At 68.6% G+C, this 40,654-nt stretch carries 37 protein-coding genes, 2 tRNA genes and 1 other RNA gene (1 of these 40 only partly in view); 25 read left to right on the top strand and 15 right to left on the bottom strand.

Features of this window, described 5'->3' with window-relative positions:
• Positions 1 to 557 precede the first annotated feature (557 nt).
• On the top strand, positions 558 to 758 hold the full coding sequence (locus C503_RS0119765; RefSeq protein ID WP_018683367.1) for a helix-turn-helix domain-containing protein: 201 nt from the start codon (positions 558 to 560) through the stop codon (positions 756 to 758).
• Positions 759 to 1,302: 544 nt separating this feature from the next.
• Entirely contained in the window at positions 1,303 to 2,676 is a 1,374-nt protein-coding gene (locus C503_RS44070; RefSeq protein ID WP_033400810.1) for a tyrosine-type recombinase/integrase, read from the top strand.
• Between the two features lie 84 nt (positions 2,677 to 2,760).
• Here the strand turns inward: C503_RS44070 and C503_RS0119755 are convergent.
• Positions 2,761 to 2,850 (bottom strand) — tRNA-Ser (locus tag C503_RS0119755).
• A gap of 119 nt (positions 2,851 to 2,969) precedes the next feature.
• On the opposite strand from C503_RS0119755, the gene C503_RS48895 reads away from it, so the two are divergent.
• The 5 genes from C503_RS48895 to C503_RS0119735 all read left to right on the top strand — a co-directional run bounded on the left by C503_RS48895 (position 2,970) and on the right by C503_RS0119735 (position 6,581).
• On the top strand, positions 2,970 to 3,368 hold the full coding sequence (locus C503_RS48895; protein WP_026316493.1) for a phage integrase N-terminal SAM-like domain-containing protein: 399 nt from the start codon (positions 2,970 to 2,972) through the stop codon (positions 3,366 to 3,368).
• On the top strand, positions 3,287 to 3,571 hold the full coding sequence (locus C503_RS46840) for a hypothetical protein (RefSeq protein WP_169514559.1): 285 nt from the start codon (positions 3,287 to 3,289) through the stop codon (positions 3,569 to 3,571). Before C503_RS48895 ends, C503_RS46840 begins: the two co-directional genes overlap by 82 nt.
• A gap of 529 nt (positions 3,572 to 4,100) precedes the next feature.
• Positions 4,101 to 4,985, top strand: a complete 885-nt coding sequence (locus C503_RS0119745) for a radical SAM/SPASM domain-containing protein (RefSeq protein ID WP_026316492.1) — start codon at positions 4,101 to 4,103, stop codon at positions 4,983 to 4,985.
• 13 nt (positions 4,986 to 4,998) lie between these two features.
• Entirely contained in the window at positions 4,999 to 5,742 is a 744-nt protein-coding gene (locus tag C503_RS0119740; RefSeq protein WP_018683950.1) for an AAA family ATPase, read from the top strand.
• Between the two features lie 8 nt (positions 5,743 to 5,750).
• On the top strand, positions 5,751 to 6,581 hold the full coding sequence (locus C503_RS0119735) for a phosphotransferase (RefSeq protein ID WP_018683949.1): 831 nt from the start codon (positions 5,751 to 5,753) through the stop codon (positions 6,579 to 6,581).
• Between the two features lie 133 nt (positions 6,582 to 6,714).
• Here the strand turns inward: C503_RS0119735 and C503_RS0119730 are convergent, their stop codons facing one another.
• Together C503_RS0119730 and C503_RS43445 are read right to left on the bottom strand one after the other, a co-directional pair.
• Positions 6,715 to 7,995 (bottom strand): ABC transporter substrate-binding protein, encoded by a 1,281-nt coding sequence (locus tag C503_RS0119730; RefSeq protein WP_018683948.1) that lies wholly within the window; start codon positions 7,993 to 7,995, stop codon positions 6,715 to 6,717.
• 30 nt (positions 7,996 to 8,025) lie between these two features.
• Positions 8,026 to 10,359, bottom strand: coding sequence for a vWA domain-containing protein (locus C503_RS43445; protein ID WP_018683947.1), 2,334 nt, complete (start codon positions 10,357 to 10,359; stop codon positions 8,026 to 8,028).
• A gap of 188 nt (positions 10,360 to 10,547) precedes the next feature.
• On the opposite strand from C503_RS43445, the gene C503_RS0119720 reads away from it, so the two are divergent.
• Positions 10,548 to 11,114: a hypothetical protein gene (locus C503_RS0119720; protein ID WP_018683946.1), complete on the top strand. Its 567-nt coding sequence runs from the start codon at positions 10,548 to 10,550 to the stop codon at positions 11,112 to 11,114.
• Positions 11,115 to 11,155: 41 nt separating this feature from the next.
• Positions 11,156 to 11,250, top strand: an RNA gene (ffs, locus tag C503_RS44065) — signal recognition particle sRNA small type.
• Positions 11,251 to 11,265: 15 nt separating this feature from the next.
• On the opposite strand, the gene C503_RS0119715 is transcribed toward ffs, so the two are convergent.
• Positions 11,266 to 12,285: an LLM class flavin-dependent oxidoreductase gene (locus C503_RS0119715; RefSeq protein WP_018683945.1), complete on the bottom strand. Its 1,020-nt coding sequence runs from the start codon at positions 12,283 to 12,285 to the stop codon at positions 11,266 to 11,268.
• Positions 12,286 to 12,360: 75 nt separating this feature from the next.
• On the opposite strand from C503_RS0119715, the gene C503_RS0119710 reads away from it, so the two are divergent.
• Positions 12,361 to 14,352, top strand: coding sequence for a DNA polymerase III subunit gamma and tau (locus tag C503_RS0119710; RefSeq protein ID WP_018683944.1), 1,992 nt, complete (start codon positions 12,361 to 12,363; stop codon positions 14,350 to 14,352).
• Positions 14,353 to 14,516: 164 nt separating this feature from the next.
• Here C503_RS0119710 and C503_RS0119705 read toward each other — a convergent pair whose 3' ends face one another.
• Both C503_RS0119705 and C503_RS0119700 read right to left on the bottom strand, forming a co-directional pair.
• Positions 14,517 to 15,413: a hypothetical protein gene (locus C503_RS0119705; protein WP_018683943.1), complete on the bottom strand. Its 897-nt coding sequence runs from the start codon at positions 15,411 to 15,413 to the stop codon at positions 14,517 to 14,519.
• A 24-nt stretch (positions 15,414 to 15,437) separates the two neighbouring features.
• Positions 15,438 to 16,328, bottom strand: coding sequence for an N-acetylmuramoyl-L-alanine amidase (locus C503_RS0119700; protein ID WP_018683942.1), 891 nt, complete (start codon positions 16,326 to 16,328; stop codon positions 15,438 to 15,440).
• A 97-nt stretch (positions 16,329 to 16,425) separates the two neighbouring features.
• Between C503_RS0119700 and C503_RS0119695 the strand changes: the two genes are divergently transcribed.
• The 8 genes from C503_RS0119695 to C503_RS0119660 all read left to right on the top strand — a co-directional run bounded on the left by C503_RS0119695 (position 16,426) and on the right by C503_RS0119660 (position 24,289).
• Entirely contained in the window at positions 16,426 to 16,737 is a 312-nt protein-coding gene (locus C503_RS0119695) for a YbaB/EbfC family nucleoid-associated protein (RefSeq protein WP_018683941.1), read from the top strand.
• 7 nt (positions 16,738 to 16,744) lie between these two features.
• Entirely contained in the window at positions 16,745 to 17,341 is a 597-nt protein-coding gene (gene recR, locus C503_RS0119690) for a recombination mediator RecR (RefSeq protein WP_018683940.1), read from the top strand.
• Between the two features lie 20 nt (positions 17,342 to 17,361).
• Positions 17,362 to 17,910 (top strand): uridine kinase family protein, encoded by a 549-nt coding sequence (locus C503_RS0119685; RefSeq protein ID WP_018683939.1) that lies wholly within the window; start codon positions 17,362 to 17,364, stop codon positions 17,908 to 17,910.
• Between the two features lie 322 nt (positions 17,911 to 18,232).
• The gene (locus C503_RS0119680) at positions 18,233 to 19,237 is read left to right on the top strand and encodes an ABC transporter permease (RefSeq protein ID WP_018683938.1); all 1,005 of its coding nucleotides are present in this window, start codon (positions 18,233 to 18,235) and stop codon (positions 19,235 to 19,237) included.
• Between the two features lie 61 nt (positions 19,238 to 19,298).
• Positions 19,299 to 21,071, top strand: coding sequence for an ABC transporter substrate-binding protein (locus C503_RS0119675; RefSeq protein ID WP_018683937.1), 1,773 nt, complete (start codon positions 19,299 to 19,301; stop codon positions 21,069 to 21,071).
• A 94-nt stretch (positions 21,072 to 21,165) separates the two neighbouring features.
• Positions 21,166 to 22,179 (top strand): ABC transporter permease, encoded by a 1,014-nt coding sequence (locus C503_RS0119670; protein WP_026316489.1) that lies wholly within the window; start codon positions 21,166 to 21,168, stop codon positions 22,177 to 22,179.
• Positions 22,176 to 23,255, top strand: a complete 1,080-nt coding sequence (locus C503_RS0119665) for an ABC transporter ATP-binding protein (protein WP_018683935.1) — start codon at positions 22,176 to 22,178, stop codon at positions 23,253 to 23,255. Before C503_RS0119670 ends, C503_RS0119665 begins: the two co-directional genes overlap by 4 nt.
• An 11-nt stretch (positions 23,256 to 23,266) precedes the next feature.
• Positions 23,267 to 24,289 (top strand): ABC transporter ATP-binding protein, encoded by a 1,023-nt coding sequence (locus tag C503_RS0119660; RefSeq protein WP_245572528.1) that lies wholly within the window; start codon positions 23,267 to 23,269, stop codon positions 24,287 to 24,289.
• Between the two features lie 266 nt (positions 24,290 to 24,555).
• On the opposite strand, the gene leuA is transcribed toward C503_RS0119660, so the two are convergent.
• Positions 24,556 to 26,349, bottom strand: a complete 1,794-nt coding sequence (leuA, locus tag C503_RS0119655) for a 2-isopropylmalate synthase (protein WP_026316488.1) — start codon at positions 26,347 to 26,349, stop codon at positions 24,556 to 24,558.
• Positions 26,350 to 26,589: 240 nt separating this feature from the next.
• On the opposite strand from leuA, the gene C503_RS0119650 reads away from it, so the two are divergent.
• Entirely contained in the window at positions 26,590 to 26,886 is a 297-nt protein-coding gene (locus tag C503_RS0119650) for a hypothetical protein (RefSeq protein WP_018683932.1), read from the top strand.
• Between the two features lie 14 nt (positions 26,887 to 26,900).
• The gene (locus C503_RS0119645) at positions 26,901 to 27,248 is read left to right on the top strand and encodes a hypothetical protein (RefSeq protein ID WP_018683931.1); all 348 of its coding nucleotides are present in this window, start codon (positions 26,901 to 26,903) and stop codon (positions 27,246 to 27,248) included.
• A gap of 19 nt (positions 27,249 to 27,267) precedes the next feature.
• On the opposite strand, the gene C503_RS0119640 is transcribed toward C503_RS0119645, so the two are convergent.
• Positions 27,268 to 27,870: a nitroreductase family protein gene (locus C503_RS0119640; protein ID WP_018683930.1), complete on the bottom strand. Its 603-nt coding sequence runs from the start codon at positions 27,868 to 27,870 to the stop codon at positions 27,268 to 27,270.
• Entirely contained in the window at positions 27,860 to 29,107 is a 1,248-nt protein-coding gene (locus C503_RS0119635) for a glycosyltransferase family protein (RefSeq protein WP_018683929.1), read from the bottom strand. The genes C503_RS0119640 and C503_RS0119635 overlap by 11 nt, the downstream gene beginning before the upstream one ends.
• A gap of 200 nt (positions 29,108 to 29,307) precedes the next feature.
• On the opposite strand from C503_RS0119635, the gene C503_RS0119630 reads away from it, so the two are divergent.
• On the top strand, positions 29,308 to 30,573 hold the full coding sequence (locus C503_RS0119630; RefSeq protein WP_018683928.1) for an aspartate kinase: 1,266 nt from the start codon (positions 29,308 to 29,310) through the stop codon (positions 30,571 to 30,573).
• A complete protein-coding gene (locus C503_RS0119625; protein ID WP_018683927.1) occupies positions 30,573 to 31,634 on the top strand; it encodes an aspartate-semialdehyde dehydrogenase in 1,062 nt (353 codons plus the stop codon). The genes C503_RS0119630 and C503_RS0119625 overlap by 1 nt, the downstream gene beginning before the upstream one ends.
• A gap of 171 nt (positions 31,635 to 31,805) precedes the next feature.
• Here C503_RS0119625 and C503_RS0119620 read toward each other — a convergent pair whose 3' ends face one another.
• Positions 31,806 to 32,978 carry an MFS transporter gene (locus C503_RS0119620; protein WP_018683926.1) on the bottom strand — a complete coding sequence of 391 codons (1,173 nt, stop codon included), beginning with the start codon at positions 32,976 to 32,978 and terminating at the stop codon, positions 31,806 to 31,808.
• A gap of 359 nt (positions 32,979 to 33,337) precedes the next feature.
• Here C503_RS0119620 and C503_RS0119615 point away from each other — a divergent pair, with 359 nt between their 5' ends.
• Complete coding sequence (locus C503_RS0119615; protein ID WP_018683925.1) at positions 33,338 to 34,039, top strand: hypothetical protein; 702 nt, start codon at positions 33,338 to 33,340, stop codon at positions 34,037 to 34,039.
• Between the two features lie 142 nt (positions 34,040 to 34,181).
• Here C503_RS0119615 and C503_RS0119610 read toward each other — a convergent pair whose 3' ends face one another.
• Complete coding sequence (locus C503_RS0119610) at positions 34,182 to 34,835, bottom strand: hypothetical protein (RefSeq protein ID WP_026316486.1); 654 nt, start codon at positions 34,833 to 34,835, stop codon at positions 34,182 to 34,184.
• Between the two features lie 234 nt (positions 34,836 to 35,069).
• Here C503_RS0119610 and C503_RS0119605 point away from each other — a divergent pair, with 234 nt between their 5' ends.
• Positions 35,070 to 36,911 (top strand): S9 family peptidase, encoded by a 1,842-nt coding sequence (locus C503_RS0119605; protein ID WP_018683923.1) that lies wholly within the window; start codon positions 35,070 to 35,072, stop codon positions 36,909 to 36,911.
• Positions 36,912 to 36,950: 39 nt separating this feature from the next.
• On the opposite strand, the gene C503_RS0119600 is transcribed toward C503_RS0119605, so the two are convergent.
• Positions 36,951 to 37,997 (bottom strand): alpha/beta hydrolase, encoded by a 1,047-nt coding sequence (locus tag C503_RS0119600; RefSeq protein WP_018683922.1) that lies wholly within the window; start codon positions 37,995 to 37,997, stop codon positions 36,951 to 36,953.
• Between the two features lie 303 nt (positions 37,998 to 38,300).
• Positions 38,301 to 38,858, bottom strand: coding sequence for an NADPH-dependent FMN reductase (locus C503_RS0119595; RefSeq protein WP_026316484.1), 558 nt, complete (start codon positions 38,856 to 38,858; stop codon positions 38,301 to 38,303).
• A 322-nt stretch (positions 38,859 to 39,180) separates the two neighbouring features.
• On the opposite strand from C503_RS0119595, the gene C503_RS0119590 reads away from it, so the two are divergent.
• Positions 39,181 to 39,876 (top strand): Abi family protein, encoded by a 696-nt coding sequence (locus tag C503_RS0119590; protein ID WP_018683920.1) that lies wholly within the window; start codon positions 39,181 to 39,183, stop codon positions 39,874 to 39,876.
• Between the two features lie 73 nt (positions 39,877 to 39,949).
• Here C503_RS0119590 and C503_RS0119585 read toward each other — a convergent pair.
• Both C503_RS0119585 and C503_RS0119580 read right to left on the bottom strand, forming a co-directional pair.
• Positions 39,950 to 40,023, bottom strand: a tRNA-Pro gene (locus tag C503_RS0119585).
• Between the two features lie 17 nt (positions 40,024 to 40,040).
• Positions 40,041 to 40,654: the 3' portion of a metallophosphoesterase gene (locus C503_RS0119580; RefSeq protein ID WP_033400829.1), read on the bottom strand. 340 nt of this gene lie beyond the right edge of the window; only the last 614 of its 954 coding nucleotides appear in the window; its start codon lies beyond the right edge, outside the window — the gene reads right to left on this strand; the stop codon is at positions 40,041 to 40,043.

Genomic DNA, 40,654 nt, shown 5'->3' with positions numbered 1-40,654 from the left:
CCGGACACGCGGGACCCCGCACGGGACCCCCGCCCCCGGTACGGGACTAGTCCCGCCCCGGTCCCGTACCGGACTCCCGCGCCCCGACCAGCACGAACACCGCCAACGGGACCCACGGGACCCCCTCCCGCCGGCCCGCGAAAACCGCCCCGAACAAGCCCTGGGCACCCCGCCCGACCGCTTCCCGCGCGCGGCTGCGCGTAGAGAACCAGGAGAACCCCGGATGATCTTGTCACGCGACTGTCACGGCACCCCTCACGCGAGTGTCACGTCCCCTGTCACGACCGGTGTCACGCACCTGTCACGACTCGTGACACCGCCCCTGACCTGTCACTCTCCACCCCTACCCCGCCCCCCGCGTGCCGGGCCGGGGAGAGCGCGCAGGAGCCGCTAGACCTAGCGGCCCGCCCCGCTAGACCTAGCACCCCCACTAGCGGCCCGCACCCGCCACCACCAGCGCCCTAGCACCTAGCGGCACCCCGCCGCGTTCCCCGGGCCGCACCACCCGCCGGACCGCTCGACACCCCCGCCCGCACCGACCGGAAGGAATCTCCACAGTGGACACCACTACCCCCGCCGCCCGCGTCCTGCACACCGTCGAAGCGGCCGCCGCGCAACTGTCCATCAGCCGCACCCGCATGTACGCGCTCATCAAGACCGGCGACATCCACACCGTCCGCATCGGACGCCTCCGCCGCGTCCCTCACGACGCCCTCACCACCTTCACCCAACGGCTCAGCCGCCAGCCAGCCGCCTGACACCACCCCGCACACAGCGGGGAAGAACACGGGGAAGCAGGTGGGGAAGCACCCGAACCGGGGGGAAAATCCCCTCCTGCTTCCCCACCCACCTTCCCCGCCCTCACCAGGCACAACACCACCCGGGGAAGATCAACACCATCTCCCCCGCCGCTGGCCGAACCCCCGAAAACCGGGGTTTGCTCCCCCGCCCGCTCCCTCCCCACGCCACCGCAACCGGCCCGCCGAACGCCCCGCACCCCCCAGGGACGTGACAGGGAGACCAGCAGGGAGCCACCAGGCAGACAGGGAGAACTCCCTACCCGCCTCCCTGCCCCTGCCTCCCCACCCTCAACAGCACAAACACCCCCGACAGGGAGGCCAGGGAGGCAGACAGCGCCCCCCGGCCACACAGCCCACCAGCCCGGAAACACGCCCCCATCCCCACTGCCGCGTCCCTCCCCGCCGCCACCAACCGACCCGGCCCGGGAACCAGCCAACCGCTGACCCGAGCCGCCCAGGCCACGGACGCGACACCCGAAACCCGCGATAGAACGGACTCCCAATGCCACGCAAGAAACGCCCCGAGGGCACCCGTGCGCCTAACGGCGCCAGCAGCATCTACTACAGCGAATACGACAAGAAATGGCACGGCCGCGTCACCATGGGCGTCAAAGACGACGGCAAACCCGACCGGCGGCACGTCAAACGCGCAACCGAGGGTGAGGTGATCAAAGCCGTCCGCGAGTTGGAAAAACAGCGGGATAGCGGAAGGGTTTCCAAGGTTGGACAGCGGTGGAAGGCAAAGGCATGGTTCGAACACTGGGTGGAGAAGATTGCCGCACCAACAGTTCGGCCGACGACAATGGTTGGCTACCGGTCCTCTGTGTACAACCATCTCATCCCTGGTGTCGGGGACCACTGGCTGGATAGGCTCCAACCTGAGCACCTGGAAAACCTGTACAGCAAGATGATCGCTGGTGGTCTGAAACCGGCGACGGCCCACTTGGTGCACCGGACTGCCCGTGTAGCACTAAAGGAGGCTTGGACGCGGTGCCGCTACGTCACCGACAACCCCGCGTTGATAGCTCGTCCGCCGAAGGTGGAAGAGGAGGAAATCGAGCCGTTCAATGACGCTGAAATAGTCAAGATCGTACGTGCGGCGGCCAACCCGAATAGGAAGCGTAGGAAGGCGAGATTTATCGTTGCATTGGCCGTGGGGCTACGGCGCGGGGAAGCGCTCGGACTGCGTTGGCGCGAAATCGAGATCCAGTGGAGCCACGGTTGTGGCGAGCAGTCGCGATGCCGAACCGAATGCGCTGGTGAGGACTGCTCAAAGAGACTCGGTCGCGGTCGCCTCAAGGTGCGTTTCGGGCTCCAACAACGACGCTGGCAGCACGGCTGTGCTGGCGCCTGCGGCACCGGTCCGGCCCGGAAATGCCCAGACAGGCATGGCGGTGGTTTGGTGCTCGCGCCGGTCAAGTCGAGAGCCGGGCGGCGCGTCGTTGGCCTCGCCCACCAGATCTGTATGGTCTTCGACGATCATCGGCGGCTACAGGATGCCGATCGGGAGGCCGCTGGGGATCAGTGGCAGGACCTGGACCTGGTGTTCACCAACCTGACGGGCGGCCCGATCCAGTTCTCTGAAGACTTCCGGGCCTGGAAGCAGCTGCTTCATGATGCGGGTGTGCGCGATGCTCGGTTGCACGATGCCCGCCACACCGCCGCGACGATGCTGCTCATCCTCGGTGTGCCACTACCGGTGGTCATGAAGCTCATGGGCTGGTCGAACACCGCTGCGGCCAGCCGCTATCTGCACGTTGGTGGCGACCTCGTGGATGCGGTCGCGGACCAGGTGGGGGATCGGATGTGGGGGTTGCTTGGGGACGATGACGATGATGGAGACGACGACCTGGAAGAGGTAGTGATCCAGCCCTAACGGGGCTAATGAGCCCCGGATTGAGACCTAGATACGGAAACGCCGGTCACCGAACCTGCTGGTGACCGGCGTTTCCGCTGGTAGTGGCGGAGGATGCGGGATTTGAACCCGCGAGGGTTTTAACACCCAACACGATTTCCAATCGTGCGCACTAGGCCACTATGCGAATCCTCCGCCGGAGAGCTTACCGGAAGGGAGCCTGACCACCCAAAACGGGGGGTCGGGGGTGGCTCGCACGGGGAGTCCTGAGCTAGCACGGCGCTCGGTGACGACACGATTGCTGAGCTTGAGACATGGCCGTGACCTGTACCAATGCCCCGGTCTGGGCGATGCTGTGCGAGCTGTGGGAGACGTCGCTCGCGTCGAAGGGCCGATCGGAACACACGATCGGGGGGTACCTGCGCACCGCCCGCCGGTGGGCGCGGTGGCTGGAGGACCAAGGGTACGACGTTGACCCGAACGGGGTAACGACGTTCCACGTCGAACTGTTCATCGTCGGCATCATCAAGGCGACGTCGGCGGCGAATGCTGCGCACCACTATCGGAACTTGCGGGTGCTCTTCAAATGGCTCGTGAAGCGCAAGCACATCTCTGCGGGCAACCAAATCCGATGGACCCGACCGAGCCACCGAGCTTTGATGAGAAGATCACCGACCTACTGTCGGATGCGGACCACGCAAACCTGTTGCTGACCTGCTCCGGAAAAGATCTTCTCTCGCTCCGAGATCGAGCGATTTCCCTACTGTTCATGGACACGGGGATGTGCGTCTCCGGGCTGCACTCCTTGAAGGTCGACGACGTCGGCGGTTACGCGTTCGCGGCAAACGTACCAAGTAGGCGCGATTGGGCGAACCCATTCGACAACTCGCACCAGCACCGGCGCAACTTCTTTTGATGCGGCGGTTGACTGCCTCTTGGCGTCGAAAAGCTATAACAACGCCTCGCGTTTGATCATTTCACCACTGGGGGAATAGATGTACTACTGGCGGTTTCTGGCTGTGGTGATGTTTGTGTTCTGTCTTGCGATGGTGTTGCCCGTCTACTACCTGCGACCATCGACCGGTCAGCACGGCAGCCCGGTCGGCGCAGCCGTCACCATCGAGACTGTTCGGCGGCAAGCGGCTCTTCGGCTGGCAGAACACCGAGAAGAGAGCTGGCGCGAGCGGACTGCACCGGCCTGGCCAACCTTGCCAGCCGCGCACACTCCGGCTGTGGCAGAACCACCAGAGGGTGAGCCTTCGCTAGTCAGGCCGTACTTTCTGGCCGCAGTGGCGCGCATGGGATCGCGCGATGGGGAACAAGCTCCCGCGAGCTTGGTCGGGACTCGCTGATTCTTGTCTCGTCCGGCAACTTGCCCATTCCGTTGACGGCCGGACGGGATAATTGATTCGACAGAATTACGCCAACTAGATCGAGGGGTTGAGTTGAGAAATTTGTCATTCCTCTGGCTGGAAATTACCGGAAGGTGTCAACTCCAGTGCACCCACTGCTACGCGGAGTCCGGGCCAGGCGGTACCGATGGTGCGATGGCACCGGGGGACTGGACGAGCGTCATCGAACAAGCCGCTGGCCTTGGGGTCGAGATGGTGCAGTTCATCGGTGGGGAGCCCACCTTGAACCGATCGCTTCCCGACTACGTGCGACAGGCGCGCGGGCTCGGCATGAAGGTCGAGGTGTTCAGTAACCTGGTGCACGTGTCACCCGACCTGTGGAGCCTCTTCGAGCGGAGGGGCGTGCAGCTCGCAACGAGTTACTACAGCGACAGCGCCGCCGAGCACGAGAAGATCACCATGGGGCGGGGAAGCCACCAGCGCACGAGGGCCAACATCGCCGAGGCGGTGCGACGGTCCATCCCCTTGCGTGTGGGGGTTGTCGATATCAGCGACGGGCAGCGCGTGAGTCAGGCTCGTGACGAACTCGCCTCGCTGGGATTCGTCGGCGAGGTGCGCGTCGACCGGTTGCGTGGAGTCGGCCGCGGCGGTACGGCGGCGCCCGACCCGTCTCAACTGTGTGGGGGCTGCGGTCAGGGCAAGGCCGCGGTGGCGCCGGACGGCTCCGTGTGGCCTTGCGTGTTCTCCCGGTGGCTGCCGGTCGGCAACGTGCTAACGGCGCCACTCGCTGAGATTCTGACCGGGCCGCGGATGCGGCAGACCACGGCTACCCTGGTCAAGCAGTTCGCCAGTGGGCCGAGCTTCCCGTGTGTGCCCAAGATGTGCGACCCGCAGTGCGGCCCGAGTTGCAGTCCGGCGTGCAACCCTGCTGGCAACTGCACGCCCTCGGGTAAGTGCGTCCCGACCGAGTACGAGTAACCGAGGACACGCCATGCTCGCCCGCCGTGCGTACATACCCGACGAGTTCCAGTCTGACGAGGTGCTTGACTCGTGGCCGCTGACCGTGCCGTGCGTGGCGCAGTTGGCCGAAACGGGCATCGAGTTCGAGCGGCCGATCACCTTCCTGGTCGGTGAGAACGGTTCGGGCAAGTCCACCCTGGTCGAGGGGTTCGCCGAGGCATGGGGCTTGGACGCGCGCGGCGGGCGAGCGGGGCGTAAGTACGTCAACGACCGCCCCAAGACGCCGCTTGGTGAGCTGCTTCGGTGGGACACCACCAGCACGGGCGCCCGTCACAAGAGCGGGACCCGCACCAAGCGGCGTGGGTACTTCCTCCGTGCCGAGACCGCGTTCGGGTTCATGGAGGCTGTCAGCGGGATGCGCGGCTACTGGGAAGAGGACACCAACGCGATGAGCCACGGCGAGGGATTCCTCACCGTGCTGTCCGCCATGTTCCAGGAACCGGGCTTCTACCTCATGGACGAGCCAGAGGCCGCGCTCTCGTTCAACTCATGCCTGCGGTTGGTCAACCTCTTGTACGACCTCGGCGAGTCCGGCGCACAGGTCATCTGCGCGACCCACTCGCCCGTCCTCGCCGCGACGCCTGGCGCTGACATCATCGAGGTGACCGACGACGGGTTCCAACGGACCAAGTGGGAAGACCTCGCCCTGGTGGACCACTGGCGCCGGTACATGAACACGCCAGAGGCTTACCTGCGCTACGTCACCAACAAGTAGAGGTGCACGTGACTACCGACACCGGTGATGCCGACGCCCGGTTCCGGCAATGGATGCGCGAGAACCTCGACCGCGCCGCCAAGCACTTCGGCGTGACCGTAACCGGTGAGCCATTGCTCGGCTGGATCGGACGGACCGTTAGTGCACCGGTCACCAAGAACGGCGCTGACTACTGGCTGCGGGTCGCATCCGAAGATCAACGATGGGCCAGCGGCAACCACTGGACCGGCAACCTCGCGGCCAACGTGTTCACTGACCTCGCCAAGCCGCAGGTCCTCGACATGGTCGAGTGGGAAGAGTGGCGGCTGCAACGGGCCGAGATCATGACACGGATGCCTGGCTGTCCCTGTTCGCCCACCGATGTTCTGCGTGCCGCGGTCGACTTCCCGGACGAGTGGTGGGCAGAGCTTCGCCGCACGACCGACACCGTTGCGGCGATGCGTACCGAGCGGGTCAACAGCACGCAGGAGAAGGTCACCGAGCGGCTTGCACAGAGGTTCGGCCACGCCATTGACCCCACGGTGCTCACCTGGGAGACGGTGCACGGCGACCTGCATTGGGCGAACCTGCTATGCCCCGAGTTCGGCTTGCTGGATTGGGAGCTGTGGGGGCGGGGGCCAGTCGGGACCGATGCCGCGACGCTGCTGTCCTACAGCCTGTTGGTGCCCGAGACTGCGGAGCGGGTACGGGAGGTCTACGCCGATGTGCTTGGAACCTCTGTCGGTCGCCTCGCTCAGCTCTATGTCATTGCCCGACTTTCACGCCGGATTGAAGGCGGGGACTATCCGGACCTGGCGGAACCACTCAAGCGCCACGCCGCGGCGCTGCTCGAAGGCTGAGAGTGCACGTGAACTGACCGGCCGAACGGCGCGACCGCGAAAGCGTCGCCGACCTGGTGCGTATTCGGGCGGAATGGACTGTGGCCGCAACGAAACCCATCACGACAGGTAGCGGGCCGATCGCGGCGTGGCGTCAATGGTTCCCGTGGAGGGTGGCGCGGATTTCCTCGGCCAGTCGGTCCATGGCCGGTTCCACTCGTTCGGCTCGGTCGAGTGCGCTGTACAGGTCCTCCTGGACGACGCCGGTGATGCGGTCGTAGTCCGGGATGCGGCCCCGGTCCCGGGCGTGTTCGATGCTCTGCCCAAGCACCTCCAGGTACGGGTACTGGCCGCGCAGCACGGGGTCGCTGTAGAGGCTGCGCAGGCTCGGGGCGTATCCGCCGCGGGAGAACAGCACGCGTTGCTGGGTTTCTTCCGTGTAGAAGCGGATGAAGTCTCGGGCGGTCTGCTGGTGTCGTGAGCACGGCGAGATGGCGATGTTCCAGCCGCCCAGGGCGCTCGGGCCGGGCAGGCTGGTGACGCCGAATCGGCCCGCCACCGGCGAGTCCGGGGCGGCGAGTCGGGGCCAGGTGTAGGGCCAGTTCCGCATGAACAGGGCCTTGCCCTCCTGGAAGTACCGCCTGCTGTCCTCCTCGGTGAACCCGGTGGCCGCGCGCGGGATCCAGCCGTCGCGTAGGCCGTCGGACAGTAGGGCCACGCCCCGCTTCGCCTCGGCGGAGTCGGCGGTGACCTGTTCGCCGTTTGCCGAGACCAGGTCGCCGCCCGTGTACCAGATGGCCTCCAGCGCGTTCACTGTCAGGCCCTCGTAGCGGTAGAGCTGGCCTACGTAACCGTCCATGTGGTACTTGGGCATCAGCTGCTGGGAGATCTGCCGCAGTTCCGCCCACGTGCGCGGTGGCGTGAGGTGTTCGGCGTCGAGGATGTCCTTGCGGTAGAACAGCAACCCTGCGTCCGAGCGGGCGGGGATCGCGTAGAGTGTGCCGTTGAGAGTCGCGTTGCGCACCGGTGTGCTCAGGAACCGGTCTATACCGAAGTCCTTGCCGTTCAATGGTTGCAGGTAACCCGCGCGCGCGAACTCCGACGTCCACACAGTGTCGAGCATCATCACGTCGTTGCATCGTGTCTGCTCACCCGCCAGTGCGACGTCCTGCGATGTGGCCATCAACGACGCGCGCAGGGCGTCGGATTCGCGGGACTGTTCGATGAAGGTCACCGGCTCCTTGAAACCACGCCCGTTGTTCCACCGCTCCACCAGCTGTTCGACCTGTTTGCCCTCGGTCAGGTCCAAGCTGTCCACGAAGGTGATCGGGCCGCGGGAGTCCAGCCGGTCGTCCTCGTTCGCGGGGTTCGCGCATCCGGTCACCGTGCCCGCGGCCGCCAGCAGCACCAGCGCCACCCGGGAGAGCCTGCCCATCCGTTCCCTCCGATCCTGACGTGCAGCCACTCAGTCCTGACGCCACAGTCCGGCCGCGACCAGGTCCGGCAGCCGGTCCAGGCCGCTCGGGTCGGTGATCGCCACGCATTGGCCGTCGGTCGCCTCGGCGAGGTCGGTGAGCTTGGCGCGGGCGCAGGTGTCCTGGTCGAAGGTGACAACCAGCAGCCGCGTGTCGCGCGCGCCTTGGACGGCCAGGTGTTCACGCAGTGCCGCCAGGTCGACCAGCCGGACGTCGGTGTTCGCGCCGTCGGTGAGCAGGACGAGCAAGTCGTGTCCGCCGGGCTGGTCGCCGCCCGCGCGCAGTCTGTCCATTCCGGACGACAGCATGGTGTAGACGTTGCCGATGGCGGTCGCGGGGCGAGTGATGCCGCGCAGGGCCGCGCTCAGCGGGGTCGGGTCGGCGGCGATGGGCACCTGGGTCGCGCCCGCGTCGAGGCCGACCGCGTCGTGGTCTCCGAACAGGCCCAGCAGGTTCAACAGTGCCCCGGTCGCCGCCTGCAACCGGCTGCCCGCGCCGAACGGTGTCCCCATTGACGGCGCGGTGTCGACCGCCAGCAGGGTCCGCGTCGGCCAGCGGGCGTCGATCGCCGCGTTGTACACCGCCTGGTAGTCGGTACTCGGGTCGATCGGCAGCGGGACCGGGGACTCGGCGGCGGGCCCGACGAAATGCCCGGGGCGGCCGTTGACGTCCCGGAAACCGTTGTTGCGCAACGTCGCCTGCGCGGCCGGACCACGCAGGTAGTCGGCGAACCGGTCGATGACCTGCCCGCGCTGACGGTTGGTGGGGCGGTCGGCCCAGCGCACGACGACGAACGGGTAGTCCAGGACCGGCGTCGCGTCCCTGGGGTACAGCAGCCGCAGCGGGTCCGGGTGGTCGCCCGCCGCGCACTGGTCGTTGAGCTGTGCGCCCTGGTTGTAGTCCACGGCGCTCTTCTCCGACACCAGCGCCGCCGCCCGCCGTGGGCTGGAGCGCAAGGTACACAACAGGTCTCCGCTGCCCTGGTCGGCCGGGCTCGCGACCTTCATCTCCACATCGTGGGTCACCCGGGGCACATCGTCGCGCGCCAGCACCGCCGTGGTGAGCGCGGGGACGTCCAGCCGGTACTGGTACAGCGCGATGGTGGCGAGCATGCCCGCGGTCGAGCTCGCTGGGTCGGGCCGGGTGAACGGCGCGTCCCCGCCCGCGACCCGGTCCAGGTTGGCCCAGGTGAAGTACTTCCCGTCGGTGCGCAGGTCCGGCACCAAGTCCTCCGGGGCGGCCAGCACCAGCGGCGACTCGGCGATCCCCGGGCGGGCGTCCAGGGTGGCGCCCGGTCCGGGCGACCGGGCCAGCCGGGCCCGCACGTGCTCGACGTCCAGGGTCGAGTCCGGGATCCAGACGTGCGGCTCGGGCCCGTGGTCGCGCGCGTCGTTGCGGCCGGACCAGCCGCGGCCGAGCGCTTCCACCGAGTGGTAGTAGGTCTCGGCCTGGATGTGCACGCGCGCCTGCCCGCAGCCGCCCTCGTCGCTGCTGCGCGCGGCCTCGCGTTCGAAGTCGACCGCCAGCTGCCGCAGGGTCGGCGCCATCTCGGTGGAGGTCAGCACATTCAGTTGGATGGGCGCCACACATTCGGCCACCGGCAGTGCCGCACCCGCCAGCACGTCGGTCGTCAACGACAGCACCAGTAGTCCCACCAGGACCACCGGCGGCCACCGCACCCTGGGCAGCGTGAATGTCGGCAGGACCGGTCGCGGGATCCGCAGCCGCGGCAGGGTGAACGTCGGATGCGGGCACGGGTGGTCCGGGACGCTGATCCACACCGTGCTCCGGGTTTCCTTCCGCCGCACCGGGTGCGGGGTGTAGATGCCCGGGTTGGCCGCCGGGTGGTGCTTGACGACGTGCTCGTGGAACCAGTTCGACGCGGCGAACACCAGCACGCCCGGCGAGTCGGCCAGCGCGGCGCGCACCGGGGTCGCGTCGATCAACCGGAACGCGTGGTTGAGATCGGTCCCGATCTTTCCGCGACCGTCGTCGTCCACTTCGCCCGCGTGCACCACGACCCGCAGCCGGATCCGCGCGGCCGGGCCGTGATCGGCGTTGTGCTCGCGCAGCGCGGCGGCCAGCTCGTGCGGCAGCGAGGCCACCAGCTCCACCTTGGGCACCCCGGGCAGCAGCATGAACAGCCCGTCGCCGCGGTCCTCGTGCGTGCCCCAGGGCAGGTCGGACCGGCGCAGCGCCCTGGTCAGCACCTCGTACAGGCCGGCGTGCACGATGGCCCGGTCCCGGTCGGTGCGCCGGGGATCACCGTAGCCCTCGACGTCGATGACGAGGATGCTCGTGTGCAGGTCCCTGGTGTGCGGCACCGCGCGCTCCCCGTGGCTCGACGGCAGGCGTACAGGCTACCGCCGCGTTCCGGTCGACATGAGTTGGATCACATCAGGGGTGGTGTCCAATTCTTGTCGAAAACGACCATCGGGTTACCTGTCACAATCGCCCGCCAGCAACGATGTTCTGGCTGACAACGCCGATGTCGGAAATCGCGAGGAGCGTCATGACGCAGGACCACGGCGGCTACAACCCACAGATGCCCCAATACCCTCAGCAACCACAAGGCTACCCGCAGGGCGGGTATCCGCAAGCCGGTGGCTTCCCGGCCGCCCCGCAGGCAGCCCCGGGCGCGGGCCCGCACGTCCGGCCCGGCTCGGTCACCTCGTCCGCCGTACTGGGGTTCATCCAGGCGGGCATCACCGCGATCATCACGCTGATCATGCTGTTCGGCACGCTGAACGTGTCCGAGCGCACCGACGGCGAGGCGGGTGGCTTCGGCTACGTCCTCATCATCGTGCAGCTGGTCGGCGCGGTCTTACTGATCATGGGCGGGATGCAGCTGATCAAGGGCACCGGGCGGGGCCTGATGATCGGCGGCGCCATTCTGGAGATCGTGATCGGACTGTTCTACATCGTGGTGTTCGCGGCCATCCCGAGCCTGGGCATCGCGGAGGTCTCCAGCGCCAAGGGCGTGATGATCGTCGGTGCGCTCGCACTGTCGGTCATGCCGGTGATCAGCCTGATCCAGGCGGCGGGCAGTGGCGCCAGCGCCTGGCTGCGTCGGTACTGAGGTCCCATGCGGAAGCGCGGCCGCGCTCCCGCTACACTGGACGCGGACCCCGTGCGGTGTTCATCTCGCGAACCTCCCCAGGGCCGGAAGGCAGCAAGGATAAGCGGGCTCTGGCAGGTGCGCGGGGTCCCCTTCTTTTTCGGGGTCCCCGTCAGGCCACCGCGGCCGGGCGCAGGCCGACCAGTTCGGCCACCCGCTCGTAGCTGCGCACCCGGTCGGCGTGTCGGTACACGTTCGTGGTGATCATCAGCTCCTGCACGCCGGTGCTCCCGACCAGCTCGGCCAGCCGCTCGCGGACCGTGTCCGGGCCACCGATGACCTGGCTGTCCAGCCGCTCGGCGATGAACAGCCGGTCCAGGTCGGAGTAGGGGTACTCGTCGGTCTCCTCGGGTGAGGGCAGCCGCCCCGGCTTGCCCTTGCGCAGCTGGAGGAACTGCAGCGCGGCGGGCGCGGCCAGCCGGTGCGCGGTCTCGTCGTCCTCCCCGCACACCACGTTCGCCGCGATCAGCGCGTACGGCTCGGCCAGCACCGCCGAAGGCCGGAACCGCTCCCGGTACAGGGCCAGCGCGGGCAGCGTGTTCTCCGAGCTGAAGTGGTGTGCGAACGCGAACGGCAGGCCCAGGTAGCCCGCGACCTGGGCGCTGTAGCCGCTGGAGCCCAGCAGCCAGATGGCGGGCTGGTTGCCAAGCGCGGGCACGGCGGTCACGCCCTGTGCGTCCCGGCCGGTGAAGTAGTTGGCCAGTTCGGTGAGCTGTTCCGGGAAGTCGTCCACGGACAGCTGGCCCTCGGTGCGGCGCAACGCACGTGCGGTGACCTGGTCTGTCCCCGGCGCGCGCCCGATCCCCAGGTCGACCCGGCCGGGGTGCAATGCCTCCAGCATCCCGAATTGCTCCGCCACCACCAATGGCGCGTGATTCGGCAGCATAACGCCGCCTGAACCGATTCGGATCCGCTCGGTCACCATGGCGATATGGGCGAGCAGCACGGCCGGGGCCGAGCTGGCGATACCGGGCATGTTGTGGTGCTCGGCGACCCAGTACCGGTGGAATCCGAGCCGTTCGGTCACCCGGGCGAGGTCGAGGCTGTTGCGCAGTGCTTCGGTCTCGGTGGCGCCGTTGGCCACCGGGGCGAGGTCGAGTACCGAGTACGGGATGGGCACGTACCGGGTCAACGCGCGAGCACCTGGTCCGATTCCCGTCCCGTTCCCAGCGGTCGGGGTGTCGGACCGGACCGGTAGTGTCGCGGCGTGGCGCTCGCCCTCTACCGCAAGTACCGGCCGGCGACCTTCGCCGAGGTCGTCGGACAGGAACACGTCACTGTCCCGCTGCGCACGGCGTTAGCGGCAGGCCGGGTCAACCACGCCTACCTGTTCTCCGGCCCGCGCGGCTGCGGCAAGACGTCCAGCGCGCGCATCCTGGCCCGCTCGCTCAACTGTGAGCAGGGCCCCACGGACGAGCCCTGCGGCGTCTGCGCGTCCTGCGTCGGCCTGGCCCCCAACGGCCCCGGAACAGTCGACGTGGTCGAACTCGACGCGGCCAGCCACGGCGGTGTCGACGACGCCCGCGAGCTGCGCGACCGCGCCTTCTACGCGCCCGCCCAGTCCCGCTACCGGGTGTTCATCGTGGACGAGGCGCACATGGTCACCACGCAGGGCTTCAACGCCCTGCTCAAGATCGTGGAGGAGCCGCCGGAGCACCTGGTCTTCATCTTCGCCACCACCGAGCAGGACAAGGTGCTGGCGACCATCCGCTCCCGCACGCACCACTACCCGTTCCGGCTCATCCCGCCCAGTTCCATGCGCGACCTGCTGGAGCGCAACTGCGCTGCCGAGAACGCCAAGGTGGAGCCCGCGGTGTTCCCCCTGGTCATCCGCGCGGGCGGCGGCTCGGCCCGGGACACGCAGTCGGTGCTGGACCAGCTGCTGGCGGGCGCGGGACCGGAAGGCGTCACCTACGACCGCGCGGTTTCCCTACTCGGCGTCACGGACGTCGCTCTCATCGATGACATGGTCGACGGCTTGGGCGCGGGAGACGCGGCAGCCGTGTACGGCACAGTGGACCGCCTGGTGGAGGCAGGCCACGATCCGCGTCGCTTCGCGTCCGACCTGTTGGACCGGTTGCGGGATCTGGTGTTGCTGCGCGCGGTGCCGGATTCGGCGAGTCGGGGTCTGGTCAGCGCTCCGGACGATGAGCTGACACGGATGGTGGGCCAGGCCGAGCGTCTTGGTGCGGCGACCCTGTCTCGATACGCGGAGATCGTGCACACCGGGTTGGTCGAGATGCGTGGTGCTACCGCGCCTCGGCTGGTGCTGGAGTTGTTGTGTGCGCGGATGTTGTTGCCCGCGGCGGTGCCGACGGACGCGGCTGCGGACTCGGCGGTGTTGCAGCGGCTTGAACAGGTCGAACGGCGGATGACGGCGGCGCCTGCTGGTGCTGTTCCGGTTGCCGCTGCTCCTGTTCCCGTTGCTGCTGCCCCTGTTCCGGTTGCCGCTGGGCCGGTTGCTGCTGCGCCGAGTGCGCCGGTCGAGCAGGCTCCGTCGCGGCCTCGTCCGGTGATCACCCGGCCGTCGCAGCGGGCTGCCGAGCCCGCGGCCCCGGTGGCGGCGCCTCGGCCTGCCGCGCCGACACCCGCTCCTCCGGTCGAGCCGCCTGCTGCCGAGCCCGTCGCTGCCGCCGCGCCCGGGGCGATGGATGCCGCGGGGGTCCGGCGGGTGTGGTCCGAGCTGTTGGGCGCGGTCCGCAAGGCCAGTCGCAGCACGGAAGCGATGCTGACCAACGCGACAGTCCACTCGGTCGACGGTGACGCTGTGGTCATCTCGCACCCGGCGGCACCGCTGGCCCGCAGGCTGGCGGAGCCGCGCAACGCGGACGCCATCGCCCAGGCCATGATCGCGATCCTCGGTGGCCGGTGGCAGGTTCGGGTGATCCACGCCGAACCCGGCTCGGCTCCCGCCGCTCCCGCACGCGCGGCCAGGCCCGCGCCGGAACAGCCCACGCGCACCTTTGAACCCCCGAGCCGGGCGTCCGCGCCTGCTCGTCCGCCGGTGGACGAGGCCCCGCCGCCGGAGCCGCCGGAACCGGATGTGCCGTTGCCGCCGGAGCCGGAGGACGAGGAAGAGATGATGGCGCAGGCGGCGCGGAAACCGGACCCGAATGATCCGGGACCGCGGCAGCCGGATCCGGAAGAGGCGATGTTGAAGCTCTTGGCGGAAAAGCTGGGCGCCCGACCCGTCGAATGATCATGCGCTGACGGAGTTGTCCACAGGGGCCGGAAGTTGTCCCCAGCCCCCGATCGGGGCCTATTGACAACTTTCAAGATCGCCTAGGGTTACCCGTATTGGGCGGGTTCGCCCCCCGGGTGGGTGGGGGCGTGCCTTGGGGTCGTTTCCGGGGTGGGCCTTGGTCAGCTGGGGATCTGGGTGAGGGCGGCGGAGTCCGCCTGTACGACGGCGATCTCGCCGGTCACCGTGCTCACGGCGACCGACCTGGAGTCGGGGGACCACAGGAAGGCGTCTTCGGCGATGGGGGCCGGGAGTTCTGCCGAGCGGAGGAATCGGCCGTTGTCGGTTTGGTGGAACATCAGGGTCGTTCCACTCGCGATCGCGATTCGCCTGCCGTCCGGGGCGACCCAGCCCGTGCTGTTGGTGGGGAGAGAGACCGCGACCGGGTGCCAGCTTTCGCTTGCCACGTCGTAGCGGACGATCCGGGTGGAGTCCTCGTCGTACTCGGTGGCGATCAGACGGGCGGAGTCCGGTAGCCAGCGCAGGTTTCGCCTGCCGCGTTCGGCGGGTTCCGGTGAGATCAGCCGGACGTGGTCGTCCTCGGTGACCGGCATGGTGTCCACGAGCACCAGTTTGCGCGGTAGTCGGATCGCGATGTAGCGGCTGTTGGGGCTGACCGCGGCCTCGATCACCGCGCCGCCCCGGTCATAGACCGCGACCTCTTCGCCGAACAGCACGTTGCGGATGACGATGCTGTAGAGGAGTCGGTGTCGTCGGTTGGTGCGGTACACGATCCGCCCCGGCAGGACGCCGAGCAGTTCGGTGGCGTGTCCGGTCGACCCCATCAACGGCGTGATCCGCTTGCCGACGCGCAGCAGGCTCAGCTGCGCCGGATCACCGTGTTGGATCACGACCAGGCGTTCCCCCGGCAGGTACTTCGCCGCGGTCAGCCCGGTGGCCGCGGTGAGTTCCGCGCGGCGCCCCTTGGCGAGCTCGACCAGCCGAACTTGGTCACCGTCGGTCACCGCGACGAGTAGCCGTCCCTGTTCATCGACGTCGAGCACCCGCATCCCGGCCATGATCTCAACCTTGGCACAGCGCGGTCAGCCGAGATATTCGAGGATCCCGTTGGCGATGGCCTCCGCGTAGCGCTGCCGTCCCGCCGGGCTGGAGAGCGTCGCCGCCTCCGCCGCGTCCCGCATGTTCCCGCACTCGACCAGGGCGATCGGGCGGGTCGACAGGTTGAGGCCGCCCAGGTCGTCGCGCGGGGACAGGCCCTGGGAACCGATGTAGTTGGAGGTGGGCAGGCCCCCGGCCACCATGGCGTCGCGCAGTACCCGGGCCAGTCGCAGGGACGGCTCGCCCTGGGCGGCGTTGAGCGGCGGTGCGGAGTAGGCGATGTGGAAGCCGTGCGCGCCCGCCGAGGTGGAGCCGTCGGCGTGCAGTGAGACGACCGCGGTGGCGCCGGAGTCGTTGCCGATGGCGGCGCGCTTGTCCACGCACGGGCCGATGCCCTTGTCGTCCGGCCGGGTCATGATCACCGCGACGCCCCGAGCGGTCAGCGCGTCCCGGACGCGGATGGCCAGGTCCCAGGTGAAGGCGTGCTCCGGGTAGCCGGCATTGGTGGCGGTGCCGGTGGTGTTGCACGGCTTCGTGCGGCCGCGGCCCGCCGGGACCAGGCGGTTGATCTCCGCCGGGTTGCTCGCGTTGGCGCCGTTGTGGCCGGGGTCGAGGACCACCGTCTTCCCCGCCGCCACCGGCCGCGCGGCCTTCGCGGTCGTGGTGGTCGTCGGGACTGTCGTCGTGGTTGTCGACGGGGCCATCGTGGGTAGTGCGGTCGTGTTCTCGGTGGTGAAGGTCGTGGTCACCGCGGTGGACCCGGGTGTCGCCGTCGGTGCCGTGGCCGGTGGGGCGGCGGACTGGTCGCCGCAGGCGGACAACGCGATCACGAGGGCGCAGCCGAGGCCGAGGGCCGCCGCGCGTCGAGTCAGCACGCGCCCACGATGCCACAGTGGCGGGCATCTAAGCTGGAGGTGGCACCAACCCGAGACGAGAGGGGCCGCGGTGTTTCCTGGAGGCGGCGCACCCGACATGCAGCAGATCCTGGCCCAAGCGCAGAAGATGCAGGAACAGCTGCTCGCCGCGCAACAGGAGCTGGCAGACGCCGAGGTCACCGGCAGCGCGGGCGGCGGCCTCGTCACCGCGACCGTGTCCGGCGCAGGCGAGCTGAAGGCCCTGGTGATCGACCCCAAGGTGGTCGACCCGGAGGACACCGAGACGCTGGCCGACCTGGTGGTCGCCGCGGTCCGGGACGCGAGCGGCAACGCGCAGAAGCTGGCCGAGGACACGATGGGTCCGCTCGCGGGCGGCCTGGGCGGCGGGCTCGGCCTGCCGGGCATGTGAGGTCCGGTTGTACGAGGGACCGGTCCAAGACCTGATCGACGAGCTCGGCAGGCTCCCCGGCGTCGGTCCGAAGAGCGCCCAGCGGATCGCCTTCCACCTGCTCGCCGCCGAACCGGCCGATGTCACCCGGTTGCAGGAGGCGTTGCAGAAGGTCAAGGAGGGCGTGGTCTTCTGCGACATCTGCGGCAACGTCTCCGAGGAGGCCACCTGCCGCATCTGCCGCGACGCCCGCCGCGACCCGACCGCCGTGTGCGTGGTCGAGGAGCCCAAGGACGTCCTGGCGATCGAGCGCACCCGCGAGTTCAAGGGTCGCTACCACGTGCTCGGCGGCGCGCTGGACCCGTTGTCCGGGATCGGGCCGGAGCAGCTGCGCATCCGGCAGCTGCTGTCCCGGATCTCAGCGCAGGAGGTCACCGAGGTCATCCTGGCCATGGACCCGAACACCGAGGGCGAGGCCACGGCCACCTACCTGGTCCGCATGCTGCGCGACTTCCCCGGGCTCACCGTCACCCGGTTGGCCTCCGGCCTGCCGATGGGCGGCGATCTGGAGTTCGCCGACGAGCTGACGCTTGGCCGCGCCCTCTCCGGTCGCCGCGCGGTCTGAATAATTGGTAATTCTGGTAAATGACGCCTGACGGCGATTCCATCGCCGCGCGGATCGAGCGCGCGCCCGCCCGGTTGGGCGGCGTGCGGCTGGTCGCCGTGGATGGGCCATCCGGTTCCGGAAAGTCCACGGTGGCGGCCGCGCTGGTGTCCCGGTTGAGCGGTGCCCACGTCGTGTCCACCGACGAGTTCGCCACCTGGGATGACCCGGTCTCCTGGTGGCCACGACTGCATACGGGTGTCCTCGTCCCGTTCGCGATGGGACGGCCTGGTCGCTATCGGCGTACCCGGTGGGTCGACGGCGTCCCCGAGCCGGGCGAGTGGGTCGACATCGAACCGGTGCGAACGCTTGTGCTGGAAGGGGTTTCGGCCGGGCGGCGGTCGATCGCGGACGTCCTGTCCGAACTGGTCTGGTGCGACCTCCCCGACCCCGCCGAGCGGCTCGCGCGCGCGGTACGGCGGGACGGGGAGTCCAGTCGCGCGGAACTGGTGCGGTGGCAGCGGTTCGAGGCGGGCTGGTTCGCCGTGGACCGGACCCGGTCCCGGGCCTCGATCACTGTGACTGTGTGACCGCTCACTTCGCTCTGCCGTCCGTTCAGCGGACACGATGCCGCCGAATGTCACCCGCTGTGCATGAAAATGTGCGCCCTGGTGATTCTGAGTGCGGCTATTGGCCGGATCGTGACCTGCGGTGGCTGAAGGGTGCACACAGAAACGGCTATGGTCTGCCACCACATGGTGCGATCCCGGAGCCAGTGACCTGAGCTGATTCCGGAACACACGAGGAGTGCGCGATGGCTTACCAGCGATCCGCGCGACTTGGTCGGCAGACCGCCAACGACGGCGGTAGGCGACTCGTCGCGCAGGCGCCCGGACCGGGGCGGTCGGCGGCATGACGGCTCCTCCCGAGGTCACCGGATCGGCCGCGTCGGCGGACCCGGAGGCGACGTTGCACGGCATGAGCGGCAAGGCCATCCAGGGCCGCTCGCTCGGTCAGATCGCCTGGCTGCGGCTCAAACGCGACAAGGTCGCCATGGGCGGCGCCGTGGTGATCGTCCTGCTCATCCTGTTCGCCGTCGCCGGTCTGCTGCTCGACCGGGTCTTCGGCGTGGTGCACCCCAACGAGTTCCACCAGGACCTGATCGACACCCAGAACGGCACGCTGGTCCCGCTTGGCACGTTCGGCGGCATGAGCCCTGAGCACCCGCTCGGCGTGGAGCCGGTCAACGGCCGCGACATCTTCTCCCGGATCTTCGCCGGGGCCTGGATCTCGCTGCTCATCGCGACCCTGTCCACCGTGCTGTCGGTGCTCATCGGCACCACCCTCGGCGTGATCGCCGGGTACTTCGGCGGCTGGGTGGACACCCTGATCAGCCGGGCGATGGACGTGTTCCTGGCGTTCCCGCTGCTGGTCTTCGCGATGGCGCTGGTCGGCGTGCTGCCCGACTCGATCCTCGGCCTGCCGCCGGAGATGGTCCGGATCGGCATGCTGATCTTCATCATCGGCTTCTTCAACTGGCCCTACATCGGCCGGATCGTGCGCGGGCAGACGCTGTCGCTGCGCGAGCGCGAGTTCGTCGACGCCGCTCGCAGCCTCGGCGCGCGCGGCCCGTACATCCTGGTCCGGGAGCTGCTGCCGAACCTGGTCGCACCGATCCTGGTGTACGCCACGCTGCTGATCCCGACGAACATCCTCTTCGAATCGGCGCTGTCGTTCCTCGGGGTCGGCATCAACGCCCCGACCGCCACCTGGGGCGGCATGCTCTCCGAGGCCTCGCGCTTCTACACGTTGCCGCACTTCATGCTCTGGCCCGGCGTGGCGATCTTCATCACCGTGCTGGCGTTCAACCTCTTCGGCGACGGCCTGCGCGACGCTCTCGACCCCCGTGCTCGTTAGGGAATCCGCAGCACTTACCGGTGTCTCGGTTCGCTCCTGAAAGAAAGGGTGCAACAGCACTATGAACAGCAAGCGCGTGGTTACCGCGGTCGCCGCGGGCGCGGCTGTCGTGATGGGGCTCTCCGCCTGTGGTGGCGGCAGCACCAGCACCGGCGGCAGCACCAACGGGAGCGGCGGGAGCAGCACCACCGCCGCCTTCAACGCGGCACTCGGGCAGGTCTTCAACCCGTCGGACAAGAAGGGCGGCGTCATCAAGGTCGCCAACGCCGACAAGTGGGATTCGGTCGACCCCGGTGACACCTACTACGCCTACAGCTGGAACTTCGCCCGCCTCTACACCCGGTCGCTGACGATGTTCAAGCCCGCGGCCGGCAAGGGTTCCGCGGAGCTCGTGCCGGACCTGGCCGAGTCGCTCGGCGTTCCCAGCGACGGCGGCAAGACCTGGACCTACAAGCTGCGCAAGGGTGTCAAGTTCGAGGACGGCACCCCGGTCACCTCGAAGGACGTCAAGTACGGCGTGCTCAGGTCGATCGACAAGGAGGTGCTGCCCAACGGGCCCTCCTACTTCAAGAACACCCTTGCCTGGCCGGACGGCTACCAGGGCCCGTACAAGAACAAGGACGCCAACACCGACTCGGCGATCGAGACCCCGGACGACAGCACCATCGTCTTCCACCTCAAGGCGTCATTCGGCGGCTTCGACTACTTCGCCATGATCCCGCAGACGGCCCCGGTCCAGGAGGCCAAGGACACCGGCAAGAAGTACAAGGAGCACGTGCTCGCCACGGGCCCGTACAAGTTCTCCACCAACGAGATCGACAAGGGCTTCAAGCTGGTCCGCAACGACCAGTGGGACGCCGCAACCGACCCGAACCGCAAGGCGCTGCCGGACGGTTACGAGGTCAGCATGAACGTCAACGCCGACGACATCGACAACCGCCTGATCCAGGGCGACGTCCAGGTCGACGTGCAGGGCACCGGCGTGCAGGCGGCCTCGCTGAGCCGGGTGCTCGGCGACCCGACGCTGAAGGGCCAGGCGGACAACCCGTCCACCACGCGGCTCTGGTACACCGGCATCAACCCGACGGTCGCGCCGTTCGACAACAAGGCCTGCCGCGAGGCGGTCGAGTACGCCGCGGACCGCACCGCCTACCAGACCGCGTTCGGCGGCCCGTTCTCCGGCGGTGACATCGCGACCCAGCTGATGCCGCCCGCCGTGCCGGGCGCGCAGAAGTTCGACCTGTACCCGGCTGGCCCGGACAACAAGGGCGATGTGGCCAAGGCCAAGGAGAAGCTGGCCGAGTGCGGGCACGCGGACGGCTTCGAGACCAACATCGGCTACCGCTCCGACCGGCCGCGGGAGAAGGCGACCGCCGAGGCGCTGCAGCAGTCGCTCGGCCGCGCAGGCATCAAGCTGACCCTGAAGGCGTACCCGAGCGGTGACTACTTCTCGCAGTTCGCGGGCAACCCGCCGTTCGTCCGCGCGAACAACCTTGGCCTGGTGCAGAACGGCTGGATGGCCGACTGGAACGACGGCTACGGCTTCCTCGCCGAGCTGGTCGACAGCCGTGTGATCCGGGAGACCGGTGGTTCCACCAACACCTCCGTGCGCATCCCCGAGGTCGACCAGATGCTGGACAAGGCGGTCAGCGAGACCGACAAGTCCAAGCGCGAGGGCGACTGGTCGGCGATCGACAAGCGGGTCATGGAAGAGGCGGTCATCCTGCCCGGTGTGCACGGCAAGAGCCTGCTGCTGCGCGGCAAGGGCCTGACGAACGTCTTCGTCAGCGAGGCCTACGGCATGTACGACTACCTCTCGCTTGGCATGGCGTAAGTCTCCCGTCGACTCTGTCCCTAGATAGGCAGGTGAAGGCGACAGGCGGCGGGCCGGGGACGACCTCCCCGGCCCGCCGCCGGTGCCGGCCACTGTGATCACATACATCATCAGGCGGCTGTTCGCGGCGGTCGTGCTCCTGATCATCGTCAGCATGGTGACCTTCGGGATCTTCTTCCTGATGCCGCGGCTGCTCGGTGCCACGCCGGAGACCCTGGCCTCGCGCTACGTCGGCCGCGCCGCCACGCCCGACACCATCCGGGACATGGCTCGGAACCTCGGCTTCTACGACCCGCTGTATGAGCAGTACTGGCGCTGGTTGAAGGGCATCTTCGCGGGTGCCGACTACAACTACGGCTCCGGCATCGAACACTGCCCGGCCCCCTGCCTCGGCTATTCGTTCCGCACCTACCAGCCGGTGTGGCCGGACCTGATGGACCGGTTGCCGGTGACGCTGTCGCTGGCCGTCGGCGCCGCCACGCTGTGGCTGCTCGGCGGGATCACCATCGGCACGATCTCCGCGGTGTACCGGGGCTCGGTGTTCGACCGGCTCGCCATGGGCGTCTCGCTCGCGGGCGTGTCGCTGCCGATCTTCTTCACCGGCCTGCTGTCGCTGTCGATCTTCAGCTACGGGCTGGGCTGGACCGCGGTCGGCGGCTCGTACACCGATATCGCGGACGACCCCGGCCAGTGGGCGTACAACCTGATCCTGCCGTGGATCACCCTGGCGCTGCTGTTCTCCGCCCAGTACGCGCGGCTCACCAGGGCCGGGATGCTGGAGACGATGAACGAGGACTTCATCCGCACCGCGCGGGCCAAGGGCCTGGCCGAGCCCGCGGTCGTGGTGCGACACGGGCTGCGCGGCGCGCTGACCCCGATCCTGACCATCTTCGGCCTCGACGTCGGCCTGCTGCTCGGTGGCGCGGTGCTCACCGAGAGCGCGTTCTCGCTGCCCGGCCTGGGCAAGTACGCCATCGAGGGCATCGTCAACTACGACCTGCCCAAGGTCATGGGGGTCACGATCCTGGCGGCGTTCTTCGTCGTGATCGCGAACCTGGTCGTGGACCTCCTGTACGCCGTCGTCGACCCGAGGGTGCGAGCGAAGTGAGCCAGAACCCCGAAGACGCCCTCGCGGCCGCGGCCGAACCCCGGCCCGCCGCGACCGGCTCCCCGTTCCTGCAGGTGCGCGAGCTGCGCGTGCACTTCCCGACCGACGACGGCGTGGTCAAGTCGGTCGACGATCTGAGCTTCTCGGTCGACCGCGGCCGCACCCTCGGCATCGTCGGCGAGTCCGGCTCTGGCAAGAGCGTGACCAGCCTGTCGATCATGGGCCTGCACAAGGCGGGCACCGCGCGGATCACCGGCGAGATCCTGCTGGACGGGCAGAACCTGGTGGGCATGAACCCGGACCGGGTGCGCAAGCTGCGCGGCAAGCGGATGGCGATGATCTTCCAGGACCCGCTGTCCGCGATGCACCCCTTCTACACCGTTGGCACGCAGATCGTGGAGGCGTACCGGATCCACAACCCGGTGAGCAAGAAGGTGGCCCGCAAGCACGCCATCGACCTGCTGGACCGGGTCGGCATCCCGAACCCCACGTCCCGGGTGGACGACTACCCGCACCAGTTCTCCGGCGGCATGCGGCAGCGCGCGATGATCGCGATGGCGCTGTCCTGTGACCCGGAGCTGCTGATCGCGGACGAGCCGACCACCGCGCTGGACGTGACCGTGCAGGCGCAGATCCTGGACCTGATCCGGGACCTACAACAGGAGTTCAACTCCGCGGTCGTCATCATCACCCACGACCTGGGCGTGGTCGCCGAGCTGGCGGACGACATCATGGTCATGTACGCCGGGCGCGCGGTGGAGTACAGCTCCGCCGCGGATATCTTCAACACCCCGCAGCACCCCTACACCTGGGGCCTGCTCAGCTCGATGCCCCGGCTGGACCGTGAGCGTACCGAGCGCCTGCAGCCGATCAAGGGCACCCCGCCGAGCCTCATCAACGTGCCGGAGGGCTGCCCGTTCAACCCGCGCTGCGCGTACGCGGGCACCAACGGCAACCTCAGCTTCACCGTGCGGCCGGAGTTCCGCGACGTCGGCGGCGGTCACCACATCGCCTGCCACCTGGGCGCCGAGGACCGGATGCGCATCTGGGACACCGAGATCAGGCCGAAGCTGTGAGTGAGGACGCCGTGAGCACGCAGACAGACGGTCCGGCGGCCGAGCGCCGCCTTGGCGAGGACCTGCTGGTCGTCGACGGCCTGCAGAAGCACTTCCCGATCCGGCGCGGCCTGCTGCAACGGCAGGTGGGCGCGGTGCAGGCGGTGGACGGCCTGACCTTCTCGGTCCGACGCGGCGAGACGCTGTCGCTGGTCGGCGAGTCCGGGTGCGGCAAGACCACCACCGGTCGGCTGCTCACCCGGCTGATCGAGCCGACCGGCGGCCGGATCCAGCTGGACGGCCGGGACATCTCCCACCTGTCCACATCGGACATGCGGCCGCTGCGCCGGGACGTGCAGATGATCTTCCAGGACCCGTACTCCTCGCTGAACCCCCGGCACACCGTCGGCACCATCGTCGGCGCGCCGTTCCGGCTGCAGAAGGTGCAGACCGAAAACGGGGTGAAGAAGGCCGTGCAGGACCTGCTGGAGCTGGTCGGCCTCAACCCCGAGCACTACAACCGCTACCCGCACGAGTTCTCCGGCGGCCAGCGACAGCGCATCGGCATCGCCCGCACACTCGCCCTGCGCCCCAAGCTGATCGTCGCCGACGAGCCGGTGTCCGCGCTGGACGTGTCCATCCAGGCCCAGGTGGTAAACCTGCTGGAGGACCTGCAGAACGAGTTCGACCTGACCTACGTGATGATCGCGCACGACCTGTCGGTAGTCCGCCACGTCTCCGACCGGGTCGCGGTGATGTACCTGGGCAAGATCATGGAAATCGCCGACCGGACTTCGCTGTACGAGCGCCCGATGCATCCCTACACGGTGGCTTTGCTCTCTGCGGTGCCGATTCCGGATACCTCGCGGCGGGAGCGGAGGGAGCGGATTCGGTTGCAGGGGGATGTGCCCAGCCCGATCAATCCGCCGTCGGGGTGTCGGTTCCATACCCGGTGCTGGAAGGCGCAGGAGGTCTGTAAGACGACGGAGCCCGCGCTGGTCGAGCTGGCCCCCGGGCACCAGGCAGCCTGCCACTTCCCAGAGAACGCGGCCTAATCTCACCCCCCAACTCAGCCACCCCTAACTGGACCACCACGCGGGATCGCGCCGGTCTCTTCCCGCCCGATCACGTTCGGCCCCCGGGCCGCACGTGATCGGGCGGGAAGAGACCGGCTAAAGGCGATCCCGCCGCGAGGCGGAGCCGAGCCAATAAACACAGCAGCAGCCCAATACATCTTTGAGGATGACAAGACAAAAGCGCGCCCAATGCCCCAACACGAGCAGCACCCGACACGCTTCCGTCCCGTCAGGACAGTGAACCCTCAGCGCAAAGCACGGTTCACTGCAGAAACCACCGCACGCAGCGAAGCAGTGACAATGGATGAGTCCACCGCCACACCCCAAAACGTCTTCTCACCGATGGTGCACTCCACATAAGCCGCAGCACGCGCATCATCACCAGAACTCAAAGCATGCTCGGTGTAGTCCAAGACGCGGACGTCATAGCCAACAGTGGCCAACGCGTCCACAAACGCCGCGATAGGCCCATTGCCCACACCACGGACCTCGTGCTCCTCGCCTTCGACCTCCACTGTGGCGGCGATCTCGTCCCGCCCCTCGCCATCGTCGGAGATCCGGTTACGGCGCAGGCGCAAGGGAGAGACCCGGTCCAGGTACTCGGTGGCGAACACGTCCCACATCTCCTTTGGCGTGACCTCACCACCCTCGCTGTCCGTCACGGCCTGGATGACCTGGGAGAACTCGATCTGCAGTCGGCGCGGCAGCTTCAGCTGGTGCTCGGTCTTCATCACGTAGGCGACGCCGCCCTTGCCGGACTGGGAGTTGACCCGGATGACCGCCTCGTAGCTGCGGCCGACGTCCTTCGGGTCGATCGGCAGGTAGGGCACCTCCCACTGGTGCTCCTCGACCGGTACCCCGGCGTCCTGCGCGGCCGCGGCCAGTGCGTCCAAGCCCTTGTTGATGGCGTCCTGGTGGCTGCCGGAGAAGGCGGTGAAGACCAGGTCGCCGCCCCACGGGTGGCGTTCGGCGACCGGCAGCTGGTTGCAGTACTCGACCGAGCGACGGATCTCGTCGATGTCGGAGAAGTCGATCTGCGGGTCGATGCCCTGGCTGAACAGGTTCATGCCCAGGGTGACCAGGTCGACGTTGCCGGTGCGCTCGCCGTTGCCGAACAGGCAGCCCTCGATGCGGTCCGCGCCCGCCAGGTAGCCCAGCTCGGCGGCGGCCACGCCGGTGCCCCGGTCGTTGTGCGGGTGCAGGCTCAGGATGAGCGACTCGCGGTTGGCCAGGTTGCGGTGCATCCACTCGATCGAGTCGGCGTAGACGTTCGGGGTGGCCATCTCGACGGTCGCGGGCAGGTTGACGATCATCGGCCGGTCCGGGGTGGGTTGCCAGATCGCGGACACCGCGTCGCACACCTCCAGGGCGTACGACAGCTCCGTGCCGGTGTACGACTCGGGTGAGTACTCGAAGCGGAAGTCGGTGTCGCCGTACTTCTCGGCGAGCGTCAGGATCGTCTCCGCGCCATTGGTGGCGATCTTCTTGACGCCCTCGCGGTCCGACCGGAACACCACCCGGCGCTGCAGGATGGACGTCGAGTTGTACAGGTGGACGATCGCGCTGTGCGCGCCCTCCAGCGCCTCGAAGGTGCGCTCGATCAGTTCCGGGCGGGCCTGGGTCAGCACCTGGATCCGGACGTCCTCGGGTACCGCGCCCTCGGCGATGATCTCCCGGACGAAGTCGAAGTCAGTCTGGCTGGCAGCCGGGAAGCCGACCTCGATCTCCTTGTAGCCCATCCGCACCAGCAGGTCGAACATGCGCCGCTTGCGGGCCGGGGACATCGGGTCGATCAGGGCCTGGTTGCCGTCGCGCAGGTCGACCGCGCACCACAGCGGCGCGGCGGTGATCCGCTTGGTCGGCCAGGTGCGGTCCGGCAGGTCGACGGTCTCGACCTGTTCGTGGAACGGCCGGTACCGGTGGAACGGCATCGAACTGCCGCGTTGCGGATTCCACGCCGGTTGGTCACCGGGCGCCTGCCTGCTCGGGGTGCGCAGGCGGCTGGGCGTGGTCGCTATCGGGTCGGGCTGGGTGCTCATCGCGGGGTTCTCCGAGGGGTGACGACGACGACCGGCGGCAACACCGATCTCCGCGACGGGGAGCCGGTCTGTGGTCAGACCCCGTCGCGGCGGAGAAGGAGCAGGAGAGCGCGCGCCACCGGGCCAGCCTAGCCACAGCGGGCCACGAGTGCGGAATCAGAAGTCCACATGCTGGACCGCCGAGCGCGTTGGGCCGTTCGGAGTAGTTACGACCATCGAGGTCAGGGGCACTTTCCAGGCATGGTTACTCGTCGATGGCACGGCACCAGCACCCGCGGTTCCGCGGCTCGGATCATCACCGGTATCGGCGCCCTGTTCGCGATCATCGAGGTCGTCTACATCCTGCTCAACGTCCTCGGTGCCAACGCGGGCAACGCCTTCTTCCAGTTCATCCGCTCACTCGCGGAACCGCTCGCACTGTTCTTCCCCGGGCTGTTCCCGATCGACAACCCGACCCTCGCGGTGATCGTCAACTATGGTCTCGCCGCGGTGTTCTGGCTGGTCGTGGCCGGGTTCATCGCCCGGCTGGTCCGCTGACCGGTACCCGTGGCATGGCCGAGCCCGCCACCGACACGTCCGGTCGGGACGCCCATCGCCGCGCCGCACCCGAGATCCGCGGCGCGGCGATGGGGACAGTCTCGCGTCTCATCCGCCTGGTCGGACTGTTGGTCGCGTTCGTCCTGGTGATCCACGTGGTCTTGGTCATGGGCAACGTGGACCCGGCCAACCCGATCGCGTCGGCGGCGCGCGTCGTGGCCGAGCCGCTCGCGTTGGCGTTCAAGACTTTGTTCACGCCGGAGGACCGGAAGCTGGGTCTGCTGATCAATTACAGCCTGGCGGTGGTGTTCTGGCTGGCTCTCTCGTCCGCTGTCAGCAGGTTGGTCCGCAGGCTCGGCTGAGTGGACAGCCGCGCGAGGTTCACCCGGTCGTGAAGGGATGGTCCCAGTGCTGGGTGAACGCCAACTTGGACAACGGAATCCGGTGCCTCGGCGCGGTTTCCCGATCGCGCCGGTCCTCCGGCAACAGGTCGGGCGAGCCGAGGACGCCGACGGCCACCGCCGTCAACGGCCGGACCGTCCCGGGTAGACCGAACTCGGCGGCCACACCCGGCGCGTCGAAGCCCGCCATCTGGTGGGCCACCAGACCTTCAGCCACCGCTTGCAGCACCAGGTTCTGCGTCGCCAACCCGACCCCGTACTCGGCGTACGGCACCGGTCCCTTCGCGTTCTCCAGCTGCGCGCACGCCACCAGCAGCGCGCCCGCATTGCGTGCCCACGCCTGGTTTCCCGGTACCAGCAACGCCAGGATCCGGTCGAACGTGTCCGTTCCACGTGGACCGACGAGGTAGCGGGCGGGCTGGGTGTTGCCATAGGACGGTGCCCAGCGGGCAGCCGTGAGCATCCGCAGCAGCGCCTCGGTCGGCACGACGCCGTCCGGGTCCAGCGCGCGCGGGCTCCACCGGTCGCGGATCAGCGGGTGCGGCGCGAACTCGCCGTGCGCCTCGTGGTGGTCAGATCGCATAGCCCCACGCTGTCACGGAGTAGGCGCCGAACCACGACCCGGTCACCGCGACCGCCGCCAGCACCAGGACCATCGTCGACCGCTTGCGCTTGTCCAGCGCCAGCGCGATCGGGACGAGCAGGACGAAGGCGGGCACCATCAGCCGGACCTTGGAGTTCATCAGCCCGTTCGAGCACAGGTCCATCACCAGCACACCAGCCGTGTACACGACCAGCGGCCACGGCACCCGCGCCCTGACTGTCAGCACCAGCAGCACCAGCGCGGTCACGATCAACCCGACGGTGGCCACCTCCAGCACCGAGCGGCCGTTGCCGAGGATGTCGAGTCCGAACTTCACTGTCGCGGCGCCACCGTCGAAACCGGATGCCCAGCCGCGTTCCTGCAGGGCGAACCAGCCGTCCCACTCGCCGGTCCGGCTGCCCACCCAGGCCAGGTAGCCGACCAGGCCCATCGGCGCGATCACCACGCCCGCCCACGGCCGCCATCCGTCCCGGCGGCGCACGATCGCGATCGCCGCGGCCAGCACGATCGCCAGCACCAGCGCCGCCGCCGTCGGTCGGACCAGACCGGCGAGCGCGCAACAGATCCCGGCGGTGACCCACTCACGTTCCAACACACACACCAGCGCCCACACCGCGAACGCGCAGAACACGGACTCCGAGTAGGCCATGGACAACACGATCGACATCGGCGAGGCGGCGAACAGCGCCACCAGGATCAGCCCCACCCGCCACGACCCGCCGGGCAGGATCGTCCCCAGCCGGGCCAGGCCGTACGCGCACACCATGCCGAACACGATCGTGACCGCCAGCGCCGACGGCACCAGCCGGAAACCCAGGTCGTGCACCCAGCCGACGAGCGTCGGATAGCCGGGGAAGAACGCCAACGGCGTCTCCGGGCTGCGCTTGCCGAACGCGTCGACCAGGTGCGGCGGTACTCCCGAGTAGCCGTTGGCCGCGATGGACAGGAACCACTGCCCGTCCCACGACCGCAGCGCGTCGCTCGCCGAGATGTCGTTGCGCCCCGACATCCAGCTCAACCCGAGCAGCCCGATCTCCCGGACACCGAGGAAGACCAGCGCGGGCGCGAACAGCCGCAGCAACCTGCTCGGCGGCCAGCTGTCCAACAGCCCGGTCCTGGCCGCCTCGCCGGGGCCGTCCTCGTCATGCGGTGTGGGGCTGTCTGCGTCCTTGGCCGCGTTCCCCGGCGCGGTGCTGGTCACGTCCGTGGCGGACACCGGCTGATCCTTCCCCGACTGGTTGGCTGGCTCGGCAGCCTCACAGTAGTCGCCGCGTTCCGCCACTCGGTGGCACCGCAGTGGCGGGGGCCACAAGAGCCGCGGAACACCGGTGATGGCGCAGGTAGGCTCACCCCCGATGTGCGGCGTCGGGCCGGTGGAGGCCCACACGCGTACTCGGCATGAGGAGGTTGCACGCAGTGGCGCTCGTCGTCCAGAAGTACGGCGGATCCTCGCTCGAAACCGCCGACCGGATCAAACGCGTCGCCGAGCGCATCGTCGCGACGCGCAAGGCGGGGAACGACGTGGTGGTGGTGTGCTCGGCCATGGGCGACTCCACCGACGAGCTGCTCGACCTCGCCAAACAGGTCAACCCGGTGCCGCCGGAGCGCGAGATGGACATGCTGCTCACCGCCGGTGAGCGGATCTCCAACTCGCTGGTCGCGATGGCCATCAGCGCCCTGGGCGCCGAGGCCCGCTCGTTCTCCGGCTCCCAGGCAGGCGTGATCACCACCTCCCGGCACGGCAAAGCGCGGATCATCGACGTCACCCCCAGCCGGGTGCGCGAGGCCCTGGACCAGGGCCACATCGTTCTGGTCGCGGGCTTCCAGGGGGTCAGCCAGGACACCAAGGACGTGACCACGCTCGGCCGCGGCGGCTCGGACACGACCGCGGTGGCGCTGGCCGCCGCGCTCAACGCCGACGTCTGCGAGATCTACACCGATGTGGACGGCGTCTACTCGGCCGACCCGCGGATCGTGCCGGACGCCAAGAAACTCGACCACGTCACCTATGAGGAGATGTTGGAGATGGCGGCGAGCGGGGCCAAGGTGCTCATGCTCCGCTGCGTCGAGTACGCGCGCCGCTACAGCGTGCCCATCCATGTCCGTTCGTCGTACAGCACGAAGCCGGGAACCACCGTGTCCGGCTCAATGGAGGACTTGACCGTGGAACAGGCGATGATCACCGGCGTCGCGCACGACCGGTCCGAGGCCAAGGTCACCGTGGTCGGCGTGCCGGACACCGCGGGCCTGGCCGCGCGGATCTTCCGCACGGTCGCCGACACCGAGATCGACATCGACATGGTGCTGCAGAACGTGTCCAGCACCGCCTCCGGCCGCACGGACATCACGTTCACCCTTTCCAAGAGCAACGGCCCCACCGCCGTCGCCGCGCTGGAGAAGATCCGCGACGAGCTGGGCTTCACCCAGGTCCTCTACGACGACCACGTCGGCAAGGTGTCCCTGGTCGGCGCGGGCATGCGCTCGCACCCCGGGGTCACCGCCACGTTCTGCGAGGCGCTGGCCAAGGCCGGGGTGAACATCGAGATCATCAACACCTCGGAGATCCGCATCTCGGTCCTCATCCGCGACACCCAGCTGGACGAGGCCGTGCGCGCGATCCACGAGGCTTTCGAACTCGGCGGCGACGAGGCCGCCGTCGTCTACGCGGGGAGTGGTCGCTGATGGCACCCGTACTCGCCCTGGTCGGCGCGACCGGCGCCGTGGGCACCATGATGATCGACATTCTCAATGGCCGCGCCGAGTGGCCGTGGGGTGAGGTCCGGCTGATCGCGTCGCCGCGCTCGGCAGGCAAGAAGCTCACCGTCCGCGGCCAGGAGCTGACCGTCCAGGCCCTGGCCCCGGAGGTCTTCGACGGCGTCGACGTCGCCATGTTCGACGTCCCGGACGAGGTCTCCGCCGAATGGGCCCCGATCGCCGCCGCCCGCGGCGCCATCGCGGTCGACAACTCCGGCGCGTTCCGGATGGACGACCAGGTGCCGCTGGTGGTGCCGGAGGTCAACCAGGACAAGGTCACCACCCGCCCGCGCGGCATCATCGCCAATCCCAACTGCACCACCCTGTCGATGATGGCCGCCATCGGTGCCCTGCACCACGCGTTCGGCCTGCGCGAACTGGTCGTCGCCTCCTACCAGGCGGCCTCCGGCGCGGGCCAGGCAGGCATCGACCGCCTGTACGCCGAGTACGCGGCCGTCAGCGGCAAGCAGGTCGGCACCCGCGCAGGCGACGTCCGCGAGGCCCTGACCGCGGCCGGTCTGTCCCAAGAGGACTCCCCGTTCCCGGCCCCGCTGGCCATGAACGTGGTCCCCTGGGCAGGCTCGCTGAAGGAGGACGGCTGGGCCAGCGAGGAACTGAAGGTCCGCAACGAGTCCCGCAAGATCCTCGGCATCCCGGACCTGAAGGTCTCCGCCACCTGCGTCCGCGTCCCAGTGGTCACCACCCACTCGCTCGCGGTCCACGCCACCTTCGCCTCGCCGGTCACCGTCGCCAAGGCCCAGGAGATCTTCGCGGGCCAGCCCTCCATCGTCCTGGTCGACGACCCCGCGACCGGCAAGTTCCCCACCCCCGCCGACGTCGTCGGCGGCGACCCCACCTACGTCGGCCGAATCCGCCAGGCCCTCGACTTCCCCAACACCCTCGACTTCTTCGTCTGCGGCGACAACCTCCGCAAGGGTGCCGCCCTCAACACCTACGAGATCGCCGAATCCCTGATCTCCACGCTGTAACCCGATAGAACCGTCTCGCGCCGCAGGCCCACCCCCGGACCTGCGGCGCGAGCCATTTCCGGCCCGAACTTTTCACCCATCCCAGCGATGGAAGCGGCCGGAGGTGAACCCGCGACCTCTTCGTCCCGAACGAAGGGTGCGAACAAGCGTCTAAGAAACAGACAGGCGCACCTACGCGACCGGAACCCGTCGAGCGGATCGGCTGCTCAACACCATCGCCCCGATCCCGATCAACAGCCCACCCGCGCCCCCCACCACGAACCCCCACCCCGGCGACGAGTGGTCCACCACGAACCCCACCACCGGCGCCCCCATCGAGGCGCCCAACGTCATCGCCGAGCTCTGCAACCCGGTCGCCTCCCCGCGCATCGACACGGGCGACAGCCGGGTCACCTCCTCACCCGTGGCCGCGATCGTCGGCGCGCACATGGCGCTCGCGGGCACCAGCGCCAGCGCCATCAACCACCACGGGTCCAGCAGCAGTCCCACCGGAATCGTCAGCGCGCCGAGCAGCACCATCAGCCACACCTGCGGCAGCGACCGGTGCACCGCCCCATGCACCAGCCCACCCAGGGCCGACGCCGTGCAGATGATCACCACCAGGGCCCAGGCCCAGTCCAGCTGACCTTGTCCCCGCAGCGCGGCCACGACCGTCACGTCCGTGCCCGCGAGGACGAACACCGCCCCGCCGCCCACCGCCATGACGCCGATCAGGCGGGGGGTCAGCCATTCCCGTCGGGGGATCCGGCCGCGCTCGTCCTGCTCGTGTTCGGCGCGTACGCGGGGGTTGAAGATCGCGATCGCCATGCCGACCACGAAACTCGCGATGCCCAGCGCGGTGGTCGCGGCCGCCGGGGAGACGTTGGTGGCGAGGACGACCGCCACCGAGGGGCCGACCATGAAGCTCAGTTCAACCGAGATCGAGTCCATCGAGAACGCCGTGCGACGCAGGTCGTCCGGGACCATCGCGGCGATGGCCTGGCGGGCGATCGACATGGTGGGCAGGGACAGCAGCCCGCCGAGGAACGCCGCGCCGAGCAGGACGGGGTAGGACATGTACCGGGCGGTGAGCCAGAACGCGGTCTCGCAGACAGTGGCGAACAACACCATCGGGCGAAGCCCGTACCGGTCGACGACCATGCCCATCACCGGTGCGCCGATCGCCACGCCGATCGTGCTGGCCGCGCCGACGAGGCCCGCTTGGCCGTAACCGCGGCCGAGGCCGACGGCGACCTGCAGGGTGAGCACCATGCTGGCGGCCGCCAGCGGGATGCGGGCGAAGAACATCAAGGTCATCAGCGTGCGCACGCCGGGGAGGCCGAGCATCCGGCGGTACAGCTGCATGCGCCGATGGCACCGCACCGAGCGGGTTCGGTCAAGCCAATATCCGACACCGCTTTCTTGAACCACTCCAGAAAAACCGACCGGTCTGTCACTCGACCGGCCAGGTCTGCCGGTTTCCCGCCTGATCGTGCGACACCTGCCCCTTCGGGCAGGGACGCGGCCGCGTTCCTCTCGGCGGTGATGACTAGCCGTAGTCCGTGACTTACCCGTAGTCACTCCACCGTCACCCGAAGTCGGAATAAACCCCTCACTCTCCGCTTGATCATTGTTTCGCGGCGGCTGGGAAGAATGGATTCGAGCGCATTTCCCCGGTACTGAGTTGGTGGTCCAACACATGGACAACCGACAAGGAGAAACCGATGAACAAGATCGCTCGCTTCGTCGCCGCGGCCGCCGCGGGTAGTCTTCTCGCCCTCGGTGGTGCCGGATTGGCACAGGCGGAAACCGCCACCGCGTCGTCGGCAACTGTCGAGCGGATCCAGACGGTCGACAGCCAGCTCAAGACAGCGATCGACCGACAAGACCTCGCGGGTGTACGCACCGCGTTCAACGACTTGCGCACCACACTGGCGCAGACACCCGACCCGCGGGCGGCCGACGCGAGCGCCAAGCTCGCGCAGGTCCAGCAGGGTCTGCCTGGCCTGTCCGGCCTGCCCATCCCGGACGTGAGCGGCCTGCTCGGCGGAGCCACCGGCGGTGTGCCGGGGCTGAGCGTCGTGACCAACCTGTTGACCAGCGTGCAGCAGCTGGTGAACAACCTGCTGGGCAGCCTCACCGGTAACTCCGGCGTGGTCGGTGGCCTGCCCGGTCTGGGCGCCGTCACCGGTCTGCTCGGCGGCCTGACCGGCGGCGCGTCCGGCGGTGCCGGTGGCCTGCTGGGCGGTCTGCCGCTCGTCGGCGGTCTGCTGGGCGGCCTGACCGGCGGCGCCGGTGGTGCGGGTGGCCTGCTGGGCGGTCTGCCGCTGGTGGGTGGCCTGCTTGGCGGCCTGACCGGTGGTGCGGGCGGCGCCGGTGGCCTGCTCTCCGGCCTGCCGCTGGTCGGCGGCCTGCTGGGCCACTGATCCCACCTCGTAGCTCTCTCGTGTGCCGATAGTGGCACCGGGCCGGTAATCCGATCCATCCCCCCGGATCGGATTACCGGCCCATTTTCGTTTCCGCGATCCCGCTATTCAGCAGAGTCGAATTCTTGCGGGAATTGGTGCATCACGGAGCCATGTGGTGCCAGTGCGTGGAATAGGCGGCCGCCTCCGCGCTCAGCCAGGCGTCCAATCTCGTGGTGCTCAGGTCGCGGCGGAGCCGGTGCTCCTTCGCCCGGCGGACGTCGACCACCAGCGGCCGCGCACCCGCCAGCAGCTCGGGCTCGCACACCGCCAGCACACGCAGCGCCGCATTGGCCGCGTCCTTGGTCAGCGGCGCCTCCTTCAGGTGGAACAGCACGATCTGGGTGCCGCCGTGCCGGTCGCGCACCGCCAGGTGCGGCGCCACCACCAGCTCCAGCTCGCCGACCCGCAGCACCGTCGCCCCGCTGTCGACCGCGGTCAGCCGGGACCGCCACCACCAGGCCAGGAACCCGTCGGCCACCTCGGCGAACGCCCGCGGCTGCCCGTTGAGCTCGGCCGCGGCCACCGCGCCGGACAGCACCCGCTCCGGGTACTCCGACCGCGCGGCGGTGGCCATCGCGGCCAGGATCGGCAGGTAGAACACCCGCCCGCAGTTGTCCGGGTCGGCCGCCCGCTCGTGCGCCGCGGTCACGATCTCGGTGCGCCGCCGCCGATCCCCGGCGGCGTACTCGGCAAAGGAAGAAGCACTCACCGTCACCGCGTCATCCGGCCGGTGCGTCTGGACCTGGGTAGGCATCTCGCCCGTCTCCCCTCGCTGGTCGTCGACCTCGATCTTACCGCCGGGGTATGACACATATGTTCGAACCAAGGTCGGTTCACCCGCTTGTCGCAACCGGTTTGAGCTGCGAAAACGCCACAAATCGAGGGTGGCTCGGGTTGGCCTGGTCGGCCATCCGGAACCGGCGTTCGGACGGCCGTCCCCCTCTAACAGCGGGCGACGGCGGCCGGTCCAGCCGGCAGGATCAGCCGGGTGACCACTCATCCCCTGGCCGAGGTGCCGGACCACCTGTTCAGCGACGAGCAGGCCGAGGCGCGCTGGCGGGCACGCTTCCACGCCGCCCGGGTGTCCCTGCCCGACTGGGCGCTGGAGGCGCCCGACCGCACCGTCTACGTCTCCAACGCCAGCGGCGTCTGGGAGGTCTACGCCTGGGACCGCGCCACCGACACGCACCGGCAGGTCACCGACCGCCCCAACGGCACCCTGCACGCCACCGTCGCCCCGGACGGCGAGTCGATCTGGTGGTTCGCCGACACCGACGGCGACGAGTTCGGCGTCTGGGTGGTCGAGCCGTTCGCGGGCCGCCCGGCGGGCAGCGCGGCCGCCCCCGCGGTGCCCGGCAGCAAGGCGGGCTACCCGGCCGGTCTGGAGATCGGCGACCGGGTGCGCGTGGTCGGTGTCGCGGACGACGACGGGACCACGATCTTCCTGGCGCACGCGGGCCAGGAGGCGAAGGTCATCTACCAGAACGAGCACGACGGCGGCGTGTCCGCGCTCTCCCGGGACGAGACCCTGCTGGCCATCGCGCACTCCGAACACGGCGACAACCGCCACCCCGCGCTGCGCGTGCTGTCCGTCGCCGACGGGTCTACTGTGGCCGAGAAGTGGGACGGCAAGGGCAAGGGGCTCAACGGGATCGCGTTCAGCCCGGTCGCGGGCGACCAGCGGCTGCTGGTCCTGCACGAGCGCCGCGGCCGCGAGGAACTGCTGATCTGGGACGTCGCCGCGGACACCGAGCAGGAGATCGTCCTCGACCTGCCCGGCGAGGTCGAGGCAGACTGGTACACCGACGGCACTGCCCTGTTGGTCGCGCACACCCACGAGGCCCGCAACACCCTGCATCGCTACGACATCGCGAGCGGCACACTGTCCACTTTGGACACTCCGGCAGGCACGATCGGCAACGCGCACACCCGTCCGGACGGGACGGTCGAGTACTCCTGGTCCAGCGCCGCGGAGCCGTCCGTGGTCCGCGCCCTGTTCGCCGACGGCACGGACGCCGTCCTGCTGACCCCGCCCGGCGACCGCGCGCCGTCCAGCTCACCCGTCGTGGACGCCTTCGTGGACACCCCGAACGGCCGCGTGCACGCCCTCGTCGCCCGCCCCGCCCACGCCCCCGACGGCCCGCTGCCCACGGTGTTCAGCCTGCACGGCGGCCCGCACGCGGCGGACGAGGACCGGTTCTCGGCGTACCGCGCCATGTGGGTCGACGCGGGCTTCGCCGTGGTGCACGTGAACTACCGAGGCTCGACCGGCTACGGCTCCGTCTGGCGCGACGCCATCGAGGGCCGCCCCGGTCTCACGGAACTGGAGGACGTGCGGGCCGTGCACACGTGGGCCGTGCAATCCGGCCTGGCCGACCCGAAGGCGTGCGTGGTCAACGGCGCCTCCTGGGGTGGCTACCTAGCCCTCCTGGCTCTTGGCACCCAGCCGGACCTGTGGGCGGCGGGCGTGGCGGGTGTCCCGGTGGCCGACTACCTGGCGGCGTACGAGGACGAGATGGAACCCCTGCGCGCCTTCGACCGGGCACTTTTCGGCGGCTCGCCCGCCGACTTCCACGACCGCTACGTCGAGTGCTCCCCAATCACCTACGTCGACCAGGTCCGGGTGCCGGTCCTGGTGCTGGCGGGGGAGAACGACCCGCGCTGCCCCATCCGCCAGATCGACAACTACCTCGACCGCCTAGCCGCCCGCGAACAGCCGTACGAGGTGTATCGCTACGACGCGGGCCACGGGTCGCTGGTGGTGGCCGAGACGATCAAGCAGTCCCTGATCGAGGTCCACTTCGCCCTGCGCGCCCTGAAACTCCGCTAGCCGCCCGGGTGCCTGCCCTCTTGCCTGGGGCGGGCACCCTCACCGGCCGTTGAGCGCCAGACCGAGCCGCAACGCCGTCGCCGCCTCCAGCAACGCCTCCCGGAACCGCGTCCCGACGGCGAAGAAGCTGGCGTAACCGTGGATCAGGTCCCGCTGACAGCTGTACACGACCGGCACACCCGCCTCCCGCAGCCGCTCGGCGTACGCCGCCCCTTCATCACGCAACGGATCAAACCCGGCCGTAGCGATGTAGGCGGCGGGTAATCCGCTCAGATCCTCTGCTCCCAGCACGGAAATCCGCACGTCGCCGCGCTGCTCGACATCCGGGCAGTAGTGGTCGCAAAACCAGTCGATATCGGCATCGGTGAGGAAATACCCATCGGTGAACAAATCCCTCGACGCCCGCCGAGTCGTCGCATCCACCGCCGGATAGAGCAACATCTGAAACACCGGCTGCGGGCTGTCGTTCCGCTTCGCCTGATACGCCGTCACAGCCGCAAGATTCCCGCCAGCCGAGTCGCCGCCCACGGCAATCAGCTCCGGGTCGATCCCAAGCTCGGCGGCATTTTCGACCGCATACCGAAACCCTGCCATCGCATCATCAACAGCGGCAGGAAACGGCTCCTCAGGCGCCAGTCGATATTCGACCGACAACACCTTCACTCCGGCATGCCAAGCCAAGAACCGACAAACATCATCATGCGAGTCAACAGACCCGACAACCCACCCGCCACCATGATAGAAAACCAACAGTGGCGCCCGTTCCCCAACCCCGGTAGGCACATAAACCCGCCCCACCGGCACTTCACGCGTGGCCACCCCAGGAATCGCAGGCCCCCCAATCAACCCCCGCGACCTGTCCATCCGCCCCCGCGCCACCTCCGGCTGCTCCGCCAAAAACGAATGCCTAACCAGCCGGTTGAACCACAACACCAACTGCGCTTCCAGTGCCAACTCCTGCCCATCCACCCGCACAGGAGCCCCCACCAACATCCGCCGCACCCCAGCAGGCATCCCCACCACGGCCCGCACCACCGCAGCCTGAACCCCCACCGGAACCCGGGCAACCACCTCAGCCAACCTCACCCGAACCTCCTCCCACCCCGGCTCCAGTCCCGACCACCCAGCCCCCACTCTCCCTAAACCCCACCACCACACGGGATCGCACCGTCTCGCCCCCCCACCCTCCCACCCCAGCCACCCCCCAACTCGACCACCCCTAACCCAGCCACCCCTGACTGGACCACCACGCGGGATCGCGCCGGTCTCTTCCCGCCCGATCCCAGGAGGCCCCCAGGGCCGAGTGGGATCGGGCGGGAAGAGACCGGCTAAAGGCGATCCCGCCGCCGAGGCGAAGCCGAGGCCAACAAACACAGCACCAGCCCAATTTTATCTATGCTTGAGCGCAAACTCCGCAACCTGCACCCCAATAACCCGCAAATTCTCCGGAACATGAGGCGCAGTACACCCCCCCACCTCGTCGAACTTAACCTCAAGCGTATTAACCGCCACCCCCAACGGCGTAGGCCACCCCCGCAACGCATGCACCACAGCCCGCAACGCCGCCAACGTATTAACCGACGCCTGCCACCCCGCAGCAGTAGCGATACACCCAACCGCCCGCCCATCGAAATAGACCCGCTCATCCCCACGCAGATCCTCGACATAATCGAGCGCGTTCTTCACCAGCCCAGAGATAGTCCCGTGGTACCCGGGCGAGGCCAGAATAATCCCATCAGCCTCCCGCAACGTCTCTACCAAATTCTTGGCCGCGTCCGTCCGCTCGGGAATCGCCGGATCATAGAACGGCAACACCAGATCAGCCCCGGACAATACGGTCGTCCGAGCCCCAGCCTCAGCCGCCCCGGCCAACGCAATATGCAGCGCCCGCTCAGACTGCGAGCCGACCCGCAACGACCCCCCAATACCTACCACAGAAACAGTCACACACCCATCCTCCCACTAGACAGGACGACCGTACGACCTTCACCGCGATGGAGGTCAACCGCTGAGTCGGCCTCAACCTGTGGTGGTCGACACCCGACGCGCCCAGGACAGGCTGACATGGGCGCGCCGGGACCATGCTCACGCGCGGTGACCGTTCATACACGTAGGATGTGGTCATCAGCTCGGCGAGAGCCCCGGGAAATGCAAAGCCCCGGCGGCATGACCAGCAGGTCAGGGGCGCATCCGGGGCTATTCGAGAGCAATTTTAGCAGATTTGGCCGATCGAGGTAACCCGCCGGATCGGTCACAGTGAGAGGTGTGCATGGCAGCGGCCGGTGCGGGCAGCTGGATCGAAGACTGGCTTTCGGTACCCAGGTTCGCGGTGTACCTGCAGGCCGCGAACCAGGACCGCGAGCTCGCGGTCGCGCTCTACGAGTGGAACACCGCGATCTCGTCTGCGTTCCACCACGACCTCGCCCACCTCGAAGTCGGGCTGCGCAACGCCTACGCCCGAGCATTGAGCCGGGGTGTCCAGCCTGGCGGACAGCACTGGGTCTTCCAAGCGCACGTGTTCTTCCCGCCTCAGATGACGACCGCGGCCAACGGTCGCCTCGTCGATGACAACAGGAAGTCCCGCGAACAGCTCGCCCAGGCGGTCCGGAAGGCCACGCCTGTGTCCTTGCCCGGCACCCAACCCGCGCCGGGCAAGGTCATCGCCGAACTGAACTTCGGTTTCTGGCGCTACCTGACCAGCCGCAGGCAACACCAACCACTGTGGGTCCCCTACCTGCACCATGCCTTCGTGCCGGGAACGGCTCGCCCCGTGGTCGACGGACATGCCGCGAGACTGCACCAGCTGCGCAACCGCGTCGCCCACCACGAATCCCTGACCAATGTGGACCTGGCGGAACGGCACGATCGTCTGCTGGCGCTCGCCGCCCTGATCAGTCCATCGCTGGAGGCCTACATCTCCCGAAACAGCTCATGCCCGCGCATACTGGCTGAACGTCCCCGTTAAGTCACCGCCGGTGCGGTGACTTGGAAACGAGATCAGGGGCCACCGAAATGCTTTCGGTGGCCCCTGATCTACGTCGGGGTGACAGGATTTGAACCTGCGACCTCTTCGTCCCGAACGAAGCGCGCTACCAAGCTGCGCCACACCCCGGTGGAACGTTGGTAAGTCTAACGGACGCGTGCACCGGCTCCGAACCGGGCTCCCCCTGAGCCGTCCAGCGCCGGATCGTTGCTGGTAGTGCGGGGTACGAGGGTCAGCAGGCTGGCCTCGGGCGGGCAGGCGAAGCGGACCGGGGCGTAGGGGGAGGTGCCCAGGCCCGCGGATACGTGGAGCCACGTGTGGGCTCCCCAGCGTGAGGTGCCTCGGGCGCGGCCGCGGTCGAGTTCGCAGTTGGTGACAAGGGCGCCGTAGCCGGGGATGCGGAGTTGGCCGCCGTGGGTGTGGCCTGCCATCACCAGGTCGTAGCCGTCTTCGGCGAAGCGGTCCAGGACGCGCGGTTCGGGGGAGTGGGTGACGCCGAGGCGGAGGGTGGCCTGGCGGTCCGGTTTGCCCGCGATGTCGTCGTAGCGGTCGCGCTTGAGGTGCGGGTCGTCGACACCGGCGGCGGCGATGGTGCGGCCGTCGACGGTGAACAGGGTGCGGGTGTGGGTCAGGTCGATCCAGCCGCGTTCGACCATGGCGGCGCGGAGGTCCTGCCAGGGCAGGGGGATGCCGTGGATGCGCTTGTTCGACGGGAACAGGTAGCGCAGCGGGTTCTTCGGCTTGGGCGCGTAGTAGTCGT

Source organism: Actinokineospora enzanensis DSM 44649 (assembly GCF_000374445.1).
GTDB lineage: Bacteria > Actinomycetota > Actinomycetes > Mycobacteriales > Pseudonocardiaceae > Actinokineospora > Actinokineospora enzanensis.
Note: the sequence above shows the minus strand (reverse complement) of the source record. Positions and strands in the feature narration are given on the sequence as shown.

Bases quoted from the DNA above. Each gene is read 5' to 3' on its own strand.
- C503_RS44070 (WP_033400810.1), top strand. From the start codon at position 1,303: ATGCCACGCAAGAAACGCCCCGAGGGCACCCGTGCGCCTAACGGCGCC.
- C503_RS48895 (WP_026316493.1), top strand. From the start codon at position 2,970: ATGGCCGTGACCTGTACCAATGCCCCGGTCTGGGCGATGCTGTGCGAG.
- C503_RS46840 (WP_169514559.1), top strand. From the start codon at position 3,287: ATGGACCCGACCGAGCCACCGAGCTTTGATGAGAAGATCACCGACCTA.
- C503_RS0119740 (WP_018683950.1), top strand. From the start codon at position 4,999: ATGCTCGCCCGCCGTGCGTACATACCCGACGAGTTCCAGTCTGACGAG.
- C503_RS0119730 (WP_018683948.1), bottom strand. From the start codon at position 7,995: ATGGGCAGGCTCTCCCGGGTGGCGCTGGTGCTGCTGGCGGCCGCGGGC.
- C503_RS0119720 (WP_018683946.1), top strand. From the start codon at position 10,548: ATGACGCAGGACCACGGCGGCTACAACCCACAGATGCCCCAATACCCT.
- C503_RS0119705 (WP_018683943.1), bottom strand. From the start codon at position 15,413: ATGGCCGGGATGCGGGTGCTCGACGTCGATGAACAGGGACGGCTACTC.
- C503_RS0119695 (WP_018683941.1), top strand. From the start codon at position 16,426: ATGCAGCAGATCCTGGCCCAAGCGCAGAAGATGCAGGAACAGCTGCTC.
- C503_RS0119685 (WP_018683939.1), top strand. From the start codon at position 17,362: ATGACGCCTGACGGCGATTCCATCGCCGCGCGGATCGAGCGCGCGCCC.
- C503_RS0119680 (WP_018683938.1), top strand. From the start codon at position 18,233: ATGACGGCTCCTCCCGAGGTCACCGGATCGGCCGCGTCGGCGGACCCG.
- C503_RS0119675 (WP_018683937.1), top strand. From the start codon at position 19,299: ATGAACAGCAAGCGCGTGGTTACCGCGGTCGCCGCGGGCGCGGCTGTC.
- leuA (WP_026316488.1), bottom strand. From the start codon at position 26,349: ATGAGCACCCAGCCCGACCCGATAGCGACCACGCCCAGCCGCCTGCGC.
- C503_RS0119650 (WP_018683932.1), top strand. From the start codon at position 26,590: ATGGTTACTCGTCGATGGCACGGCACCAGCACCCGCGGTTCCGCGGCT.
- C503_RS0119645 (WP_018683931.1), top strand. From the start codon at position 26,901: ATGGCCGAGCCCGCCACCGACACGTCCGGTCGGGACGCCCATCGCCGC.
- C503_RS0119640 (WP_018683930.1), bottom strand. From the start codon at position 27,870: ATGCGATCTGACCACCACGAGGCGCACGGCGAGTTCGCGCCGCACCCG.
- C503_RS0119625 (WP_018683927.1), top strand. From the start codon at position 30,573: ATGGCACCCGTACTCGCCCTGGTCGGCGCGACCGGCGCCGTGGGCACC.
- C503_RS0119620 (WP_018683926.1), bottom strand. From the start codon at position 32,978: ATGCAGCTGTACCGCCGGATGCTCGGCCTCCCCGGCGTGCGCACGCTG.
- C503_RS0119615 (WP_018683925.1), top strand. From the start codon at position 33,338: ATGAACAAGATCGCTCGCTTCGTCGCCGCGGCCGCCGCGGGTAGTCTT.
- C503_RS0119610 (WP_026316486.1), bottom strand. From the start codon at position 34,835: ATGCCTACCCAGGTCCAGACGCACCGGCCGGATGACGCGGTGACGGTG.
- C503_RS0119590 (WP_018683920.1), top strand. From the start codon at position 39,181: ATGGCAGCGGCCGGTGCGGGCAGCTGGATCGAAGACTGGCTTTCGGTA.